Below are 54,613 nucleotides of genomic sequence, written 5' to 3'. Positions count from 1 at the left end.
ATTCTAATAATAATTTTTTGTACGGCACTATACTTGATTTACTTTTTTATACATCATACTTAGTGTACCACTTGTTCGACCTTAAGTAAACCGTATTGCTTTATAAATCCCAAGGAAGGTACTCGGAAGCGGAATCGCTGTATTTTGATGCAGCGGAAATTATTCGCACCAAATTGCCAGAAAATCATCCTAAAGTTCTCATGTGTTGGAAAAATTATGTTGGATTGTGTCGGGAAGGCATCAGCAAAGGAGATTTGACATATGAGAAATTGCAAGAACATCCTTTCGGGGAACAGTTATTAGCAGAACTTCAGGAATAACAGAAAATTGTATCACTTCCGGTAGTATCGGAATGATATCATAGCGATTGCGATTGCTTCGCTAAGAGCTCGCAATGACATACTTATGTATTTTCCCACTCATCTACTTACGGACTGTAACGAAGTATTCTGATGAAAATCTGCTTTCTGGACTCTTGCGTAAGTGCAGGTTAAGATGGTGGAGATATCAGTAGGAATTAATGCCAAATTGCTATGTTAGTCAAGTCGCTGTCAATTAAACCCCTCTCCAGATTATTAATGGTTTGTGTTTTTGCGATCGCCCTTCTCCTCCTGGGCCCCCATCCAGCCAAAGCCGAATCGCGAGAACAAGCCGTCGATCGATTGACAGACTTCCTATTCTACAGGGTAAATCCTCAACTAAACAATCGCAAACTCCAAACGGACGATCGCGAATATAGCAATCAATGGCGGAGATTGCGCGAGGCGATCGATCCGCGAGTCAAATCCGTCCAAGAAGTCTGCTTTAGGCCCGCCCCAGAAGAGACAGGATGGGAATTCACCACAATTAACGGCGAAACTTACGAGCAGACATACGATCGCCTCGCAGATACAATTTTTTACAGCCGCCATCCTCAACGGACTGGACAGCCAATTCCTACAAACGATAAAATTGGCATCAGCGAATGGTCAGCAATTCGACGCGAGATGTTTCTTTCTAATTGTGGACTATAAGACTGGAGCGCATCACTATGCTAATTAAATCGCGATCGATCGAGTCAATCTCGAAGTTTTCCGCAGTGTGTATGTTAACTTTTGCCATGTTTCTCGGCCCAAATCTAGACTGTGCTACAGCGCGGGATTTAGAATCACGAACTCAAGCCGTGGATAATCTTACGGATTGGTTTTTCTACAAGGTTAATCCTCAATTAGGCGATCGCAAATTGCGATCGGACGATTCTCCTATCTACATCCGCGAATGGAATGCGATTCGCCGTACAGTCGATCGCGAAATGATTGCTACACCAGGAGATTGCGCCGGTGATGCTTTCTGGGACTTCGACTATCGTTCTCACGGGCGATCGCTTGTTAGCGGAGCCCTCGAAGAGGATCGCATTGCAGATACAATTTGGACTATCCGCGATCCATCGGGTGACAAAACTCGCGCAGATGTTTCTAAACAACAATGGAAGAAGCTGAGACAATCAATATTTAGAGAGCATTTTTGCTATTAATGTGCAACATTTGTCAGCAGAAATTCAGCAAAAAATAAAAATATAGCTCTCAGTTACAAATATTGTTAAAATATAGAATATGCACCCTAGGTTGTATATTTTTCTATCAAAAGTCAACGAAAACAGGGGTGCATCTGGCGCAAGGAAGAGGGCGAAGCATGACCGCCTATAAGTTATTAGTTATAATCCCATATTGATTGCGGTCATGTTTCGCCCCTACGGATATATTCGCCTTGCGCCAGATGCACCCGAAAACAGAAAACATTCTATAGAAAAATAAAAAAATAAAAAAATGGGCAGAGTTACCGCAACAATAACCGTGACCAATCACATTGATGAAATCCTGGGAGAAAGAGGGTTCATCCCCCCAGAGCAAATACGCTCTATCACCATCGATAACGTCTTAGTCGATACAGGAGCAACTCGACTCTGTTTGCCAGCAGATATTATCAGTCAGTTAGGTTTAACCCTAGTTGGTGAAATCCAAGGAAATACAGCAATAGGAGCCAGACAATTTCGTCTGTTCAAAGATGTCAGTATTGCCGTGGCTGGCCGGGAAGGCAGATATGATTGTGTAGAAATTCCCGCAGGAGAAGAACCTTTACTAGGCTTAATTCCCCTCGAAGATTTGGGTTTAGAACCGGACTTGAGAAATCAGCGGTTGATTGTTTTGCCGGCAGAGGGAATGCAAAGCTATATTCGAGTGTAGCTTTCACAGGAATTATACCAATTTAAAACATCCTTGCTACAATAATTGATGTTGAGTTTGTTTTATAAAATATTGTCTATGGTGCGTCGCTCGATAGATTTTTTGCCTCTTTTTGGATACTATCGAGGACGACACACCCTACCAATATCGTTGGTGCGTCGCTCGATAGATTGTTCGCCGGTTTTTGGATACTATCGAGGAATCCACACCCTACCAATATCGTTGCATTGGGAGCATCTCATTTTTATAAAAAGCATTTTTTTCTTATAGTGCGAGCGTCCCCACTCGCGTATCGTATAATACGTGAGCGGGGACAGCACTATTAAATGCAAAACTGAGATGCACCCGTTGCATTGATTTCTCATTCTTGGTATTAGCTATGGATATCCGTACTGAAAAGCCAGAAGATTTAGCAACTGTTCGCAATGTCAATATTGTGGCATTCGGGCGAGAAAATGAGGCAAACTTAGTCGATCGCCTGCGGGGAATTGCATCTACATTTTCCTTGGTTGCGGTACAATCGGATCGAGTAGTCGGACACATTTTCTTCAGTCCGGTTGTCATCGCAGGAGAATGTTCTAGCACTTTGTCAATTCTGGGGTTGGCGCCAGTCGCAGTTTTACCAAACTATCAGCGGCAAGGTATCGGATCGCTGCTGATCCGCGAGGGTTTAAAACAGTGCGCCCGATCGCACTTTCAGGCAGTGGTTGTGCTGGGATCTCCTGATTTCTATTCGCGTTTCGGGTTCGTTCCTGCTAGTAGCAAGATGTTGCGATGCGAATATGATGTACCTGATGAAGCTTTTATGGTGTTGGAGTTAGAAAGAGGTGCTTTGCAGGATTGCAGCGGAACGGTGAAATATCGATCGGAGTTTAGTCTGTGCGAGTAGCCAATAATACCACTTGCCTAGGTCTTAAAATTTATTTAAACGCTGCCTTTTCCCCTCTCCACCTTTGAACCGTGCAGCACAAAAGCCGGAGTCAGAGCAGATTTGCCCTTCAAAGAAACAGCTCCCAAAGCCTCGCAATCGAAGTTTAGCCCGATCGACTCAAACACCCTTTCGCCAATCAAAATTTCATTTTCCCCCGCCTTGCTCATCAGCCTAGCAGCCGTATTCACCGTATCGCCGAGGATATTAAACTCCCTGCGCCCTCGCGGTTCCCCAACCTCAGCAGCAAACACAGGGCCCCGAGACAGCCCAATTTGACAGCTTACTTTCACATTTTCACCGCCGATAACGATCGGAGGTAAACTGGCAATTAGATCCCGAATTGCGATCGCCGCACTCGCCGCGCGACGTGGATCGTCGGTATGAACGTCCGGTACACCAAAATAAATCAATATATCCGAACCGTCTAAATGCGCCGTTACTTTTTGCAAGACGCCCCCTTTCGCGGACACCACAGCATCAATTAGCGCAAACACCCGAGAACAGCCCAATACCAAATTAGCTTCCTCCGCTGGCGTTGCTTTGTCCACCAACTCCGGTAAACCGATCAAGTTGACAAACATCACCGTCGGTTCGGGAAAATCCGGCGGGATTTTCCGCCTGTCGGCATTTTCAACCAGCAGTCTCAAGATGGTTTTGGGAATATAACTAGCAAGGGGTTCAACCCGTTTCACGGCTTCCTCGATTTCGCTCACCAAACCCGATACCGTGCGATCGAGCAATATCGAACTTGGCATCCGCCGCCCAGTCAAAGTAATATCGTACTCTCCGAGTAGATCGTCCGTGAAATCATCTGCCACTAACAAATAACCCGGTTTCCACGATTCAAAACGAAATTGCTCCCCCAAAGACGAACTAGCAGTTTCAGTCAAACACACCCGCCCCACAGTCCCAGAACCCTCAGCCTGCTTGGCTTGCTGGACTGAATGCCCCAGCAGTACGTGAGCCATCCGCAGCGGTGTACCGATATCAGCACTAATATAGCGACCGCAATGGATACCCACCCGCATCCTCAAAGACAAAACACCCCGTGCCGTTTCGATATTGGCAAATTTAGCCATCGCCCGCTGCATCCGCAAACCCGCCCGCACCGCCCTAGCTGTATCCTCCTCTTGGTCAATCCCTCCCAGAAACTGCACCAGCAGCGCATCTCCTGTAAACTCCAGCAAATCCCCCCCCGACTTGCTGACGATTTCAATCATTGAGGCAAAATAGTCGTTAATCACCCCCAACAGCGTTTCAGCGCCCTTGCGCCCCTGGGCTGTGTTTGCTTCCAACAGCGACGTAAACCCAGCTAAATCTGTGAATAGCAAAGTGCCTGTTTGCCATTGGTAGCGAACCTCCCCAGGGTTGGCCGGAGATTCGGACACGGGCCTGGGCACGTAGTCGTGGAGGATGTAGCGGAGACTCCGCAGGTGCTCGAACACCCCTATTAACGTCGTGGGGGACGGATCTACCCACGCACCAGCGTATAGTTCAGCCGAAAGCAGCTCGCGGAGTCGCAGTTCGATCGCAGCCAAGGGAGGATTGTAAGTTAATGTATTAATTTCCACCTAGTCTATTCTTAAAAAATAAGGTAAGTTCGATCGATCTCAAGCCAAAACCAATAGCTAGACCTATACCATTATCATAAGTTTCCCGTGACCCGATACCAGCCCAACTCAGAACACCGGATAGAAATTTCCCAAAGTCACAGCTTGATCGCTCCCGATTTGATCCGAGTTGCTCGATCGGCCTATGGTATGTATTTGAAAGTGCATTCCGAGCAGATGCAGCGTCCGGCGGGTGTAGTTGTCAGTCAAGGAAGCGATCGAGGTCAGCTAATTTTTGCTTCGCATCCCGTTTTGTTGCCCGGTGAACGTTTTGTTACTTTTGACGAAATTGAATCTCAAATGTATTAGGCAGTTGACAGTTGACAGTTGACAGTTGACAGTTGACAGTTGATAGTTGACAGTTGATAGTTGGCAGTTGGCAGTTGGCAGTTGACAGTTGACAGTTGGTAATTGGTGATTAGTAATTGTAATTAGTAACAGATTCAAATTAAAACACATCGCACAATTGGAAAAAACGGTTCGTAGTGAGGACTTTAGTCCGCATCAAAATCAGAGAATTTGGATTAGTTACTACAAAGATGATTAGTAATTTACAGGACACAATCTAACAAATAACAACTAATAAATCCCGACATTCAACAGTCAACAGACAACTTAATGGAAATAATCTTTAATACCCTTGTCACCGCGATCGTCTTTGTCATCGGCTCAGCGATCGGCAGCTTTCTAAATGTGGTAATCTATCGGTTGCCTGCGGGTTTGTCGGTGATACATCCTCCTTCTCGCTGTCCCAAATGTTTAAATCAACTCAGAACTTACGAAAATATACCCGTATTCGGTTGGCTGTGGCTGCGGGGACGCTGCAATCACTGTCACAGCCCGATTTCTGCCCGCTATCCCCTGGTGGAAGCAGCTATGGGTTTGCTGTTTTTGCTGATCTATTGGCGGTTTGGAGTGAGCGTGCAAACTTTGGGGTTGTGGACTTTGTTTAGCTGGCTGTTGGCTTTGTCTTTGATTGACTGCGATACAATGACTTTGCCTAATTCTTTGACTCGATCGGGTTTGATACTCGGATTGGTTTTCCAAATCGCCAAGGGTTGGTGGCCGACATTTAGCCCGATCGACTCCGTACACTATCTGGTACTAGACGGAATTTTGGGAGCAGTTGTCGGATTGTGGCTGTTTGACGCGATCGGACTTGCAGGATCGATCGGCTTCGGGCAGACTGCTATGGGTGGCGGCGATACCAAATTAGCAGCCTTGATGGGAGCTTGGCTGGGCTGGAAACTCTTGCTGCTAGCGACATTTATCGCTTGTTTAGCCGGGGCTTTGGTTGGTGGTGGGGCGATCGCGATCGGATTGCTCGATCGTCGTCAACCCATGCCCTTCGGCCCGTTTCTGGCTCTCGGTGCAGCCATTACAGCTCTCTGGGGCGAACCGATCTTATCTATTTACTTGCAGTTCTTTTTCCCGAATTAGGGTTTGCGATCTACGGTTAGGGAGCGCGATCGAACATAATATCAGTTCAACTAAATCAGCAGGAGTCCCGCGCTCTACTTCCAGGTGAGCGTCGGGAGGAATGCGCGTGAGTGAAGAGATCCGCCCCAAACCAAATCGGTAGCTTTAGAAATCGGAGGGTTCGGGGCGGTCGACTCGCTGTACAAATTATTTCTGCCACACCACTTGCTTTTGCCGTATTCACGAGATACAATATTTTCAGAGTTAGTGAAAGTAATGCCTCAAATAATCACCGCCAAGTTAAAACTCAACCTGAATGCCGAGCAAAAAGCTTTGGTGTCTCAGATTGCTTTAGCCTACCGAGATGCTTTGAACTATACTTCACAAGTCGCTTTTGATACGGGTAAAACCAGTAACGGTCTGAAGTTGCAAAAAGCCGTCTACAACGAGTTGCGAGTTCGTTTTGGACTCGGTGCTCAGATGGCTTGCAACGTACCCAGACAAGTGTCTGGAACCTACAAAACTCTTTGGACTAAGGTAAAACAATCTAACGATGCTATTGCCAAAGGTTATACCAAGAGACGGTACAAAGGGTTGGACAAACCCCCTAAATACATTTCTCGAACCTGTACCTTAAATTATCAGCGGGACTACTCTTTTAAAGCCGAACAGCAAGTGAGTATTATCACGCTGCAAGGTAGAATAGTAGTCCCGTATGATGGCTACAACAAGCATCTAGATTTGATTGCCAATGGTGCCAAGATTGGGGCAGCCAAAATCGTCTATCAGCGTTCTTCTAAGACTTACTACTTAATGGTAAGTATTGAAGTAGAAGTACCTGAAATTAACCCACTAAAAATAACCAGAGTTTCTGGTATTGATGTGGGTATGCGCTACTTAGCAGTAGAAACAGACTTACAAAACAAGTCGAAATTCTACTCAGGAAAAGACCCGAGACACAAAGCCAACCGTTATCACAAAGCCAGACCAACTCTTCAGCGTAAAGGCACTCGTTCGGCCAAGCGCAGACTAATCGCTTTGTCAGGAAGAGAAAGACGGTTTATCGCTGACGTGAACCACCAAATTAGCAAGGAAATTGCCAAGCCTAACAGCCTGATTGGACTAGAAAACTTGACCGGAATTAGGGATAGAACTAAGTCTAAATCCGGGAAAAAGACTAGCAAGAAGCAGCGTAGAGCTAATAGAAATAAGGCGAAATGGTCCTTTGCCGAATTGCACGGCTATATTGACTACAAAGCCCATCTAAATGGTTCGTTAGCAACTAAAGTTCCGGCAAATTATACATCGAAGAGTTGTCCTAAATGTGGACATACTTCGGATGCTAATAGACCTAACAAAGGGCTATTGTTTCGCTGTGAATGCTGTGGTCACGAGTTACACGCTGATTTGGTTGGTGCACGAAACATTGCAATGAGAGCGTTGCTTGTCCGGCAAGACTGGATGAGTACGGGGAGCTTGTCAGCATCCCCTAATGTATCGGGCAGTGAAACTAAAGCTGAGATTCTATCTAGGTTTTCGGAATTGCGGTGGAGTTCAGATACAAGCCCACATCATAGCGGTACCCCGCTTGATGATGGGTAGTTGACAAATTGGTAAAATTATCCCGTGTCTTGGATTACACTCAAAACCACTAGCTTTCGTTGGGAAGCCGAATTAATGCAGCAGCTCCTGGCGGCTCATCAAATCCCGGCTCGAATTGTAGACTTGGGTATAGCATCTTATTTTGGGGCTGGAAGTGCTACAGCTTTGCAAGTTCTTCCCCAACACCAGCGCACTGCGTCGCTGCTCATCAGTCCTGTTGAAGATGAGCCAGAATAAGAGTGATTAGTTATTAGTCATTAGTCATTAGTCATTAGTCAATAGTCAATAGTAGATAATTGATATCTTTGAGACGAGCATCGGAATAATAACCTTCAGAGTACAGCGCGAGCGTCCAGCAGGGGGAACGCGAGACATTCGTAGTTCAGCGCGATCGGGCAGTCTATAGTATAATTCCTCTGTAGTGCGGACTTGATATTATGACAAATGGCAATTCCCAATTACCAATTACCAATTCCCAATTCCCAATTACCAATTCCCAATTACCAACTACCAATTACCAATTCCTAAGTTTTAATGTCTCTATTTGATTGGTTTGCAAATCGACGAAAATCAGTACCGAATTCCCAAGAACGGCCGGAACGAGAAATTGCGGACGGACTTTGGAATAAATGCACAGCTTGCGATGCCCTGAGTTATACCAAAGACCTGCGAGCAAATCAAATGGTTTGCTTGGAATGCGGGCATCATATCAGAGTTTATAGTGACGATCGCATCGAGCAGTTGATCGACCCCAATACCTGGATGCCCATTAACGGAGGTCTCCACGCCACCGATCCGCTGAAATTTCGCGATCGCAAAAAGTATAGCGATCGACTGCGAGAATTTCAAGAAAAAACAGGCCACCTAGACGCAGTAGAAACAGGCATCGGCAAAATCGAAAATTTGCCCGTTGCCCTCGGAGTCATGGAATTTCAGTTCATCGGCGGCAGCATGGGCTCAGTTGTCGGAGAAAAACTGACTCGCCTCATCGAACACGCCACGCGGGAACGCTTACCCGTACTCATTGTCTGCGCTTCCGGCGGTGCGAGAATGCAGGAAGGAATGCTCAGCCTGATGCAAATGGCTAAAATTTCCGGGGCTCTAGAGCGCCACCGGGAAGCGAGACTGCTTTACATCCCAATTTTGACCCACCCGACCACCGGCGGCGTCACCGCTAGTTTTGCCATGTTAGGAGACATTATAATTGCAGAGCCAAAAGCTACTGTAGCCTTTACGGGCGGCCGGGTAATCGAGCAAACTCTGCGCGAAAAGCTGCCGGAAAATTATCAAACTTCCGAATACTCTTTCGCCCACGGTTTTGTAGACTTGATCGTACCCCGAACTCAATTAAAGAAAACTCTGGCTGGACTCATCAGCCTCCACCAGCCCCAGCCTTTCTTGGCAGACTCGGAATTCCCCGCCCACGATGCTACCGAAAGCCACCACGCTGTGGCGACACCGACTCACGCTTTCAAGCTTTCTCCCTAAGCTGCTGCGCCGGATGACTCCTGTGGCGAACCGATCAAAATTTTCGACCAAAGTTCAAGCCCCATAAGACACCTGTGGAGTAAATCTCAAATCGAAAAATGGAAAATCGCCCCGTCTGTTGGTGAGTCCGCCAAAGACGAAAATGTCAGAGGAATTCCCCAAAAACCGTGGTTTCTACGAAAAACATGAAGTTTGGTAGCGAGAAATGCACGCAGATACGGGGTTTTTAGTCCTGCGCGCCCAAGTCCTATTGATAATAAAGACGCGGCAATGGGATGATATTGGTTGGAAGTTGATGGAGTGGGAAGTTTGGATGAGCAAAAATGCTTAGTGTTAGTTAGTGGTTAGTTAGCTGGCGATCGCACAAAATCTCAGAACAAACTAACAGATGACAGCTAACAGCGCTTTGTTAAATTGTCCAGCTTTCATTCAATAGCCGTCAACTCAATTCTGACCCGTCAGCGACCTGAAAATTATGGGTTTTGCAGACCTGTCCATCGCAGAAATAGCAGAAGACTTCAACGTCCCTGTTGAAGACGTGCTCCGCTTGTGTGATGAGCTGGAAATTGCCTACAAACACCCTCAAACCCGTTTGGCTTTGGAAGATGTTAAGGCAATTATGTCCGCTCTCGAAAAAAGGCGCGACTCAAAACGAATTGCAGATTAGATCGATCGCAAAATTCCTCTACCTTTAAAGGTATGGCTGCACAAACTTTCGCCAGTTGTCAGCAAAGAAAGGAATTTTGAACAGAAATCTGTTTGCCAGCTATACTCTCTTAGCCTTCAATAATTTGCCGGATTTTTTTAAGGAGAACCATGCTTAAAAGATATTTCATTGCTCTGACCGCTGTATTCTTGACATTTCAGTTATTTGTCAGCAGCGCGATGGCTGTCGAACTGAGTGCTGAGCTTCGCACTGTAACTTTAAATGACAAGGGCACTCCAGTAGTGCTGAGCCTCAAACAAGTCCAGCAAGGCAAACGCCAGTTCCAAAATACTTGCGCTCAATGTCACGCTTCCGGCATGACAAAAACTGACCCGAACCTCAATTTGAGTCCGGAAACTCTGGCTTTGGCCAACCCACCCCGCAATAATATTGAGTCGCTCGTGGACTATATGAAAAACCCCACGACTTATGACGGGTTTCAAGAAATTTCGGAACTGCATCCGAGCATGAAGAGTGCCGATATTTTCGCTGAGATGAGAAATCTCTCCGATGAAGATTTGTACGCGATTGCCGGTCACATTCTGTTGCAGCCGAAAATTATCTCCCGCCAGTGGGCTGGTGGCAAAGGCGCTCGTTAATTAGTTTGAAATTTGAGATTTTGGATTTTGGATTGAGAGGGGCTGGGATTTGGCAAGGATTGCTGGCTCGCCGTTTTTCTATCGAAAATCTGAAATCTCAAATTTACTTCTAGTTGATTGATTCTCCCCAGTCGAACTCGCTGACTTGAGCTAGCGGACTGGTTGATACTGACGAAAGTCAGAGCGCAACAAAAAAAATTCGATTGTGCGAGCAAATCTTAGTGAACTATTGACTTTTCTACGCCCTTATGCTCCATCGTAGTGTTTTTCTCTGCTTTCTGTTGGGGATGTTAATTATTTTGCCGCTCCTGCTGCTGGCTCCTCAACCTGTTTTGGCTGCTGGCGATTCTTATGTAACTCGCTATTTGAAAGTTAGCGAACCTGTGGCACTGGAATTGGACACGGAGGGACACACTCGGTTGTTTTCAGCTCAGGATTTGTCTGTCGGCAAGGTTTTGTTCGAGCAAAATTGCATGAATTGCCACGTCGGAGGAGCAACTTTGCCCGATCCGATGATCTCTCTGTCTTTGGCAGATCTCCAGGGGGCAACGCCTCCTCGCAGCAACATCAATGGTTTGGTGTCATATCTGAGAGAGCCGATGACTTATGACGGCAGTGAGGAAACTTTTTGGTGCCGCCAAGTACCCGAAAGCTGGATGCCACAGACTGAGGTTGAAAATTTGGCTGCTTTTGTGATCCGGGCGGCTCAGAAAGCTCCAGGCTGGGGCGTGGATAATTTTGAGAGTTGAACTGCCACTGCCAAAAAGTGGTAAATTACTCGGGAGAAAGCAATCGTGCGTGTAGTCGCGATCGCGCCTGTTAAAACAGGTAAAATAACTAAAGAATCACCCTTTGTCTGTCCATTAGAGGAGAACTGCGTTGAAAAGACTCTTATCGATCGCCTTGTTAGCGTTCACAATTTTCACTTTCGGCTTCGGCAGCCCTGCTCTGGCTGGAGATGCTGTTAAAGGATCTAAAATCTTCAGCAACAACTGTTCTGCTTGTCACATCGGTGGCGGGAACGTCGTTATGGCAATGAAAACCTTGAAAAAAGGCGCTCTTGAGAAGTATGGCATGAATTCTATCGAAGCTATTACGACTCAGGTAACTAAGGGCAAAAATGCTATGCCTGCTTTTGGTGGCCGCTTGAAGCCAGACCAAATCGAGGATGTAGCAACCTACGTGCTCGAACAATCTGAGAAAGACTGGAAAGGCTAAACTGCCTCTTTGAAGTCGGACAACCTGGGCGGACTTGATTTAATTTAAAACTTGTCTTCCCGATCGCACCCTCTCTCTCCCTTTGGTAAATAAATCTCGGTTTGCAGCGATCTTAACCTATTTGGGAAAGCCCGCCACAAATCAGATTTTTATTAGCCCAAGGGCGGGGGAGGGAATTTTATTTTAGATTTTAAATTTTAGATTTTAGATTGAAGATTTTTTAGATTTTAGATTGAAGATTTTATATAGCTGATTTTGTATAAATTGTCAAGCACATGACATTAATATTTCTTACGAATGGGGACAAGAAACCCCCTTTACGATCTCAGAGACGTAGGGTGCGTCGCTACGAAGAATTCTCGCCCTCCACCGGGCTGCCAGTCAACGACGCACCCTACAATTTATAACGGGGATGAATAACCCGGATTTGGTATTACTAAATGCTGACTTTGGATAAATTGTCAAGCACTTTACATTAAGATTTATTATTGCTGTGGTTCATCAATGAAAAGTGTGTGCTAGGATTTAAAACCTTATTAGAAAAGCCTTGAAATCAAAATTAAAGTCGATCGCGAAAGTGGACTCTACATCAACCATGAACGTAAAAACATCAGCAAAAGTCAAAACTCTCGGAGACGCAGCCTCTAGTGCGATCGAGAAATATTTCCGCAAAGCAGTAGCGCACGAGGCTGAAGTTCTCAAAGACAAAGATGCAGAAGAACTTCATCAAATGCGAGTCGGAATGCGGCGTTTGCGATCGGCTGTAACGGGTTTTGCTCCGGTTTTAGACTTGCCAAAAGCAGCTTCTGAACGCAAAATTGGTAAGGTGGGGCGGATTCTGGGAACGCTCAGAGATTTGGATGTGATGCTCGAAAGTCTCCAAAACCGCTATTACCCGAATTTGCCGACTGACGAACAGGAAGTTTTGGATGAGGCTTTGTTGAGTTTGCTCAAACAGCGCCGTCGGGCTTTGAAACGGGTGAGGGCTGTTTTGGAACACAAAAGTTACCAGTCGCTGAAAGAGTCGATCGAGAATTGGGTAGAAAAACCGCAGTTTCGGGCGATCGAACATTTGCCAATTGCTGAGGTTTTGCCGGATTTGCTGTTACCTCAAGTCAGCGAATTTTTCCTGCATCCGGCTTGGCTGCTGGGCACCGAATATCAGGATGGCAAAGTTAAAGTTGCTGATGATTTGACTGCTGAGGCTGTGGAAGAAAAGCTAGCAGCGGAGGGAACAATTCTGCACGATTTGCGGAAGCAAGCTAAGCGGGTTCGCTATTTGATGAATCTGTTTGGCGATTTTTACGGCCCGACTTATGAAGCTTATGTCGAAGATGTAAAAGCTGTTCAGGAATGTTTGGGCGATATTCAAGACTGTGAAGTTTTAGGGGAGTTTCTGACAGATTTTGTCGATCGCGATTTGCAAAAAGAGTTGCCGAAACTGGCTGGTTTGTTCGCAGAAAAACGCTACGGGGCTTGGCAAAAATGGCAGGTTTTGCAGCGCAAGTATTTGAAATCGGAAATTAGGCAAGATTTGCGATCGACCTTAATTCATCCTGTGGTTGATGATGCTGCTAAGGTGCATTCGCCACACCCAAATTAGGTTTTTTGCTTGCAGACAGCGGGGATTAGAAGCCGGACACGGCATTACCGTGTCCCTACAAATATGACCTAAAATAACAGATATTCGTAGGGAAACGGCACTGCCGTGTCCTTCATCGTGTAACTCAAGAAAGGGCGATCGCTCTTGCGGATGAAGTTAAAGAAAGGGCGATCGAACTTGAATGCTAACTCAGTTAAGAGGAGATATCTGTGAGGAAGCACTGTTAAGGATTACCTCAGCAATGTCTTGACGTGTAGCACCAAAGGTGAGCAAAGTGCGAACAAGAAGATCGAGGGAAGCGGAAGGATCGCCAGATTCCATTTTAGCAACCCTTGACTGGCTAGACTTAATTCTTTGGGCAAGCTCGTGCTGCGTCATCTGTTGGCTAATCCGGTTTTGCTTGATGGCTTTACTAAGTGCAAGTTTCATTTCGATGAATGCTGTTTCTTCTGGCGAAAGTCCGAGAAATTCCTCTACAGTGCCAATAGTCCATCCGGCTGCTTCTAAGCGTTGGCGTTTAGCTCGATCCATAAAAATACCTTCCCGATATCAATTCAAATTAGGTCGTATTGTTTCAGTCATATTGTTTCAATCGTTTTTTACATTTTTCTATTATAAATTTCGGTGTTTTATTTGTGGTTTTGTTAAATACATCTAAGAGAATAATAGCATCTACATCAATTCGATAAATGATGCGCCAATCCTTGCTTGTCTCTGAATCGCTTATACGCAGCTCGTGACAACGCTCTCCGATGCTTGGCATAGGACGAGATAATGGCATGGATAGGTTTTCGCCATCCTGTAGCTTTCGGAGCAGAAATCCAGCTTGAATACGCGCATCAGTAGAAAAGGGGGGTGTTTTTACTTCACCACTAAGCCAGACAATGGGTTTACTTTCTGAATCTACTATCTATAGTTTAGGTTATTTTAGATTAAATGTCAAATCAGACATAGTGGCAATATACCCGATATCATCAAAGATTGTCAAAGCCGTAAAAATCGCCTATGGTGTTGGATCGACATAGTTAGGAATACTCAAAAAAAGAGCGATCGCACTTTGGGAAGGAAAAGGGCGATCGCCCGATTTGCCAAAATAATGATTAGAGTGAAAACTAAGTAAGCATCGTAAAAAATATGCCTCGTATCTTTACAACAATGTATCTTTACAACAATCGTTTATTGGGGAAAAGATATTTATGTGGCAGAATGCCCTGAAGTGGGAACAGCTAGCCCGGGTGAAACTATTGAAGAAGCGATCGCCAATCTGAAAGAAGCAACAGAACTCTATTTAGACGAATTCTCTTCATGTCAGATTTGTTATTTCCTACCTTCCTAGCATACCTGGGATTGTATTGCTTTGCAAGCTCTTAAATCAAATTTTTCCAGTTTCCAAGGGTATTTTTTTCGGACAAATATCATCATCGTACCAACCAGTCAAAGCCACCGCCAAAGCATCTGCCGCATCATCAGGTTTCGGAATATAACCCAACTCCAACTCCCGCGCCACGGCCTCTTGCACTTCCGATTTATCAGCATTGCCGCGGCCAGTCAAAGCTTGCTTAATTTGAGCAGGCGTAAACTCAAACAGCGGCACTCCGCACTGAGCCAATACTAGCGTCAAAACGCCCCGTGCTTGGGCTACAAGTATGGTATTTCCCATTTTGTAAAAAAACAGTTTTTCGGCAATTGCTAAATCTGGTTTTACCTCATCAATTACCGTGTGCAAATCTTCATAAATTGTTTTTAGGCGCTGTCCCATTTCCTGCTTAGGCGTTGTTTTAATCACGCCACAATCAATCAGGGAAACGCTATTTTCGTCTTGTTTACCGGGGATAATATGACAACTAATCGCGCCGTAACCGAGATTTGCCAAGCCGGGGTCTAATCCTAAAATTCTTGTCTTCATTCACAATTATTTATTTTTTGTCTCGTGTTAAACCCGATTAATTACACCCGAAAACCTTGCGTAAAGATTCTCGGTTTCAATTATTATATCCTTCAATATAAAGTCCGGCAATCTGTTTAAATTATACAACAAAATTCTTGATTGCGACGATAGTTTTATGCTTTTATTGGACAATATATTGGATTAATATAATACGATCAATGATAGTATTCACAATTTTACTTCTTTATTTAAATACTACAAAGCAAAAATAAGCGTCGATTCATAGGAGACTTTATGGCATTATACTTACATTGTAATGCCAGAATGCAGCCAACTGCAATCTTAATCTGTAATGCTAATATATCGAGGCTGATTCTTGATTCGCTCTATCCAAGTTTGAATTGCCGGAAACCCCGTCAAATCAAATCCGCCTTCGGCAGCAACGTGAGTGTAAGCAAATAAACCGATATCAGCAATAGAATAGCGATCGCCCACAAAAAACTCATTTTTTTCTAAATGCTGTTCCATCACCCCCAAAGCAGCATAACCCGGTGCTTGTTTCTGTTGCAGTGCTGCTTGATATTCCTCAGCTTTCCCTGTCAAATACCAAAAACGAGAAGTTGCAATAAAAGGTTCGTGACTGTACTGTTCAAAAAACAACCACTGCATGACTTGAGCGCGTTCAAATTTATCGCTGGGGAAAAACTCAGTTTCTTCGCTCAAGTAAAACATAATTGCATTCGATTCAAAGAGAAATTTACCCGGTACAATCTCTAAAACCGGAATGCGGCCATTGGGATTTTTGACCAAAAATTCGGGTGTGCGACTTTCTTTTTGGAGAATATTAATTTCTGTGCGATCGAAGGGAATATTGAGCTGAGTTAAGAGCAAGCGAACTTTATAGCAATTGCCTGAGGGCGAATATTCGTAGAGTTTGAACATAAGTATTCTTGTTTTGAACTAACCGCAGATTAGACAGACGAAGAGAAGCATAAAAAAGAAAGAGAGAGAGATTAATATATCCGACAAGGATTGCGATATATAGCCTTTCTCAGAAAGATGAGGTATGATTATAAATGGAGTTTTTGATGCGACCTCGCTTACTATATAATAAATATAAGAGGGCTGAAGCCCAACAACGTACCTTACTTTTTTGAGAACCGCTATATCATTCATACTGCTTTCAAGCTTGATATCATATGTCGCTGGAGTAACTTACCAACAATAGCGATACCCCGTTCAATTTCTTCAGGCAAAAGAGAGAAATTCAATCGCATTGCTGGATAGCCTTTGCGATCGGGAAAAAATGCTGTACCGCAAGCAATCAAAATACCCTGAGATAAAGCCTCTTGACAAATTTTTTGCACTGACAGGCAATTCGGTAAATGCACCCATAAAAACAATCCACCTTCAGGGACTGTCCAACTGGCTTCCTGGGGAAAGTAACGCTCCAAAGCTTGCAGCATGGCATTTCGACTCTGCAAGTTTTGCATCCGAATCTGATTCAAATGTCGGCGGTAATGACCGGAAGCCAGATATTCACTAACTATAGCCTGAGAAATAGTTGATACGTGAAAATCGTGCAATAATTTTTGTCTCATAATCGCCTGATAGTTGACATCTGGAACGATAATCCAACCAACTCGCAGACCTGGGATTAGAGTTTTCGAGAAAGTCCCAATATATGTTACCAGGTTTTGCTGGTCAAAGGCTTTGATAGGCGCAGGAACAGGCTGAAAATTTAGTCCTTCGTAAGCGTTATCTTCTAAAATGGCACATTCATATTGACTGGCTAATGCTAATAACTGCTGGCGATGAGTTTGAGAAGTTGTCAGCCCAGTAGGATTGTGCAGCGTGCTGATCGTGTAAATTAATTTAGGGCGGTGAGTCTGGAGACAAGATTCTAGGATAGCTAAATTCATCCCTTCTCCAGTCATGGGAATGCCGACAATTTTAGCTCCTATATCTTCTAAAATAGCAAGTGCTCCGTGATAAGTTGGTGCTTCTACAATTACCCGATCGCCAGCTTGGACATAGTGACGCATCGCTAAAGACAATCCCTGCTGAGATCCGTTAGTCAGAATCAATTGTTCTGGAGCAATATCGAGTCCTTGTTGCACCAACATTTGAGCAATTTGTTGCTGCAAAATCGGCTGTCCCCCAGGAAAACCGTATCTGAAGAGTGTATCTCCGGCTTCGGTGACGGCTCGTCTGGCGATTTTTTGCAAGTCTTGCAATCCCCAAGGACGGGGAAAACCCGAGCTAAAGTCAGTAATTCCTGTTTGCGATTGTACCTGAATTGAAGCCAAGAAGCGATCGCAAAAACCGCCTCCATCTTTGTCTGGGACGATCGCATCTTGAAGCGACGGAAAAGCCGTTCCCAGTCTCGGCGTGGGCACTGTTTGATGGCTGACAAAGTATCCTGAGCCTTGGCGAGCATAAATCAAGCTATCTGCTTCTAAAACGCTGTAAGCTTCAATGACTGTCAATCGGGCCACTTGCAAGGTGTTAGCTAGCGATCGAATTGAAGGCAAGCGTTGTCCAGGTGGTAATGTCCCAGACTGGATCAGTCGTCTGAGGCGATCGCGAATCTGCAAGTAAATCGGTTTGGGAGATTGTCTGTCTAGGGGTATTTTCACAGCACATATTCGCTCGTGACACTACAGGGCGATCGCAATTTTCAATTCAATGAAATACAAGACACCGCTCTGCCGTGTCCTAACCGAAAACCGCTATAGCCACACTATAAGCGATTACTCTGTCCAATGGCCCAGTACAGTTTTCAGATATTTTACCAAAACAGTTGGTGGATTGAGCAACTGTACCGATCAAAGTTTCCCAAACCGTATCTTCACAGATTCCAGTTTTTTGATTAAAGTGAATTAATACTTCTATTTGAGAGCAAAATGCTTTTGTAAAAATCGTTTTTTAGGAGTGCGAGTTTAAGAGTTCGCTTGCTCATCTAGCAAGTTGGTTGTGGGAACACAACCTTAGGGATAATTTGCAGTTTTCAAGGAACTTATAGCCCTTCTCAGATAGGTGAGGTATGTTGTTGGGCTTCAGCCCTCTTTGTCTAAGCGGTTATATAAGCTGTCAGTCATACTTCATCTTTTTGAGAAAGGCTATATTTAACCCGTTCCTAGGATATTGAGGGAAAATTTGTGACTTTTTGATTGTTAATTATCAAGGAGATGCTATGCTTCAAAGATATTCCGAATGTGCAGCGCCAGATCGCATAATCCTCATGAAAAACGAGGTGTACAGGTTGCCTCAAAATCATCAAGAAATTCAAGTCTTGTCAGGAATTGCTTGGATCACACTTGACAAACAGGACATCATCTTGCACAGTCCAGAAAAATCATCGCTTCCACCGAGCAAAAACTTTGCTGTCATCTCCGCTCTCAACAATATGCCGCTGATTCTGGCAGTCTGGTAAGACAGTTGACAGTTGACAGTTGACAGTTGACAGTTGACAGTTTGAGAGCGACATCTACCCTTAAGTCCGAGTATTGGAGTAATGAATAGTCTGATTTTAAGGGAGCATCCCAATTTGGTAAAAAGCGTTTTTTACACAGTGCGAGCGTCTCGCTCGTGGCAGGGTTCGCGAGCGAGACGCTCGCACTGCTGCGATCCAAATATACTATTCTGATGCAACTGTCCGCCATCTGAAAGCAAAAATGGGATGCTCCCGATTTTAATTTCTTCTTACGCCTCTGCACTTTGTTAAAAAAACAAGTCTACTTCACAGGTAAAAAATGAAACTACACTGGAAACATCTTCAATTCGATCGAGAAACAATCGGGCTAATTTACGGTTTCCTAGGCGTAGTTGGATTCAGCTTAACACTTCCAGCAACCAGAGCCGCAGTGCAGGATTTAGACCCTATTTTTGTAGGCTTAGGACGCGGATTAGTAGCAGCTATACTAGCAGCAGTTACTTTAAAAATAACACATCAGGCTATTCCCTCTAAACGGCAATTGTGGAGTTTATTAGTTGTCGGATTGGGAGTGGTTGTCGGATTTCCGCTATTATCAGCCTGGGCAATGCAGCGAGTACCTGCCGCCCACGGTGCTGTAGTATTGGGAATCTTGCCATTGACAACAGCAATAGGGGGAGTTTTGCGATCGGGCGATCGGCCATCTTCTCGGTTTTGGGTTGCTAGTATCGCCGGAAGTTTAACCGTTGTTTGTTTTGGAATTATTAGTGGTGCAGGGCAACTCCAAACCGCAGATTTAGCTTTATTTGCATCAGTCATTGCTGCTGCTTTTGGTTATGCCGAAGGTGGGCGATTAGCGAAAACTTTAGGTGGGTGGCAAGTTATCTGTTGGGCATTGATAGTTATCGCTCCCTTCGAGGTTTTGCCTACAATATTTGTGGTTTTAAAACAAGGATTAATAGCTGCACCGACGGCGTGGTTGGGTTTTGCCTATGTGAGTTTTGTCAGTCAATTTGTAGCATTTTTTGCCTGGTATGAGGGGATGGCCATTGGCGGAGTTGCCAGGGTAGGGCAAATTCAGCTATTGCAACCATTTTTGACTATTCTGGCATCCGCTATTTTGCTTGGTGAAACTGTTAAGCCGATCGCCCTAGGCAGCGCTTGTTTAGTGGTAGCCTGCGTCGCAGCGGGTAAAAAAGCATCAATTAAGCAGGCAGCAAATTTGTGATGTGCAGGAAATTTGCGTGGGGCGCGATCGTTTAACTCATAACACAAATTAGACGATTTAGGCAAGATTCGTCAACTGTTGTTTGCTAAGATGATTTTTGTTTGTTTTGGCGATCGGCAAAACCAGCAACTTCAGCCAGCGTATAAAGTGGCCTGCCCTTCACCTCCTCATAAATCCGCCCAATATACTGGCCCAAAATCCCAATACTGACCAACTGCACCGCACCCAAAAAGAAAACCGCCATAATTATAATTGTCAAACCACTTAATGCCGCACCCGGAGAGAAAAGACGCCAGTACAAAACCAGAAAAGCCATTAAAACAGACACCAAAGCCGAAAATAAACCCAAATAAATCGACAGTTGCAAAGGAACCTTTGAAAAAGAGACTAAACCGTTCATCGCCAAAGCAAAAGATTTGCTGAAGGTATACTTAACATCGCCAGCAAAACGCGGATCTCGTTCAAACTTAACCGCAGTTTGTTTGAAACCAATCCAAGCCCGCAGTCCCCGAATGTAGCGATTGCGTTCTGGCATAGCATTGAGCACATCCACTACACACCGATCCATCAAACAAAAATCCCCCGTATCTATGGGAATATCAACATCAGCAAGATTCCGCAAAATGCGATAATACATATAAGCAGGCAACCGCTTAAACCAACCTTCTTGACGGCGTTGAGTGCGCTGAGCGTAAACAACTTGATACCCGAGACGCCACTGTTCTACCATATCTAGAATTAGCTCTGGCGGGTCTTGCAAATCGCCGTCCATGATGACTACAACTTGACCGCTAGAAAAATTTAATCCAGCAGTTACAGCTATTTGGTGACCGAAATTGCGCGCCAAACTGAGGTAACAAATTCGCGAGTCTTGTTCGTGCAATTCTCGCAAAATTTCCAGAGAGCGATCGCGGCTGCCATCATTGATTAAAATTAATTCTACAGCGCCGTCCATTCGATCCATCACAGCACTAATTCGTCGGTACAATTCTGGGAGATTTTCTTCTTCATTATAGATGGGAATTATCAAGGAATACTTAGGTATATTGTTCATCTCAGTTTGTGTTGTAAAATCTGGTGTCAACGGTTAAATCAAATAAATCAAAACTTTATTTTTTCACAAACACGCTCAGCGGCTCCATCGACCATTTTTGTGCGTAAGTTTGATTTTTGAGGACTATCTCTTTTCCTTGTTTGCCGTCATTTTTTGTAGACTGGTAAATTATCGCACAAGGGATAAAACTTTTGTAAGGTTCGGAATTTAATTTTTGCTTGACAACAGGATCGATAGTAGAAATATGTTCAATGCGAGGTGCTGGTTTTCCCGGCTCTGGAAACATCACCCACAAGGGATATTCCCAGGCATTTTTAGCCCAAAAAGAAAGTCCTATATTCGTGCAGTTTTGAGCTTTAACAAAATCTACTGCTGTATTGTAAGCAACCTCGATATTCGGGCGGCTTGTAAAGTAAAGATCGTGTCTGCTGCTATTAAAAATGTTACCATCTCCCACGAGAGGTCTAAAGTTGTTGTGAAAAACCCACGGTAGCGACATTAAAATCAGAATTGCCACCAGATAATTTGCGTTTTTATGATTTGATAATTGCGATACTACCAATCCAAATATTGGCGAAAATAATACAAATATTGACAGGTGATGGCGGCTGTGCCAAGGTTGTAATTTCAGAAGGAAGCAGATAAGTAAAAATGTCATTATTACAGCAATCAAATAAGTTATCACTATTTTTGTTTTTTGCCAAATAGGATTTTTAAGTATAAGTGTAATGCTGGCAAATATCAGCCCAAAGTGAATGGGATTGGTAGCTGTATTTTCATTAAATGAGGGTGTGGCGATCGCAAATACTTGTCCGGGAGGCCAAGTGATGCGTGCGTCGTTTGTCGCTACGCCCAGTATTCTGTGCAGCACGTTAATCACTCCGACAATCGCACCGTTAATCCGGGAAATCCTCGTACCAGCTTGCATACCTAAATTTCTAATGACATTTGACAGGAAAGTTGGCAGAGTAATTGCTTCTATTTTATATTCTTTTGTAAAACTTTCTGGCGCTCCGATCGCATAACCGAACAAATCGTAATTTCGCCAAAAGTGACCGACATTCAATACAAAAGTCACACCGGCTATTATCAAAATAGGTTGCAGCATTTTCCCCCGAAAACCTTGAATTCCTCCTACAAAAAACCAAATAATAAAAGGCAAACAAAATATATAAGCTGTCGTTTTTGTCAAGAGAGCCAGACCCAAACTCGCACCGATTTTGAAAGTATTAATCCCTGTTATTCCTGCCGAGAGTCCAGCTAAACCGCAGGAAACAAAACACACTACCCAGAAACATACAGCATAATCGTTTTGAGTGCTAGAACCCTGAAGGATACCCATCGGCAAAGTCGCAGCAAAGACTGCTGCAAAAACTTGACCCCGCCCATTTGCCCCCAGTTGCTTAGCAATTAAAGAAACTGCGATCGCACTTCCCACCATACTCAACCACTGTACCAAATTAGCAAAGCGATCGCCCCCGGTTAAAATCTGAAAGTGCATAATCGCAAACTCAGCCCCAGGCGGGTGATACAACTGCGGCACGTAAGAAGTGGGATAATGCTCGACACTGCGGTTTTGCATCCAGTGAGCAACCCGACTCATGTGATAAGTCATAGAATCCCAATTGTTAGGCGGTGCAACTACAGCAACTAAACCAACCGCAGCAAAAATAAAAAATACACCGCCTAGCAACCCGACTAATACACTAGAAAATTTCTCCTCTTGACTTTTCTCAAAAATTGGCTTGACAGGTTTAAATTTTAGATAAACCATCAAGCCGAGAATATTTGCTACCAACCACAGCCCAAACACCCACTCAAAAGTCAGCAACCTAAATAAACTCAAAATTTCAGTAGATAAAGCAACTATAACTCCCCAAACAATTGCTGCGGACAAAATAGCACTGCGCCAACACTTATCTATTTTCTGAAATATAAGCCACAAAATGCCCAGAGTCACCAATGGAATCAAGCCAAATATATTTGTTATCATAGATTTTGAGGTGGACTCTAAGACAGGGTACTCAGGGCCCGGAGGCTAAAAACCTGGTTTGTGAGTAGATTCATCGTTGTCTTTCCCCAATATTTCTACGAGAAACCGAGTGATTTCTGTAAGTCATATAACAATTACCATCATAACCACCGATAAATTAAAAAATTCATGACAAGTTCTAACTATCTGTGGCAAGCAAATCAAGACTTAAGCGAAGCTTGTCTGCAACATCCCTTTCTCAGAGGCATTGCTGACGGCAGCCTCCCCCAAAATAGTTTTGCATATTATGTTGCACAAGACGCATTTTTTCTGAGAGCATTTGCTCGCGCTTACAGTATCGCTGCGGCAAAAGCACCCGACTGGGAGGGATTTGAAATCCTCCACAATCTCGGGAGTGGCGTTTTAGAAGAACTTCGCTTGCATCAAGGATATGCAGCGAAATGGGGTGTAAACTTGCAAGAGGCTAAACCGGGAATTGCTACCCGCCGCTACACGGATTTTTTATTAGCAACTGCCTGGGGAAGCGGTGTCGGTTTGACAGTAGCGGCGATGACTCCTTGCTTGCGGTTGTATGCTTTTTTGGGACAGCAGTTAGCCAAGCCTAATATACCAAAACACGCCTTGAGCGACTGGATTGTCACCTATAGCAGCCCTGAGTTTGAGATTTTAGCTTCACGGCTGGAAAGTTTGGTCGATCGCTATGCCGAATCTATACCGGAAGTAGAAGCAACCTATCGCTACGCTATGTTGTGCGATTGACAGTTGACAGTTGACAGTTGACAGTTTGAGAGCGACCTCTACCCTTAAGTCCGAGGATTGGAGTAATGAATAGTCTGATTTTCATTTCTCCCTCACTCGTGTTCCGGCTTTCAACCAATTATTTCTGGTAAATTAAGTTTTTTCAAGAGATGCTCGCCAACTATCGCCCCTAAGCTACCCACAGCCAACCTGCAAATCTGACGGAAACGTACAGCAGAAATATACCAAACAATCCCATCAACCCGTAACCCCAACGAGGCTTAGCTGCTAGCAACAAGCCGAGAGCTATTGAAAGCGGCAGCATACCGTAAGCGTAGCGGTTTACCGATCGCAAAGCTCCGGAATTAAGCAGCAGTGCTAAAGAGCAAAAACCGTAAGTCAAAACAATAGTGGTAAGCCTTTTGTGCAAAAACCATAATAAATAGCCGCTGCCAAAAATCATCACAATTCTACTGATAGCAGATACCTTCAATTTGAGAGCTTGAATCAATACCTCGAACCAACTCGGCTGAACCCATCCCTTTTGAACATGAACAAATGCTAAAGCATCTCCAAATCTAATAGCACAATATATACTAAATGAAAATATCCCAAGAGCGCTAGCCAAACCTGCAAAATAAGCAAGTGGAGGTCTTTTTTCCCTCCAAGCTGTCAGCAAAAAAGCAGGTATCAGTGCTACTCCCGGCCCCCTAGTAGCAGTTGTCAAAGCTCCCCAAACAGCAGCCCAAATATACTCGCCCCTCTCAAAAGATCGCAAAGCAGATGCTGTCAGAAACAGAAACAATCCTTCTGTATACATGACAGTGCAAAATAGCGAGAACGGACACCAAGCTAGCATAGCGGTTGTCCATTTGGCAACACCAGTATCGTATCGCTGTTCTACCCAAAAATAAATCAGCACTAATGCGCCCAAAAATGCAAAAGAGTTGATTAATACCCCTGCTGCGTCCGATCGCATTCCGAGGGTCATCAGCCCCCGAATTAGCAAGGGAAACAGCGGATAGAAGGCAACAGAATGTTGCTCTCCGTCATCGGCGTAGGAGTAGCCTAGGGTAGCGATTTTGGTGTACCATTCGCCGTCCCAATGGGAGAACAACTCCCAGCCACTTTTGGGAATAAAGCCCGCCACAAAAGGCGTTGAGTCCTGAGACTGGTAGAGCAGCGAGTGATGGTACAGGAAGGGGGCAATTAGCTGCATCCCGATCGCAATTACCGATCGGCTCAGCAACCACATAGTAATTACAAAAATTAACCCATCTCTGCTTTTAGTGCCTGCTTGACGCGGACTTACTTCTAGCCCTAAATCAGTATTTGTCATCGCTAAAACAGCGCCAGACTGTTGATTTTAAATACAGTATAGTCGGCTGCCTATCGATCGCCAAATATATACGTAAGTACAGCGGTACTGCTAATTTTAGCGTCCCAGTTTATTGGGAATACCTTCGCAGCCGCCGGGAATAGTCTCTCGCGACTTCGAGCCGCACCAAGCGCAGCAGTAATAGCGCTGCTCGTCCGACAGCCGCTTGACAGCAGTGAAATCAGCACGTTCAACCACAGCGCCGGTATATTCACCCGTTTGATAGTTGGCAAATTCCGTGCGGCTGCGGGGAGATGCCATTTCTGCCGAGCCGTAGAATAATTTGGTGGCTCTCATGTCGGCGCGAACGAGATTGGCGTCGTACAGAATAGCGCGCGAGAGGTTTGCTTTCACTAAATCGCACTTGCTGAGATTGGCTCGGACAAGGTTGGCTTCGCTCAACTCAGTCCACCGTAAATCCGTGCCAGCGAGGTCAGCACCAGCTAACATGACGTTTAAATCGATGACGCGGAGGCCGTGATCTCTGTCTTCAGCGTAGCCACCATCGCCGTCAAGGATGGGGCGGCCTAAAAGCCGATCGCGCTTCAGAGGAGTAATCAGTCTCGACTGCGACAAAAACCGCAGAATTTTCGCTTTACCTTCAGCATCCACACTGCTCATAATTGCAGCGGTGCGGCCTTCGGCGATCGCCCTTTCCTGCGGCCAATCTTCCAAAAACCCTTGCTCGTCAAGGGCTAAGTCGGAAACCCCTTGAAAATAAGCATCAATCGTTTGCTGCTGGGTAATGCGATTTTGCTGAATCGTCAAATCCTTCGAGATCACGTACTGGCGCCAAGCCACGTAAACGCCCAAAATTGCGATCAAAATTTGACCCAAAGCACCAATTAACTCGCCGAGAGCTCCGATAGCATCCCAGTTGATTTGGATGTTGCGGCTTCCCGGTTCAGTATTAGTACCGCTGAGCATCAGCAAGCCCACAATCCCAGCTAACAGCCCGAAGCAAGAGATGATCAGCGTGCGCCAAGTCGGCGGAATTACCTGCACCCAAATTTTGCCCCAACTCGGCCACATCATCCGCAGCGATATGCCGATCGCACCGACGGCGCCTATTAAGCCGATCCAAATGCTATCGTTAGCCAGTCCTACAATCATCGCTGCGATCGCCGCCAGCGTCAGCACCGAACCAGTCATCTCAGCAGTCGTTTGTGCGGGCTGCTGCGGCAATAAAACCCTGCGAGTTGGAGGAGGCGGCGGTAGCGGTTTTTCCGGTTCAGCAGTAGCAACGATTGTCGCTGATTCTGGCGGCACAGTAGGGCTTGCACCGTTAGGGCTTTCTACAGTCACGTTCGACTTAGGAGGATTGGGTTGAGGAGAGTTGGGTTCTGGTGTCATGCGTTGAGGCAAATTCTAACTTGAACAGGTCACTAAAACGATTTTAACCAACTAAGCACGATTCTAGATAGCATTACAATAGAAATATCCAGTAATTACACTCAAAGAGGTAACATAATATGACCCTGGTACTCCCCAATCTTCAAGGCAAACAAATGGGTCAAGTAATCACTACAATCACCGTCACGAATCGTATCGATCTAGTTATGGCAGAACGGGGATTCATTTCTACCGAGGAAGTTCGTTGTGCGGTACTCGACAAAGTTGTTGTCGATACCGGAGCAACTCTACTTTCCTTGCCAGCTCCCATTATTAGCCAACTAGGTTTAAGACAAGTAGGAGAAAGAGATGTAGAAACATCGGCTGGCATCAAAAAAGGTCGAATTTTTGCAGGCGCTCAAATTATTGTAGAAGGGAGAGAAGGTAGATTTGATTGTTTAGAATTGCCCGAAGGCGTTGCTGCTGTTTTGCTGGGCGTGATTCCCATGGAAGAACTAGGGTTAGAACCAGATTTGAAAAATAGACGGTTGCGAGTATTGCCGATGAACAACCAGCAAACATATCTAATGGCTTAGTCAAAAGGTTTGTAGTCAGGACTTTAGTCCTTTCTTTAATGCGGACTAAAGTCCTCACTACAAACCTTTTTATGTGAAAGTTTGTAGTCAGGACTTTAGTCCTTTCTTTAATGCGGACTAAAGTCCTCACTACAAACCTTTTTATGTGAAAGTTTGTAGTCAGGATTTTAGTCCTTTCTTTAATGCGGACTAAAGTCCTCACTACAAACCTTTTTATGTGAAAGTTTTTGCCTACAGCTAGCGAGCTAAATAAGCCCTCCCCAAATAGACCCCAACCGTCGCAAATATCAAAAAAGTCATCCCGAAAACCAACTCTATACTAAACCTTTGAGCATTTCCCAAAGCCACAATAATTTGCTGCCGCACTATAAAAGCAAATAGCCAACAAATCTCCGCCTTCAGCCAAACCAAAAGGCCTCGCCCCAAGAGATATTGTCGGCGCGCATTTTCCTGAGTAATCCGTACCGGATAGTTAAAAGTATGCGGATAGCGCGATACCGCAGTTAAAACCACAAAAATAATAGCAGCCACTGCTGGCAGCATCCAAATCATCACCTTGTCGCCCAAAGCATCAGGCTGCCCCCCCAAGCCGAAGTGAATTGGAATACGATCGGGCAAAACCGCCCAAAACTGTACGATCGGCAAAATCGACACTAAAATCGCGATCGCCCCCGCAAGCTCTACCGCCAATAAAACAGGCGAAAGCCCCAGAGAAATCACCGGCCGTTGGTTTGGTGCATTTCCAGTCATAGCTACTTAAAATTAGATTAATATTGAAAATAATAGTATTGGTTCCCATGTAATCCCCCAACCGCTTTCGTTGGGGGTTTCCAAACATCTCGCGAGGTTTTATGACGGTTCAGGTTTTGGTTGAAAAGAAAAAGTTAGAAAAACCGCCCCTAACAATACACACTTTAGGCGATCGCGTCCTGCGGCAGCCAGCAAAGCGCGTCAGCAGCATCGATGCAGAAATTCGGCAGCTAGTCAGAGAAATGCTACAAACCATGTACAGTGCCGACGGCATCGGTTTGGCAGCCCCCCAAGTCGGAGTTAACAAACAAGTAATCGTACTCGACTGCGAACCCGACAATCCCGCCACACCCCCATTGGTTTTGATCAACCCCACCATCAAAAGTAGCAGCGGCGATATCTGCATCTTGCAAGAAGGGTGTTTGAGCATTCCGGGAGTCTATTTTGATGTCAAACGCCCAGAAGTCATTGAAGTGTCATATCGCGACGAATTTGGCCGCCCGCAAACCCTGAAAGCGACAGATTTATTGTCGAGGGCAATTCAGCACGAAATGGATCACCTCAACGGAGTGCTGTTTGTAGATAGAGTAGAAAACAAGCTCGCACTCAATGAAGAATTAGTCAAGAACAAATTTTCGCCAAAGGCAGTAAAATCAGTATGATGGCAGGAACTCCAAAAAGTGGTTTATTGTTAGCTCTTTCGTGCATCACTGCGATCGCCGCAGTCGGCTCAATCTTTGAGCTGTCTTCGGGAGAAGCTCAACTCGGCAACGTAGTTACCGGCATCATCCTCGCCCTCAGCATACCGCTCACAGGCATATTTTTCTATGCAGCCGTTCAGGATGCCAGAGCAAATTTATGATTAGTCATTAGTCAGCAGTCATTAGTCAGTAGTCAGTTGTTATTTGTTATTTGTTATTGGTGAGTTGTCCTATATTACTTGTTATTGATTCCTAGTTGTTAGGTGTTAGTGGTGAGTTATTGATTGTTACTAATAACTAATAACTGCTCCCCAACCATCAATCACAAATAACTAATAACAAATAACTAATAACTAATAACTGCCAACTGCCAACTGCCAACTGCCAACTGCCAACTGCCAACTGACTGATGACTAATGAAATCGGATTTCTGCGACAAGTGCCCGCCAAAGGCGCTGCGTCCGGGCTAGCGTCCAAGTACCAACTTTCTGAATATGGAGAAGTGGCGATCGGGCGCGATCGCAATTGTCAAATAGCTTTAGAGTCGATCGCCCACGGCATGGTTTCCCGCCGCCATGCCGCAGTCCGTCCCTTAACTCATGGTAATTGGACGAGATGGCAAATTTGCGACCTCAACAGCGCTAACGGAACTTATATCAACGGCCAAAAGCTCGAAGGCTGCCAAACTTTAGAAACAGGCGATCGCATCAGTCTCGGTATTGACGGCCCTGAATTCATATTTGAATCTCCCGCAACCCCAAACCAAACTAAACCCGCATACCCAGCCACAAAAACGGGCAATTTTCCAGTCAGTGAAAAAGACGCTCTCACTTTAACTCAATTATTCCCTGACGGTGTTACGCTGCACAACCCTGGACAAACAGGGCATACGCGATAGCAATACTCTCACTATTGATAGAGAGAGCTCTCGTAGCCGTCCCTCAAAGCTCGAATCATAATGTTTCGAGCGCCGCCCCAATCTCGGTCATGTTCGTGACCGCAGCTAGGGCATTTAAATGTTTTTGAACCACCAAGTTTTGAATGCTTGTGTCCGCACTTGGTGCAAGTTTTGCTAGTGTAGGATTCGTTAACGTCAATAACAACAACACCTCGTTTTTTAGCTGATTGCTTGAGGTGGCATTCAAAACGATAATGCCCCCAAGTGAGCATCTGTCTAGCAGTCTTGGTGCGTAACTTGCGCTTTGACTTAACAACCATTTGTGATGTTTCAAATGTAGGCAGCAAGATGACTTTGTATTGACTTGTCAGGTAATTAACCACCTGCTTGTGACACTCGTCAATCAAGTCGCGAATCCTGATTCTCAACTTGCTTGCAGCTTCTAGCATCCGGCGCTTCTGCTTTCTACCAGCTTTTGACGCACGTCCCATTAGTTTGTCAAGGTGAGAACACAATCTTTGAATGCGTCCAATGTCTGCCTTGCCAAATTCTTGAAATGAGTCACCGTCGTAGCCAGTTAAAAAGGTTCTAACGCCAGGGTCAAGTGCAATTACCTTGTCTAGTTCCTTTGTCCTCACCTCTTCTATCACGCTTGATACAAGCGAACCATCGCTTTTTGTCTCTAATAAGTTGGGTCGCAAACTCGGTCTTTTGAATTGGCTCTGTAGTTCTCAAGCTAAGTCCTTTGACTAGGGATGGAAACCAAGTCTCGCCGTTGAAGTTAACCCTGTGGAATTTGATTGATTGCGATGGTTGACGACAACTCCTAAAACTTGCTTCTCCTTTGACGGACTTGGCTTGTTTCCAGGCATCCCAAGCGTCAAAAATAGCATTTTCTTTTGGGTGGGACGGTGCAGACTTGACCCAATCAGGTAAGTCTAGTCCTAGCACGTAGTCCCTCAAAGAATAAGCACTGGTTATTTTTTCGCCTGCTTTCAAGGTTGCAATAGCCTTGTTGTAGCAGTAACGCGATGCTGATAGCCAAGACTTCCATTTTTGGTGCAGCGCTAACTCAGGATAAACTCGAATCTTAAGTGTTTTGTTGGGCGATCTCTTCTCCTTCTTGTGCCTTGGATTCGACTTGTAACTCCTGCTTGATTTGGTTTTCAAGCCTTCTAATGGAGTAAAGTCGGCTTGAAAAGCTGTGGAGGATTGCGACGATATCTTGAACGAGTTCGGCGTGTGGAGAGAGACTGATTTGGTTGAGAACCACGATTTTGCAGTCAAATTGCTCACAAAGCCATTCGATAATGTCAAATCCGAATCTTGCAAGTCGGTCTTTGTGGGCAACCACAATAATTGCGATATCACCTCGCAGAACTCGTCCCAAAAGGGTGATGAGTCCTTTCCGCCTAAGATTGAGTCCTCCTCCCACTTCCTTAACAATTTCAGCGCCTGGGTAGAGCGCTGATAATCGTTCAACTTGTCGATCGAGGTCTGCTTTTTGAGGTCGGGTAGAGACGCGAGCATAGATAACAGTGGCGCGTCCTCCCTCTGGTTCTGATTCTTTTTTGATGAACTTTTCGATGTCGTACCGTCTTTGACCTGACGGTGTTTTGATTGTGTTGATTTTACCTTCTGCTTCCCATCGTCTGAGGGTTCGGAGGCAAACTCCCAAAGTGTTAGCTGCTTCATTTGGTTTCACGTACTTTGCCATATTAGTATTATGGATCGCCATGTACGCATTGTCCAGTCTTGTCCAATAAATTAATGATTAGAGGCATACCGATCGCCTCCACAGGCAAACAATTAAGTCAAAAAGCCTATTTATATCCAGGTATTGCCACAGTTATCTTTGTCGTGTCGCTGTTTGTGGCCGTCGGAAATCCCCCAGCATTCAACTTTCTGCTGTCAGCCTACCTCGCCGGTGCAGCTTACTACTTTATCTATCAACTGTGCGGCAAACACAAGCCGTGGTGGGTATTGCTTGGTACCGCTTTAGCTACAGTTCTGATATTGCTCAGCCCCTTATTGATTGGATTTATCTTAGTATTTAGAGAAATTTTGCCCGGTCGCTTGCCAGCAGAAGGCGAAGAAATCAGTTTTTTGCCTTTTTTAATCAGAATGTTCTTCGGGGCGGGTCTGATGGAAGAATTGCTGAAAGCCTTGCCCGTTTTGGGAGCTTTGATTCTGGGCAATTTGCTAAAAAATCCGTGGCGCGATCGCATCGGCGTTTGGGAACCTTTAGACGGAATTTTATTAGGAAGTGCCTCAGCAGTCAGCTTTACACTACTAGAAACCCTGGGACAGTACGTCCCCCATATCATCCAAAATGTCACCCTGCAAGCAGGGCCCGAAGCCGGACAATTAGTAGGATTGCAATTGCTCATTCCCCGAATTTTGGGTTCCGCCGCCGGACACATGGCTTACAGCGGCTATTTGGGATATTTTATCGGTTTGAGCGCCCTCAAACCCACGAAGCGCTGGCAAATTTTAGGCGTAGGTTATTTCAGCGCTTCCGCACTTCACGCCTTGTGGAATGCGTCAGGTGCAGTCAGCGTACTTTTGCTAGCATTAGTCGGAGTTTTGTCCTATGCGTTTTTAGTAGCCGCAATTTTGAAAGCCCGGGCTTTGTCTCCCAATCGATCGCAAAATTTTGCAACTCGAATATTTTCCGAAAAATGATTGCTGAGAGCTTAATTGTTAACAGTCGCGCGCGTCAAGCTGCCATTTTTTTCTTGTGTTTCAACCAGCTTAAACCTGCCAGTGCTAAACCTGTCCCTGCAAATGTTATCGGTTCGGGAACTGGTTCGGCTGCGGTATCCACTAGGGAGTAAGAAACCCGCGCACTGCTGATAATTGTACGACCTCTGCCCAAATAACCCTGCCTGTTGCTAACTATTGTCTCACCATACCCCCAGAAATAAGATGCCCACGTACTGATCGCCTCCTCGGTACCCATATACCAGGTTGCCCTGCTCTCAAACTTGATGTAATCAGTCCCTCCTCGTGCCTCTTCTCTCGTCGCATACTCCACACCCGATGCTTGCAGTCCGCGAAAATTCCCTTGATTAAATAAAGCTATAGCCCCTGCTAAATCATAGTCATTTTTATAGACCCTGATAGGGGTGTTAAATCTTCCCTCACCCACTGCAATTTTTTCAGATCCTATTCCTGTCAGTGAGGAATCACTAAACTTAAAAAAACCACTACCTCCACCCTTTTCCACTTGAAAATTGTAGGTAAGGACGGCTGCTTGTGCTTTCTCAACTGCTGCCACTGACACCGCTGCAAAACCTAGAATTGTGCTGGCGATCGCACTTCCGAATCTCTGCCGTTGTTTCCGATTCATAATTTGCCTCTTCGCTACATTAAATTGGCGTGATTTTCTGTGATTGTTGGTCTGATTTTTCTTCTTAAAACCGCCCTTCACTGTTTGTTGTTAAGAGCGATCGCACCCATCATACCGCCCTTTTTTTCTGGGATTTAAACCAACTCAAACCAGCCAGTGCTAAAGCTGTACCCGCAAATGTTAAGGGTTCGGGAACCGGTTCGGCTGCCGTATCCACTAGGGTGTAAGACATAGGCACGTAGTTAAGCTGTTGACCCGCACCTCGGTCTATTATTTGTCTTAATTGACCGCCACTTAAGTATGTAATTAGGATACTACTGTATCCCCAAAACAAAGGTTTCCCATTGCCCATAGCAGGATACATACGCCAAACTGCCGAGCCCTCATATCTAGTATAAACAGGCCCTCCTTCTGCATCCGGAATGTTAGTTTCTGAAATCGAGTAGTCGCCACCGCTTGCTATCAGTCCCTGAAATTCCCCACCCTTGAACTCAGCTTTTGCCCCTGCTAAATCGTGGTATTTTTGAGGTGGCTTTTCTTCATATAGGCCCCTGCCAGAGGGAGCTGTAAAACCATTAAATTGTCCCTCAGAAACTGCTATTTGTTCAGTTTCTCCGCCTGTAAGCGAGGAGTTGCTCAATTTAAAAAAACCGCTCGATCCGGCCACTTGAAAATTGTAGGTGAGGACGGCTGCTTGTGCTTTGTCAACTCCTACCAATGAGACGGCTGCCAAACTTAAAATTGTGCTGGCGATCGCACTTCCTAATCTCTGCCTTTGTTTTTGATTCATAGTCGGCCTCATCAGATTTTACTTAAGTTTAGTTTGTTGCTGACAGCGATCGCCAGTAAGTATGCCCATTCTTAACATAAATTCTTTTCAATTCAAAGATTGCCCAATCTAAATATCGAATTACTACGGATGGCATTTTTCCGAAATTTGTATTATTTGTTACTTGTTGACTGGGAATTTTTTGCCCAAACAAGAGAAATGTTCGATCGTCCTGGAAAAATATGCCGATCGGTTTGTATTGTGGCGATGTGTCGGGCGATTCACGATCGGGATAACTAGGCTTCACAGATTCAATTTCATATCTTAGCGATTTTGTCAATACGCCATTCCCTGAAAAGGGATCGGGTTCCTACTGCCTTTGGCCGTCTGCCTTCTGGCTTCTGTCGCCTGCCTTCTTCCCTGTTTCTTCTTCACCTGTCTTAGAAATTCTTCACCGAAAAACCGGCGGGAAGCCCCTGGCTACCGACTTGGAGAGGAACGCTGCTGCGCCGACCGCCGCCTTGAGCTATCTTTAGTCATATGTGATATAATTAGCGGTATGGAACAAGTTTTGACAGTAGCTTGCAAGATTGAAGTCTCTCCCGAAGTTGCCCCTAAGTTGGAGGCAACGCTTCAGGCGTTTTCTGATGCTTGCACCTACATCAATCAAACTGTTGACCCTAAGCTGACAAATAAACCCCGCATTCAAGGCTTGGTTTATGAGCAGGTGAGGGAGCAATTTGGGCTGTCTGCCAACTTAGCGATTCGGGCAATCGCCCGTGTCTCTAGCAACCGTAAAACCGCCAAACAAAAAGGCAATCCCGTCCGAGCATTTAAGCCAACTAGCGTTGACTATGACGCTCGAATCTTTGCTTTTAGAGAGAAGGATTGGACGGTTAGCCTGACGTTGGTGGGCGGTCGGGAACGCTTCAAACTTGCCATTGGTAATTACCAGGTTGGACTGCTTAAGGGAGCGAATCCTAGCAGTGCGACCTTGTGCAAGCGTCAGGATGGAAGCTACTACGTCAACATCCAGATTAAGTCTGAGGCGACCGATCCAATCCCATCCAAACGAGTGATTGGCGTAGATCTCGGTCGCAGAGATATTGCAGTTACCAGCCTTGGCGATCAGTGGGATGGAAAGCAGATAACGGACGTTAGAGACAAATTTGCCAGAGTCAGAGCATCGCTCCAACAAAAAGCCTCGAAAGGCACAAGATCTACTCGCCGCAGGGCAAGACAGATTTTGCAACGGCTGTCGGGACGTGAACGTCGCTATCAAACTTGGCTAAACCATAACATCAGCAAATTGATTGTGCTGTCTGCACTTCAACACAATGCCATCATTGCGATTGAAGATCTGACAGGAATTAGAGAACGCACCAATCAGCAACCTCGAAGCAAGACGGAACGTAGACGCTCTAACATTTGGGCATTCTTTCAACTGCGATGGTTTCTGAGCTACAAAGCCGTGAAATACGGGGTGGAAGTGGTGGCTGTCAATCCTGCCTACACCAGTCAAACTTGCCACAAGTGCTTGCACATTCATCCGATAAAAGGCAAGTCTTATCGAAGTGGCAAAGTGTTTAAGTGTGGACACTGTGGCAATCATTGTGATGCTGATGAGAATGGTTCAAAGGTGATTTCAATCGTTGGAGCATCCGTAAACATGCTCGGAGGTTCGGTGTTGTCTTGCAACCTTGCAGACTGCATCAGGGCTACAGAAAGCCCCCGGCTTAAGGTCGTGGGGTAGTTTACAAATAGTTTGACTGTGGTACTATCTGGATGGCTGTGAGTCGATCGGGAAGCCAACGGGCTTGATTCCTGTGGTGGAGGAGAATCCAGGAGTGCTAGATAGGATGTCATTGGGATACGGAAATGTTTTCGGTCAGCGAAGTCAACTCGAACCCCTCCGCATTGGGGTTATTGGAGTTGGCAATATGGGTCAGCACCACACGCGAGTTCTGAGCTTGCTCAAAGATATCGAACTCGTGGGTGTTGCAGATATAAATGTAGAGCGGGGAATTGATGTAGCAAGCAAATACCGGGTTCGCTTCTTTGAAGACTACCGGGATTTGCTTGCCCACGTAGACGCAGTTTGCGTCGCCGTTCCAACTCGCCTGCACCACCCTGTGGGGATGTCTTGTCTCCAAGCAGGGGTTCACGTTTTAATTGAAAAGCCGATCGCGGCTAGCATTGCTGAAGCCGAATCTTTGGTCAATGCGGCTGCTGAAGCCCACCGGATTTTACAAGTGGGTCACATCGAGCGCTTCAATCCAGCTTTTCAGGAACTCGGCAAAGTGCTGAAAACTGAAGAATTACTGGCATTGGAAGCTCATCGGATGAGTCCCTATTCCGATCGGGCCAACGACGTATCGGTAGTTTTGGATTTAATGATCCATGACATCGACTTGCTCTTGGAATTGGCAGATTCTTCAGTGGTGAAGCTGACGGCCAGCGGCAGCAGGGCCTCAGATTCAGGTTATTTAGACTACGTAACAGCGACGCTGAACTTTGCTAACGGCATAGTCGCCACTCTGACTGCCAGCAAGGTGACGCATCGCAAACTCCGTTCAATCGCCGCTCACTGCAAAAATTCTTTGACAGAGGCAGATTTTCTCAACAACGAAATCTTGATTCACCGACAAACAACCGCCAATTACGTGACGGATTACGGTCAGGTGCTTTACCGTCAAGATGGGTTGATCGAGAAAGTCTACACCAGCAATATTGAACCGCTCCATGCAGAATTGGAGCATTTTATTAATTGCGTGCGGGGTGGCAATCAGCCTTCTGTCGGAGGAGAACAAGCTCTCAAAGCTCTTCGGCTTGCAAGTTCGATCGAGCAAATGGCTCTCGACGGTCAAGCTTGGTATCCCAAAGAGCTAGAGTCTACTTTGCAAGTTAGCTAAATCGACAAAAATTGTGTCGTTTCCGGGTGCTTCTACAGTTTGGGTTGGTTGTTCGTTGAAAAGGGTAACTGTTCGGGCGCAACCGGATTCGATGTGAGTCGATTTGAGATTTTCAATTTGAGATTGACTTGCAGTATTGAATCTGAGGGCTTAAACAGTCGATTTGAGATTTTCAATTTTCAATTTGAGATTGACTCCTATCCTCTATAGGGGGATTCAACAGTCGATTTGAAATCTGAGATTTGAGATGAAAGAATTGACTCCAAAGATGAATCTGAGGGCTTGAACTAAAATTGAAATTTTGGGTTCTCTACAATCTAAGTATGGCAAGTATCTGTTTTTGACTCAAATTACAATTTAGGTAAAAAAACAGCGACTATTTGACGGCTGATGGTTTTGCTAACTAACTGATTTCCTTGAGGACTGAGGTGAATGCTGTCTCTATACAAAGTTGAAATTTGAGCCGCACAATTGGCTGCACAATTGAAAATGGGAAGAAAATCTATGTAAGTAATTTTCTCACGTTCGACGAGTTCGGCGAGACGCTCTCTAGCCTTGATTTCCCAGTCGCGAGAGCCAGAGTCGCCGAATTCGCCCCGCTTCGGCGTCAGGGCTAGCAAAAACTTGACGTTGGCCGATACTGCTATTTTCTGGATTTGGTGAATAGCTTCTAAGTTGCAGCCGACTACATCGCTTTCGGCTGCTGGTGGTGCTAATTGGCGAGCCGGCACTTTTGGTAGCAGGTAGCGGCTCAATAACTCTAGTGTCGCCGATCGAGGTTGGCGATCGGGATAAGATCGATCGCGCCCCACAACTTCAGCACAGGGAGCCGATGCAAACAAATCGTCCGTATTCAGCAGCAAAACCAAAACCTTTGCTCCAAAAACACCAAACCGCTTCGCATAAGCAAGTTGATTCCTCGGCCCCCAAGAATTGGCTGAAGCGTTGAGAACTTCAACATCCGAATAGTTGACTTTTGCACCTGATTGTGAATCGCTCGTCAGATTCTGTACTTGCAGGCTCAACTGCCGAGCCATAATTTCCGAGATGGTATCTGTCTGATCTGTCCACCAACCGCCGTTGGCGACAGAATCACCCAACAGCAAGATACGCAGAGTTTCGGGAGTGGGAGTTGGGGCGATCGATCCAGTACGCATCGAATACTCGTTAATCTCGATCCGGTTGCCCAAGCGGCGCACCCTCTGGTTGGGCGCCAACAAATAGCCGCACTCGGCATCGGCAATGTAAATCAAGGGATTGCCAAAACCCAGCAGCACGCGCAGCAGCACTTCGATTGCAACCCACAATCCGGAGGTGAGGGCCAAAACGATCAGAACAACTTTCAAGAATTAACCTCGATCGAAAACGGATACTTGCTTGGGCACAAAAGTCGGGGAGATGCCAAAATTTTAAACCAAAGTTCAAGCCCCCAGATTCATGTCTGGAGTAAATCGACAGACTGCAAGTAAATCTAAAATCTAAAATCTAAAATCTAAAATCTAAAATCTGAAATCGACTAACCGCTGCTAAATTCCGGCTTTTACCGACAGTCCCCGCACAATTGAGTCATCCGAATCGCCCCCGTGGATATAGAATTCTAGAATATACCGTCAAAACCCGCCGTCAGCCGTCAGTGAAATTGGTGGTTTCAGGAAACCCGTGGACTTAAAACAAATATTCAAAACGCCGAATCCCATAATCGGTGTCGTACATTTACAGCCTTTGCCAACTTCTCCCCGCTGGGGCGGGAACCTCAAAGCTATTATCTCAAGAGCCGAGCAAGAGGCTACTGCGCTGGCTTCTGGCGGCGCAAACGGTATCATAGTCGAGAACTTTTTCGACGCTCCTTTTGCCAAAGACAGCGTAGATCCGGCTGTGGTAAGTGCCATGACTCTAGTAGTCGAGCGGCTAACTAATCTGGTGACGCTGCCGATCGGCATTAACGTGCTACGAAACGACGCCCACAGCGCGATCGCCATCGCCTCCTGCACGGGAGCCCAATTCATCCGCGTCAACGTCCTCAACGGCATCATGGCTACAGATCAAGGCTTAATTGAAGGCCAAGCTCACCAGCTACTGCGCTACCGCCGGGAATTGGGCAGCGATGTCAAAATATTCGCAGACGTGCTAGTCAAGCACGGGCGCCCCCTCGGCAGCCCCAACTTAACCACAGCCGTCCAAGAGACGATCGGGCGCGCCTTAGCCGACGCCGTAATCCTTTCTGGCTGGACAACCGGCAGCCCTCCCAATCTCGAAGACTTAGAACTCGCGAGTGCAGCAGCGGGGGAAATTCCTGTTTTCATCGGCAGCGGCGCCTCGTGGGAAAACGTTTCCACGCTCATGCAAGCCGCCGATGGTGTAATTGTATCGAGTTCCCTGAAGCGAAACGGCCGCATCGAGCAGCCGATCGATCCGATCCGCGTCAGTCAGTTTGTCGAAGCCGCCCGCCGCAGCTTTTCCCAGAAAGAGCTCGAACAACAAAACATTGAGACAAATGGTTCAAGAGGGTCAACACCGGAACCGGGCAAAGTCAGTCAATTTTAGATTTTAGATTTTAGATTTTAGATTTGAGTCCACAGATTCATCTGGGAACTCGAACAAAAGTCTAAAATTTTAGTATCGACTCTGACCCTCGTGTCGGAAACCAAATACCCGTTTTGGGGTGGGTCGGAAGTAAAATGTAAAATAGGAATGGGCCAAAGAGGGAATCGGCCAAAGAGGGCATCGGGAATCGGCCAAAGAGGGAATCGGCCAAAGAGGGCATCGGCCAAAGAGGGCATTAGTTAGTTGTTGGTGCTTCTATAGCGGTTTTCAGAAAGATGAGGTATGACTGACAGCTTATATAAGCACTAAACTGGGCACAAGCCCAACTACGTCCGCGAACCTTTTTGAGAAGTGCTATATGTTATTTATCGTATGTATGTTTGTTGTTAGTTGTTGGTTCTAATGCCCAATGCCCTGTTTGCCCAATTCTCAATTCTCAATTCTCAATTCTCAATTTTCAATTCCCCATTCCCCATTCCCCATTCCCCATTCCCCATTCCCCATTCCCCATTCCCCATTAGCAATTACCAAATCAAAAAAATGATTCGCCGACGTTCAACCCCTTGGATTCATCGCTGGTCTAGAACTGCGATCGCAGCCATCGCAGCCATCGGCGTCGTAGAAACGGCCTATCTGACGATCGCTAAATTCACGACAGGCTCAGTCATTTGTCCCACCAGCGGCTGCGACAAAGTTCTCAACAGTCCCTACGCTACAGTTTTTGGCACAGTGCCTTTAAGTTTATTAGGTTGTCTGGCTTACCTGAGCATCGCAATTTTGGCACTCGCTCCCAAAGCCGTCAATCCAGACACCAATAAAGGTCTGCACTCTCAACTAGAAAATCAAACTTGGCAAGCGCTATTTATCATCACCGCTGCGATGGTAATCTTCAGCAGCTATTTGATGTATTTGATGTCTTTTGAAATTAAGGAACTCTGCATTTACTGCATCAGTTCCGCCGTATTTGCGCTGTCGCTGTTTGTGCTGGTGCTAGTCGGCCGCGAGTGGGAAGATATCGGACAGTTGGTGTTTACAGGTATTTTGGTAATGATGGTAAGTTCGATCGGCGCCTTGGGACTGTATAACAGCGTCAGTTCACCTGCTCCTTTTGTTTCTTCTACCCCCGGAATTCTACCCCCAGCCGTGACTACAACCTCCGGCCCTGCACAAATTGCTTTAGCCCGCCACCTCCGACAAATTGACGCCAAAGAATACGGTGCTTACTGGTGTCCCCACTGCCACGACCAAAAAATGCTATTCGGCAAAGAAGCAGCCAAAATAATTGATTATTTTGAATGCGATCCGAAAGGGCAAAATTCCCGTGCTGAAATTTGCCAAGCTGCTGCTACGAATATTAAAGGTTTCCCGACTTGGGAGATTCAAGGTCAGTTTTATTCGGGGACGCAAACTTTGGATAAACTCGCCGATTTATCCGGTTACACGGGCCCGCGCAACTTTCAAAACTGACAGAATAGTTAGAAATTTTAGATGACAGATTTTAGATGGTGAAGCAGTAAATATCCGTAGGCAAGTTATTTGCTCGTTTCCTAGTGCTGCGAAATTAATCTCAAATCTGCCATCTAGGATTAATATTTATAAATTAGTAAAAATTAGTCAGGTCGAAATTTGCCAAAAAGTGGTGACTATCTACTAGGCTGTCTGCGAATAAATACTATAAATTTTACACAAAAACTCCAGAAACCGGGTTTCTGCTGCCAGAGTCATTACACTCAAATGGCACTCATTCGATCGCTATTCTGAAAATTATCTGCGTTGATATAGCGGTTCGATCGAAAGATTAGCGGACGCTTTGTTCAGTTGACAGTTGACAGTTGACAGTTGACCGCACGGGTAGCACTTGACAAAAAAAGTAAGAGGATTGGAGTAATGAATAGTCGGATTTTAATTTATCCCGAAAAAGGTTCCGGCTTTAAACCAATTTTTTATGGTAATCGGTAAGTGGTTCAACAGTTGACAGTTGACAGTTGACAGTTGACAGTTTGAGAGGATCTCTACCTAGAAGGAAGAGGATTGGAGTAATGAATAGTCTGATTTTCATTTCTCCCTCAAAGGTTCCGGCTTTAAACCAATTCTTTCTGGTAAAAGGTAATCGGTAATCGGTAGAAAGGGTCTCTTGGGTTTATGGTGGATATGGTATCAAACACAACTCTTCGCAATTCTGTGATGCCCTCATAGTAAGGATGTCCGGTTTACCGACCGCCACAAACTTATAAAAAATATCAGAAAAAAGGTGGCGTTTTAAAAGCTTAGAATCCAATTACCAATTACCATCACCAATTACCAATTACCAACCAGCATAGCGCACCGAAAAACTAAACAATTCGACAATCAAAAATCAACAATCCACGCATCTGCCACACCGCACAACCGAAAAATTGCGATCGTCTAAAATCAAAAATATAAAATCGACTGAGCAGAACCCCGTGAAGACGTAAAAACGATATGTAGTAATAGCTGATAAAAGTATAGTCATTTATAGACATGGGAGGCTTCAAGTCCCTCCCCCTTCACTTTCACTTTAAGCGGATTGACCCGCCTCGGCTGAACTACGCAGCTCCCTATCCCATCGCTGAACGCATTTGGGATTGCTTTTCTGAGAATATTGTAAGAAGCATTCACGTCAGAATTAATCAACTGACCAGTCGATGTTTTGTACAAACCTCGCTTAATTCGTTTTCCGGTAAATACAGGTTCTGTTTTTGTTTTTCCGTAAACAGGAATTGGATCTAAGCCCAAGAAATTGGCTTTGGAGGTAAAAGATTCCTCCTGCACGATTACCTTGATTCCAACCAAAAAACCTTTGTATTCTAGCATCTCAATTAATCGAGCGTGAGGAATGCTGACAAAGTTTTGGTTAGTCTGTTTTCCAAGGTTGATATCGGTTTTCCACTGTGCGTTTTTGCCAATTACTAACGTTCCAATTCGTTGCGCGACCAAAATATCAACAATCGTGCGACTCGTATGATGCAAATAATTGTCTACTTTTTGATTGCGACAGCGAGTTAGTCGTTGAATCCGAGGTGAAGTTTTGCGCCTCCCTTTCAATTGGGATTGTAATCGCGATGAGCGCTTGTTATAGAACTGATTGATCGATTTCAATGTCCGCCCGTTAATCAACAGCGGGATAAATCCCGGTTGATTTGAAGTTAGCGCCACTAAATTATTCAGCCCCAAATCAACACCGGCTGCAAAGTCGTTATCTTTAGCGGTGGACTCCGGTTCATCATAAATTACCTCAATTACATAAGAATCACATTTCGGAACCAACCTAACTTGACAAATTCGATCGGGATCGACTTTGGTTTTGATTAAAAGTTCAGTACCCGAAAGTTTAACGATTCCTTTCTTCAACTGTTTACTACTAATCGCTTGAATCGTGTAGACGAGAAGGTTTCGCCCTTTGGTCTTGTCTTTGTAATTTGGCAATTTCGGGCGACCCGTGAATTTTGAAGAATCGGCTTTATAAGCTTTAACGGCTTCAAAAAACGATTTCCAATTCTTATCTAGCACCATCAAGATTTGCTGACTTACTTTGGCTGGTAAAGCCTTGTAGGCTTGATGAGACTTCATCAATCGGTTCATTTCGTTATAACTGACATAGCCCCATCCATAGATAAAGTTCTGACGAATGACATAATTGGCGGCATTGTACAGATTTTTGGACTTGAATGCTAGTTCGTCAATTTGGGCGAAACGAGGTTCCGTTGATTTAATGATATGCCTCTCGGCTAGTTGCACTCTGTACCTCCATCTTTCAGTTCGGCAATTATTTTTTCGGTTTTTCTGCTAGCACGTCGTTGTCCGTAAAGTCGGGCAGCAAAGCTAGTAACTATAGCCACCAAGTCTTGCATTAGCTCATCTTTTCCATTCTCCGCTAAATTAACTATTTCTAGCTTAATTCCCAATCTCAGAAGTAGAACGTCTAGATAATTTGTACCAAATCGAGCCAAACGGTCTTTATGTTCAACTAGCAAGATGTCGTAGTCATCTTGCTGCAACAATGCTTCTAACTGTTTTCTATGATCGTTTAATCCGCTGCCAATTTCTTTGACATTTTTAACAATTTGATAACCGTTAGCAATGGCGTACTCCGTTAATCTCTGCGATTGACGGTTGAGGTTATCCTTGTTTTCTGAAGATGAAACTCGACTGTAAATAGCGACTCGGTTCTGTTTGCTCTGGTTTGATGGCGACTGCGGTAAGTAGTCAACTATAATCAGACCGCTTTCTGCCTGCCGTGCCGGATGTGGCAGCTTATTTGCCTTCCACCAGCGCCACGCGGTTGTGTAACTTATGCCTATTGCTTTAGCGTAGTCAGGTAGTTTCATTTCGACCTCCTGATTACAGGATACCATCATCGCCTACCAATGCTTATAAATTTAATAAAGTTTTACAATACCTTATATGCTCTTCAGGCGAGGCGAACATCCCCAGAATATGCTAAAAACTATCAAAAAATGGCTCGATCGAGAACGCCGAGTATTAATTACTGCGAGTGCCGTTGGCGGTACGGTGATTCTACTGCGCTGGTTAGGATTTTTGCAGGCGTTGGAATGGGCTGCTTGCGATCGCTTTGTACGCTGGCGGCCCGCCGAACCAGTGGACTCGCGCATCGTCATTATCGAAATTAACGAAGCTGACTTGCAAAAATACGGCTACCCCATGTCCGATGCTGTATTGGCCCAATTGCTGCAAAAATTGCACGCTGGGAAGCCGCGGGCGATTGGCCTCGACGTTTACCGAGATTTGCCGACTCAACCGGGTAATGCCGAATTGGTCAAAACTTTTAAAACTATTCCCAATTTAATTGGGATTGAGTTAATGCCAGACGAAACCAGATTTGGAGTGCGCCCGCCTCCGGTACTGGAAAAGCTCGATCGCATCGGTTTCAACAACGTTGTCCTCGACGCTGACTCAAAAGTGCGCCGAACTTTGCTCTACGCTTGGCCTGGAAACGGCAAAACCCATCAAAGTTTCGCGCTGAGACTGGCTTTGCTTTACCTCGAAACCGAAGGGATTTCGCCTGAACCAGCAACAGTCAATCCTAAATACTTGCAGTTAGGCAAGGGGGTGTTTCAGCGTTTTAAACCGAATGATGGTGCTTACGTGCGATCGGACAGCCGCGGCTATCAAATTCTCGCCAACCTGCGCCACCCGCGAGGCAGTTTTCGCACTGCATCAATCAGCGACGTGCTTTCTGGGAAAGTACCTGTTGATTTTGTGCAGGAGCGCGCTGTCTTGATCGGCTCAACTGCCCCCAGCCTCAAAGACTTTCACCAAAACGCTTACAGTTCTGGTTTGTTTGCTCCTCCCCAGCCAGTACCTGGAGTTGAGCTTCAGGCTAATTTCTTGAGCCAAATTTTGAGTGCGGCCCTCGACGGGCGCGAAGGTATTAAAGTTTGGCCAGAGGCGGCGGAGTGGCTGTGGATTTTACTGTGGTCTTGGACGGGAGCAAATGTGAGCTGGAAGTTGCGATCGCTCGGGCGATCGGCTTGGTCTTTATCAAGTATCTGTGTAGGATTAAGTGCTAGTTTATACATAGCATGGTTGGCCGGTTGGTGGCTGCCGTTAATTCCTTCCATCCTCAGTCTGTTGGGTTCTGGCTGTGCAGTTGTAGCTTATCTGGCTCACATACAAGAAGAACTCAAACGGTCTAAAGAATTTTTACAATGGCTAATCGATACAATTCCCGACCCAATTTTTGTCAAAGATAGAAATCACCGCTGGGTTGTTTTGAATCAGTCATATTGTCGGTTTATTAGCTATCCTTTGGAAATTTTAATTTCTCGCACCGATTACGAGTTATTTCCCCAAGCCGAAGCGGATATATTTTGGCAGCAAGACGAATTAGTATTGCAAACTCAGCAGCCACTAGAAAATGAAGAATATTTTACTGATGCTCACGGAATTACCCATCTGATTTCGACTAAAAGATCCCTGCATAAAGATGCTGCGGGGAACCTATTTTTAGTTGGAGCGATCAGAGATATTACCGAACGCAAGCGCCTGGAAGATGCCCTCAAGCAAAAAAATGCTGAACTCAGCCACCAAGCCTATCACGATGCTCTCACCGGTTTGCCGAACCGCAAAATGTTTCACGAATCCTTGCATCTGTCCCTGGAAAGAGCCTCCAGCAATCAGGAATTGGTAGCTTTACTGTTTTTAGATTTAGATGGATTTAAGTCAATCAATGATACTCTCGGACATCATGCGGGTGATTTGCTCTTACAAGCAGTGGCCGGGAGGCTCAAAAAATGCTTGCGCGGTAGCGATATTATATCGAGGTTGGGTGGCGACGAATTCACTGTCATCTTGCCGGGAATTCCTGGTAGCGAAGAAGCTGCGAAAGTAGCTCAAAAAATTTGTGACACCATTATGCAGCCTTTTACTTTAGAAGAACATACAGTTTCTGTAACTACAAGTATTGGCATTAGTTTGTATCCAATTGACGGTCAAGAGTCAGATATTTTAGTTAACAATGCTGATGCTGCGATGTATCGTGCTAAGGAAGGCGGGAAAAATCAATATCAATTTTCGTAATTAATCTCAGTTCAAAAACACAATCCAACTGTAAGTCAGTGGTGCCAACTTTTATGCTTAAGTTATTTTCAATTCTTCGACTTACAATCTTATTATAAAACATTGTATAAGATGTCATCTATCATTAGATAGATTTATAAAAATATGCAGCTTAAGACAGCAAATAGCCGTCTCATTTAAATGTTAAGAAATATAAAAAAATTGGGATTAGTTTCAAAAAAGACGGCAACGGCAAGCCCGCGCTCCAAACGGTTATGGAGTAAGTCATTCCCATAATAAATCGCAAATTGTAGCAGACTGGAGACCCAATTCAAATCGCCAAACAGCATTGATTAAAAAGAATTTAAGTAAACTTACAAAAATTAATTAAAGGAAATGTAAAGACATAAGTGGAACTACGTAAATTCATAGATATAATAGGTTGTAGGGACGTGCATCTATTTGAGTGATTTGGATAAGACTATGAACACTATGCGTACTTTGATTGGGATCACCACAACGATAACTCTGGCTGTCGGCCTGCAAGTCAGTACGATCGGCATTGCAAATGCCGCCTTACTTGCTGGCAACTCAACCAGCTACTCAGCAAAAGACCCATCGACCTCCACAGTCTTGACAGAGGCGCGCACATCTGAGGCGCCCAATAACCCCAAAAAATACGAACCAGATCCCAATGGAAGTCCTAAAAGTGACGGTACAGGGACGCGCTGAACCGCTCCGAAAAACCTATACAGAGCTAGCCAAAGCTAGTCAAAGCTGTACAAAGTCGGAGCGTGCAGTCTAAGTCTTCACTGACTACGTTCGATTGGTCATAACACCTGCGAGTGAACGCCAGCTTGTAGCACTGTTGAGAGTGATTAAGTAATTAGCAAATAGGTTTATAGCTATAGTGTCACTTTCCTAACAAGCCATTTGAACTTTGACGAGGCAAACATTACTTAGAAATAAGGCTGACAGAATATGTCAAATTACATCTTTCTGATAGACAAAAACAAAACACCGCTTAATCCAATCCATCCAGCACAAGCACGGAAACTACTAGATTCCAGAAAAGCCGCCGTGTTTCGCCGCTACCCGTTCACTTTGATTTTAAAGCGAGTCGTTGAAAATCCAAATCTGTATCCGCTGGAACTCAAAATCGACCCGGGTTCCAAGTTTACAGGGATTGCTTTAGTTACAGATCGAGGCAATGTTATCTGGGCGATGGAATTGCAGCATCGCGGACAACAAATAAAAGATGCTTTGGAACATCGTAGAGCAGTTAGGAGAGGACGAAGAAATCGTAATACTCGTTACCGTATAGCTCGATTCCTCAATCGCAAACGCCCTAATGGTTGGCTTGCACCGTCTTTGAAGCATCGTATTTTGACGACGGAAACTTGGGTGAAACGTCTGTCATCGTTCGCACCAATTGATTGTATTGTTCAGGAACTGGTAAAGTTTGATACTCAAGCGATTCAAAATCCTGAAATTTCTGGAACCCAATACCAGCAAGGAACCTTGAAAGGTTACGAGTGCCGTGAATACTTGTTGGAAAAATGGAATCGCCAATGTGCTTACTGCGGTGTCAAAGACGTTCCACTCGAAATTGAGCATATCCAACCAAAGTCATGCATGAGGCTCAGACCGTATCTCTAATCTTTGTCTGGCTTGCCACAAGTGCAACCAACGCAAAGGAAATCGAGATATTAAAGACTTCCTCAAAGGCAAACCAGATGTGTTAAATTGCGTTCTGAAACAAGCTGCATCACCGTTAAAAGACGCAGCATCTGTCAATAGTACAAGGTGGTCACTGTTCAACACCCTTAAGCTAACTGGATTGCCTGTAAGAACGGGAACTGGCGGACAAACTAAGTTTAACCGAATTCGTTTTGAACTGCCTAAAGCTCATTGGATTGATGCTGCTTGTGTCGGCAAGGTTGAAGGTATCAAACTTGTTACTACAAAGATTTTGAAAGTTAAAACAACAGGTTTCGGTGGCAGGAAGCGATGTCAAACAGACAAATTTGGTTATCCACAAAAACATCGTCCCTTGCGTCCTATCTTGGGATTTTGTACAGGTGATATTGTTCGTGCAGATGTTCCCAAAGGTAAATACGCGGGGACTTTTACAGCACGAGTTTGTCCTATGTCGCATGGTTGCGGTGAGTTTGTTATCGACAAAAAAAGGAGGTCTATCAAGTTGGACTATTTAACGCCAGTCCACAGAAAGGATGGTTACGACTATGCTTAGACCTATACAAATTGACCAGGAATGGACAGATGTGTCCAGCAATTAAGTCTCAGTTCCTTACCCAATTTTTCAAAATTCTATGGGCCCAGATTTGTACCAATTCGATTGGTTAATTAAAGTGTGACTGCACCAATCCCGATCGGTGAGGGGATAGTCCAGCCGGTAGTGACCACCGCGACTTTCGGTGCGAAACGCAGCACTTTTGAGAATTAAGTAGCCAATATCCAATAAATTGCCAACTTCCCCCCAATTTCGCAAAACCGAGCTATTTTCGGCATCAGCCGGCGAAAAATCGATCGTTTGTCCGGGCCGTAAATTATCAAGTGCTTGACTCAAAGCCAAAGAGACAAATTCTTGTCGCCAAATCTCTACTTGGACGATCGCACTTTCCAAATCCCTTTGTCCCCGACAAATTCCCGCACTCTGCCACACCAAACTCGGCAATTGGATTCGCAATTTTTCGATCGCCTCAATATCCTGTTGTGAAACCGATTTTTCCAAGATTTCCCCTGCATCTTCCTCCTCTGGTAAGGCTTCGGACTTTTTACCTTCTAACTGCAAAAGTCCCATTTGCGCGCCAAAAACCAGACATTCCAGCAGCGAATTGCTCGCCAATCGGTTAGCGCCGTGTACTCCCGTACTCGCAGTTTCTCCCACCGCATACAAACCCGGAATCGAAGTTTGGTTGAACTTGTCAGCCACAATTCCCCCCATCCAGTAATGGGCGGCGGGCGTCACCGGCACAGGTTCGGCAAAAATATCAATTCCCCAATCAGCGCACACTTGAATAATATTCGGAAACCTGTAGCGCAGTCGATCGCAGTCGATCGGGCGCAAATCCAGCCAAACATGAGGTTCCCCCGTCTTCTGCAAGTGGCGGAAAATAGCGCGGCTGACAACATCCCGAGGCGCGAGTTCCCCGCTGGGGTGAGAGTCAAAAGCAAAGCGATATCCCTTGCTGTCAACTAAATGAGCCCCTTCTCCCCGCACCGCTTCGCTAATCAGAAACCGAGGCGCGCCCGCTTTGCTGAGGGCTGTCGGGTGAAACTGCACAAATTCTAAATCTCGCAGCAGCGCCCCGGCGCGCCACGCAATGGCTACCCCGTCCCCGGTACTTACGGACGGGTTGGTTGTTTGAGCAAAAACCTGTCCGCCGCCGCCTGTAGCCAGCACTACGGCGCTAGCCCGCAGCCATTTGACTTGGGAGTCGCAAATCGAGCTAATGCCCTGACACCGCCCGGTTTTGTCTAGCCACAGACTCAAAGCAAAGGCTGGGGATACGAGTTGAATGTTTTTGCGGTTTAATACTTTTGCTGTCAGGGTACTGACAACGGCTTTTCCTGTGGTGTCGGCGGAGTGGAGCACTCGGCGGCGGGAGTGGGCGGCTTCTAGGGTGAGGGCTAAATCTGGGCCAGTGCGATCGAATGCAACGCCCATTTTTACCAGGGAGTCTATGCAAGCAGCAGCTTCTTCGACTAAAAATTGTACTGCTTCTAAATCGCAAAGACCTGCTCCCGCAGCCAGTGTATCCTGAACGTGGAGTGCTGCGGAATCTTCTGGGGCGATCGCTGCGGCAATGCCTCCTTGAGCCCAATCGCTGGCAGAAACAGGCATAATATTTTTATTAATCAAGCCTACGTGCAAATGTTCTGGTAGACACAGTGCCGTGTACAAACCCGCTGCGCCAGCACCTATCACCAATACGTCAAATTTGTCAGTCATAAGTCAGCCGATTTTAGATTTTAGATTTTAGATTTTAGATTTTAAAATTAACTTTACAGATGAATCAGGGGAAAATAAATTTCGATTTTATATTTCATATTTTAGATTTTATATTGAAATCTACAGATGATTCAAGGAGCTATAACTGTCAAGTTTAGCTTGAATAATTGAATTTTAATCTACAGATAAATCTCGATTTAAACTAATATCTACTAATTTTTTCTTTTTACCAAAAAATAATTGGTTGAAAGCCTCTCCCCGATCGGGAGAAATAAAAATCAGACTATTCATTACTCCAATCCTCTTCCTTCTAGGTAGAGGTCGCTCTCAAACTGTCAACTGTCAACTGTCAACTATCAACTGTTGAAAACATCGGAGGCTGGTATGTGTCTTTTGGTGCGAGCCTTTGTGAAGGCATTCGTCAGCCGGAACAGAAGCCATGAGCCATGAACCATAAGCCAAAATTCATGAATTAACAAACCATAGTTCCGACTCATGACTAATGACTCATGGACTCATGAGGGCGGGCACGGGGGCACCGCCCCTACTGACTAATAACTCATGGCCTCAAAAGAGGCTCACTGCTATCTAGTCGTAGAGACCATTATTCAACCTGGTGTCTCCTTCAATAAAGACTGATTCGACATCAGTTACGGTGAATTTGTCCAAATTAGCTTGCAGCACCTTTTTTTGAGCTTCCGTCAAGCCTGAAATGTTGAGTACGTCCTCAACTTTTTCGTAAGGAGCATTCTTAATAATTTGTCCAGCTAAAGTGGGATACAACCCTCGAAAGTCCCGAAAGTCGCGGACGGCGCTGTTGTTCAAATCAAGTTTTTTGCCGTATTCTGTGGCAAGCTTGTCATCGGCGCGATTGGTTCTAGCCGGAACATCAACTGCTATGAGCGAGGCTGATGGCAAGACGATACGGCTCAGGTTCGCCGCGATCGCGCTCATGTCTCCAGCCCATGCAAAGCAGCCCAGCACTAAGCCCAATACTGCCAATAGACGACCCAATCGTTTCATGAAGTTTTGTCTCCCAATTTCATACACAGCATTTATGTAGAGACTACCATTTTGCTTATGCAGTTTTTCAGATAAATCCCCAGCAGGCCGAGGACTGTTAACAAAATTTACATCCAAGAATTGACATTGCTCTCAATATATGCTATGCAACGTAGTTGAGACGATCGATTAATTTTTGGCTGCACACCCAATTTTCTAGCTATCAAGAACTCTTTCCTTTCCTTTTGAGAAAAGCGTTCAAGTCAGTATAATTACTGCCGTAAGTCACGCTGGGAGTGTCGTAACCCTTCAAAGTAACGATGTGCTGCTCGAAAGCTTCTTGGGCGCCCAATTCCGTCAGGTATTTGTAGGTTGTTTCTCCCACGGCGATATCCTTGCCGATATCCTTGGTGCAAGACTCTAGGCGAAATGCGGCGTTTACAGTGTCTCCCAAGGCGGTGTAGTCCGATCGATCGCTGCTGCCGGAATTTCCCACCATTGCATAGCCAGTATTGATTCCAGCCCCGACTCGCAACGGAAAAGGCAGGGGGTAACGGCTGCTGAGTAAATCAGTTGCCTTGTGCAGTTGGCTTAAAGCTTGGCAAATCCGCATCATTTCCTCGCTGCTGACGCCGCTTGGTTTGTGGAACCAGACAGCCATGATGGCATCGCCGATGTATTTGTCCACCCAACTGCCATGTTCGCGAATGATGTGTCCGGCTTTGCGGAACCAATTGCCGATGACTTCCGAGAGGATGGTTTCGTCTAGCTGTCTAGTCAAAACTGTAAAGTCTCGGATGTCCATTACCATGACAGTAATCAGGCTGCGTACCGTCAAAGTAGCTGTAAAATCTTCAGAGTCTGTGTCGTGCAGGCGATCGAGCCGGCGCCCTCCGGTTGGGTTATGGAAGTCCAACTCGGTTTGACCGAAAATAATTCGATCGCCATTTCTGAGAGTGACAGGAATACTCACCCGCCGCCCGTTGACAAAGGAACCGTTGCGGCTGCCCAAGTCGATCAGGTAAAACTCTCCGGTCTCCATTTGCTGTAACATCGCGTGATTTCGGGAAATCCAGCGATCGGTCAATACAAAATTATTGTCATCATTTCGCCCTACTGTCCAGCAATTGCTGCCGGAGAGCGGCAAGTAGCGATTGCCGCTTTCTGTACGAAGTAACAAATGTGGATTGGCTTGCAAAGTCACCACAGCCCTAGAAACAACATCAAGTCAACCGATTTGAGGTTTTCAACTTTAAATTTTAACTTTAGTACGCGGCTCATAACTAAGATTGCCACTAAAAACCTGAAATCGGCTGTTCTAAAAATTTAAAATAGTTTAGTCGATCGATGCACCGAACCCATAAAGCATTGCCAAATTACCGCCTGATAACCACCGAAGGTAGTTACCGCTCGATCATAGGCCAAAGCGTAATATTTTGCACGCCAAAGATGTACCTAGGCAGTTGCATTGGCTGCTTTTTGGCAAAATATAACTTAATTTCTGCTTCTGTTGCCAAAAAAAAAGCTGGACAATGGTTCTCGTCTCAGACAACCCTGTGGTTACACACAAGCTATCTTTGAGATTTGTTGCTACACTTCCACTTTTTGAAGAGTCCAACAAAACCTTTTCCTCGCTGCGGCGCTGAATCAATTAGAAACACGAGAATTTTATGTTGTCGAAAAGAATTTTGCCTTGTTTGGATGTGAAAGCTGGCCGTGTGGTCAAAGGTGTGAATTTTGTCAACCTTAAGGATGCTGGGGATCCGGTGGAAATGGCTCAGGTATACAATGATGCGGGTGCTGATGAGTTGGTGTTTCTGGACATTACGGCGACTCACGAAGACCGGAACATTATGATTGATGTGGTGTACCGGACTGCCGATCGAGTATTTATCCCTTTGACGGTGGGTGGCGGCATCCAATCCTTGGACACCATTAAAAGTTTGTTGAGGGCGGGCGCTGATAAGGTAAGTATTAATTCAGCGGCAGTGCGCGATCCGAGTTTGATTGACAAAGCGAGCGATCGATTTGGCAATCAATGTATTGTATTGGCGATCGACGCTCGCAAACGCCAAGATGCGGACAATCCCGGTTGGGACGTGTACGTGCGCGGAGGGCGTGAAAATACAGGCTTAGATGCGATCGTCTGGGCCAAGGAAGCCGAAAAGCGCGGCGCCGGCGAAATTCTAGTGACAAGCATGGACTCTGACGGCACTCAAGCCGGTTACGACTTATCATTAACCCGCAGCATCGCCGAAGTTGTAGAAATTCCCGTGATTGCTTCCGGCGGCGCCGGCAACTGTCACCACATCTACGAAGCCGTGACGGAAGGCAAAGCAGAAGCAGCCTTACTGGCTTCCCTGCTGCACTACGGGCAACTTAGCGTCGGAGAAATTAAGACTTATCTAGCAAAATGTCAAGTTCCCGTGCGGCAACAGTAGTTCTTTGCATCAGCAAGATTGGTAACAGGCTTTCTGGCCTGTTCCACATCAGCAATAGGCTTTCTCGCCTGTTCCGCGATAATTAGATTTTCCTGTGGGGTGGGCGAGAGGACTCACCCAAAGGCGATCGTTACTGCTGCAAATAGTGCCTGATGCCAGGTGCATTAAACAGCAGAATTTTGTTGATTTTACCTTCAGATAACAGTTTAAGAAAAGCATACAACCAAAGACAAGCTGAAAACTCATAAAAATAATACGGGATGCGGGAAACGAGCGAGACTTTAGTCCTGAGAGGGAAGTGGCACGAGGGAATGAGAGTCCCCGTCTTCTTTCTTTCTTTCTTTCTTTTTAAATATTTTGTTGATTGACCTTGAGATATCTAGTATAATAACTGAAAGTAGACAAATCAACCAATATTCAGGAAAACAGAGGTGACTAAAACCCAAAAAACAATGGGAGTTCAGCAAGTATTACTGTCTCCAACCAAAGAAATTAAAGCATTGTTGGAGTATCTCTGCCAACAATCAGGTAAACTGTACAACAGTGGGGTTTATTTGGCTCGTCAAACTTTTTTTAAGACCGGAAAACTGTTGACGGGAAAATTCGACTTATCTTTTGAATCGTCAGTTGCCAAATCAATGGTTGCTAAGTCGTTGCCATCAACACCAATGCAGCAAACATTGATGTCAGTCACAGAAGCCTTCAAATCTTTTAAAGAAGTAAGAGATTTGTACATCAAAGGTCAATTGCATTTCAAGCCCAAGCCACCGGGATACCTGACAGGTTCTAAGTTGTTCAAAGTTGTTTATCCTAATTCGGGAGGGTTAAGACCGAAACTTGTTGGCAATCAGTTAAGATTTTCCTTGGGTTTAACAGTAAGGCGATGGTTTGGAGTTTCTGAATTCTTTTTACCTATGCCATCGAATCTGGATTTTTCCAAAGTGAAAGAGTTTACGATTCTCCCTAAGAATGGTGCTTTTTATCTGGAAATATCCTACGAGGTTGAAAAACAACAACATAATCTGGACATTGGTCAAGCATTATCAATTGACTTGGGAACTGCTGATAATAAAGCCAGCTTGTGTCGATACATTAGGAAATTCTTTTTTGATTGATTCTCGTGCAATGAAAGCGATGAATCAATTGTGGAACAAGAAAGTAGCAACTAGACAAGAAGGAAAGCCAGAAGGTTATTGGGATAATTGGTTAGACCGTGTTACCCGAAAACGTAATCACCAAATGCGTGATGGTATCAATAAGGCTGCCAAGTTGATTGCTAACCATTGCCTTAAATCTGGAATTGGCACACTGATAGTTGGGTGGAATGAAGGTTTTAAGTCTAACAGTAATCTAGGTAAAGTGAACAATCAAAAGTTTGTTCAAATGCCTTTAGGTAAACTCAAAAATAGATTAAAAGAACTGTGCGATTTGCACGGTATCAGGTTTGTTGAAACAGAAGAAGCATATACATCGAAAGCTAGTTTTTAAGGGTGGTGACTCCCTACCCAAATATGGTGAAAAGCCATCTGGGTGGAAAGCATCTGGAAAACGAATTAAACGTGGCTTGTATCGATCAGCAAATGCTTCGATTGTGAATGCAGACTTAAATGGTGCTGCCAAGTGCGATTCGTTCAGTCGAAACCGAGAAATCGGGGGATGACTGGCTTCTACAGGGTAATCCATCAGG

56 protein-coding genes and 1 pseudogene are annotated in these 54,613 nt (G+C 45.3%); 34 read left to right on the top strand and 23 right to left on the bottom strand.

The features are described 5' to 3' along the window. The first annotated feature begins 95 nt into the window (after positions 1–95). From JGK14_RS20755 to JGK14_RS20735, 5 genes are all read left to right on the top strand, one after another. Positions 96–320, top strand: coding sequence for a tetratricopeptide repeat protein (locus tag JGK14_RS20755; protein ID WP_293186232.1), 225 nt, complete (start codon positions 96–98; stop codon positions 318–320). Between the two features lie 213 nt (positions 321–533). Beyond that, positions 534–1,013: a hypothetical protein gene (locus JGK14_RS20750; RefSeq protein ID WP_293214442.1), complete on the top strand. Its 480-nt coding sequence runs from the start codon at positions 534–536 to the stop codon at positions 1,011–1,013. A 17-nt stretch (positions 1,014–1,030) separates the two neighbouring features. Then, a complete protein-coding gene (locus JGK14_RS20745; protein ID WP_293198907.1) occupies positions 1,031–1,513 on the top strand; it encodes a hypothetical protein in 483 nt (160 codons plus the stop codon). Between the two features lie 292 nt (positions 1,514–1,805). Beyond that, positions 1,806–2,222: an aspartyl protease family protein gene (locus JGK14_RS20740; RefSeq protein ID WP_293192696.1), complete on the top strand. Its 417-nt coding sequence runs from the start codon at positions 1,806–1,808 to the stop codon at positions 2,220–2,222. Between the two features lie 379 nt (positions 2,223–2,601). Beyond that, entirely contained in the window at positions 2,602–3,111 is a 510-nt protein-coding gene (locus tag JGK14_RS20735) for a GNAT family N-acetyltransferase (protein ID WP_293192693.1), read from the top strand. A gap of 35 nt (positions 3,112–3,146) precedes the next feature. On the opposite strand, the gene JGK14_RS20730 is transcribed toward JGK14_RS20735, so the two are convergent. After that, positions 3,147–4,724 carry an adenylate/guanylate cyclase domain-containing protein gene (locus JGK14_RS20730; protein ID WP_293220367.1) on the bottom strand — a complete coding sequence of 526 codons (1,578 nt, stop codon included), beginning with the start codon at positions 4,722–4,724 and terminating at the stop codon, positions 3,147–3,149. A gap of 87 nt (positions 4,725–4,811) precedes the next feature. Here JGK14_RS20730 and JGK14_RS20725 point away from each other — a divergent pair, with 87 nt between their 5' ends. The 10 genes from JGK14_RS20725 to JGK14_RS20680 all read left to right on the top strand — a co-directional run bounded on the left by JGK14_RS20725 (position 4,812) and on the right by JGK14_RS20680 (position 13,398). Next, entirely contained in the window at positions 4,812–5,072 is a 261-nt protein-coding gene (locus JGK14_RS20725; protein WP_293186221.1) for a hypothetical protein, read from the top strand. Positions 5,073–5,381: 309 nt separating this feature from the next. Then, entirely contained in the window at positions 5,382–6,203 is an 822-nt protein-coding gene (locus JGK14_RS20720; RefSeq protein WP_325315424.1) for a prepilin peptidase, read from the top strand. 255 nt (positions 6,204–6,458) lie between these two features. Beyond that, positions 6,459–7,784, top strand: coding sequence for an RNA-guided endonuclease InsQ/TnpB family protein (locus JGK14_RS20715; RefSeq protein WP_325315423.1), 1,326 nt, complete (start codon positions 6,459–6,461; stop codon positions 7,782–7,784). A 24-nt stretch (positions 7,785–7,808) separates the two neighbouring features. Beyond that, complete coding sequence (locus tag JGK14_RS20710) at positions 7,809–8,021, top strand: hypothetical protein (RefSeq protein ID WP_293186213.1); 213 nt, start codon at positions 7,809–7,811, stop codon at positions 8,019–8,021. 297 nt (positions 8,022–8,318) lie between these two features. Then, positions 8,319–9,272: an acetyl-CoA carboxylase, carboxyltransferase subunit beta gene (gene accD / locus JGK14_RS20705; protein WP_325315422.1), complete on the top strand. Its 954-nt coding sequence runs from the start codon at positions 8,319–8,321 to the stop codon at positions 9,270–9,272. A 475-nt stretch (positions 9,273–9,747) separates the two neighbouring features. Then, positions 9,748–9,939, top strand: a complete 192-nt coding sequence (locus tag JGK14_RS20700; RefSeq protein ID WP_293156461.1) for a translation initiation factor IF-2 — start codon at positions 9,748–9,750, stop codon at positions 9,937–9,939. A gap of 149 nt (positions 9,940–10,088) precedes the next feature. After that, entirely contained in the window at positions 10,089–10,577 is a 489-nt protein-coding gene (psbV, locus tag JGK14_RS20695; protein WP_293186209.1) for a photosystem II cytochrome c-550, read from the top strand. A 248-nt stretch (positions 10,578–10,825) separates the two neighbouring features. After that, positions 10,826–11,326, top strand: a complete 501-nt coding sequence (gene psbV2 / locus JGK14_RS20690; RefSeq protein ID WP_325315421.1) for a photosystem II cytochrome PsbV2 — start codon at positions 10,826–10,828, stop codon at positions 11,324–11,326. Between the two features lie 130 nt (positions 11,327–11,456). Then, positions 11,457–11,795, top strand: coding sequence for a cytochrome c6 PetJ (gene petJ, locus JGK14_RS20685; protein WP_293186205.1), 339 nt, complete (start codon positions 11,457–11,459; stop codon positions 11,793–11,795). Positions 11,796–12,390: 595 nt separating this feature from the next. Further along, positions 12,391–13,398: a CHAD domain-containing protein gene (locus JGK14_RS20680; RefSeq protein ID WP_293192706.1), complete on the top strand. Its 1,008-nt coding sequence runs from the start codon at positions 12,391–12,393 to the stop codon at positions 13,396–13,398. A gap of 68 nt (positions 13,399–13,466) precedes the next feature. On the opposite strand, the gene JGK14_RS20675 is transcribed toward JGK14_RS20680, so the two are convergent. Genes JGK14_RS20675 through JGK14_RS20665 form a run of 3 tightly spaced genes read right to left on the bottom strand, consistent with a single transcriptional unit; the run spans position 13,467 to position 14,284 of the window. Continuing rightward, positions 13,467–13,619, bottom strand: coding sequence for a hypothetical protein (locus JGK14_RS20675; protein WP_293186203.1), 153 nt, complete (start codon positions 13,617–13,619; stop codon positions 13,467–13,469). Further along, the gene (locus tag JGK14_RS20670; RefSeq protein ID WP_293198913.1) at positions 13,588–13,929 is read right to left on the bottom strand and encodes a helix-turn-helix transcriptional regulator; all 342 of its coding nucleotides are present in this window, start codon (positions 13,927–13,929) and stop codon (positions 13,588–13,590) included. Before JGK14_RS20670 ends, JGK14_RS20675 begins: the two co-directional genes overlap by 32 nt. Before the next feature lie 43 nt (positions 13,930–13,972). Further along, on the bottom strand, positions 13,973–14,284 hold the full coding sequence (locus JGK14_RS20665; protein WP_325315425.1) for a type II toxin-antitoxin system RelE/ParE family toxin: 312 nt from the start codon (positions 14,282–14,284) through the stop codon (positions 13,973–13,975). Between the two features lie 312 nt (positions 14,285–14,596). Here JGK14_RS20665 and JGK14_RS20660 point away from each other — a divergent pair, with 312 nt between their 5' ends. After that, positions 14,597–14,734 (top strand): type II toxin-antitoxin system HicB family antitoxin, encoded by a 138-nt coding sequence (locus JGK14_RS20660; protein WP_293198915.1) that lies wholly within the window; start codon positions 14,597–14,599, stop codon positions 14,732–14,734. A gap of 36 nt (positions 14,735–14,770) precedes the next feature. Here the strand turns inward: JGK14_RS20660 and ruvC are convergent, their stop codons facing one another. From ruvC to JGK14_RS20645, 3 genes are all read right to left on the bottom strand, one after another. Next, positions 14,771–15,304, bottom strand: coding sequence for a crossover junction endodeoxyribonuclease RuvC (gene ruvC / locus JGK14_RS20655; RefSeq protein ID WP_293186193.1), 534 nt, complete (start codon positions 15,302–15,304; stop codon positions 14,771–14,773). Between the two features lie 324 nt (positions 15,305–15,628). Next, a complete protein-coding gene (locus tag JGK14_RS20650) occupies positions 15,629–16,228 on the bottom strand; it encodes a glutathione S-transferase family protein (RefSeq protein WP_293198916.1) in 600 nt (199 codons plus the stop codon). A 230-nt stretch (positions 16,229–16,458) separates the two neighbouring features. Further along, a complete protein-coding gene (locus JGK14_RS20645; protein WP_293192669.1) occupies positions 16,459–17,925 on the bottom strand; it encodes an aminotransferase-like domain-containing protein in 1,467 nt (488 codons plus the stop codon). Between the two features lie 557 nt (positions 17,926–18,482). On the opposite strand from JGK14_RS20645, the gene JGK14_RS20640 reads away from it, so the two are divergent. Beyond that, entirely contained in the window at positions 18,483–18,722 is a 240-nt protein-coding gene (locus tag JGK14_RS20640; protein WP_293186188.1) for a hypothetical protein, read from the top strand. 319 nt (positions 18,723–19,041) lie between these two features. Continuing rightward, positions 19,042–19,950 carry a DMT family transporter gene (locus JGK14_RS20635; protein ID WP_293208594.1) on the top strand — a complete coding sequence of 303 codons (909 nt, stop codon included), beginning with the start codon at positions 19,042–19,044 and terminating at the stop codon, positions 19,948–19,950. Positions 19,951–20,035: 85 nt separating this feature from the next. Here JGK14_RS20635 and JGK14_RS20630 read toward each other — a convergent pair whose 3' ends face one another. After that, positions 20,036–21,004 (bottom strand): glycosyltransferase family 2 protein, encoded by a 969-nt coding sequence (locus JGK14_RS20630; protein WP_293186186.1) that lies wholly within the window; start codon positions 21,002–21,004, stop codon positions 20,036–20,038. Positions 21,005–21,059: 55 nt separating this feature from the next. Beyond that, on the bottom strand, positions 21,060–22,997 hold the full coding sequence (locus JGK14_RS20625) for a hypothetical protein (RefSeq protein ID WP_293186185.1): 1,938 nt from the start codon (positions 22,995–22,997) through the stop codon (positions 21,060–21,062). Between the two features lie 168 nt (positions 22,998–23,165). On the opposite strand from JGK14_RS20625, the gene JGK14_RS20620 reads away from it, so the two are divergent. After that, positions 23,166–23,756, top strand: a complete 591-nt coding sequence (locus JGK14_RS20620) for a TenA family protein (protein ID WP_325315420.1) — start codon at positions 23,166–23,168, stop codon at positions 23,754–23,756. Between the two features lie 169 nt (positions 23,757–23,925). On the opposite strand, the gene JGK14_RS20615 is transcribed toward JGK14_RS20620, so the two are convergent. Both JGK14_RS20615 and JGK14_RS20610 read right to left on the bottom strand, forming a co-directional pair. Continuing rightward, positions 23,926–25,074: a mannosyltransferase family protein gene (locus JGK14_RS20615; protein WP_293192663.1), complete on the bottom strand. Its 1,149-nt coding sequence runs from the start codon at positions 25,072–25,074 to the stop codon at positions 23,926–23,928. A 96-nt stretch (positions 25,075–25,170) separates the two neighbouring features. Next, a complete protein-coding gene (locus JGK14_RS20610; RefSeq protein ID WP_293187109.1) occupies positions 25,171–26,466 on the bottom strand; it encodes a pentapeptide repeat-containing protein in 1,296 nt (431 codons plus the stop codon). Positions 26,467–26,585: 119 nt separating this feature from the next. Here JGK14_RS20610 and JGK14_RS20605 point away from each other — a divergent pair, with 119 nt between their 5' ends. Beyond that, entirely contained in the window at positions 26,586–27,041 is a 456-nt protein-coding gene (locus JGK14_RS20605) for an aspartyl protease (protein WP_293187110.1), read from the top strand. 237 nt (positions 27,042–27,278) lie between these two features. On the opposite strand, the gene JGK14_RS20600 is transcribed toward JGK14_RS20605, so the two are convergent. After that, the gene (locus JGK14_RS20600) at positions 27,279–27,791 is read right to left on the bottom strand and encodes a DUF1648 domain-containing protein (RefSeq protein WP_293187111.1); all 513 of its coding nucleotides are present in this window, start codon (positions 27,789–27,791) and stop codon (positions 27,279–27,281) included. Positions 27,792–27,892: 101 nt separating this feature from the next. On the opposite strand from JGK14_RS20600, the gene def reads away from it, so the two are divergent. The 3 genes from def (at position 27,893) to JGK14_RS20585 (ending at position 29,390) form a co-directional block, all read left to right on the top strand. Beyond that, the gene (gene def / locus JGK14_RS20595; protein ID WP_293198921.1) at positions 27,893–28,453 is read left to right on the top strand and encodes a peptide deformylase; all 561 of its coding nucleotides are present in this window, start codon (positions 27,893–27,895) and stop codon (positions 28,451–28,453) included. Next, positions 28,453–28,653: a hypothetical protein gene (locus JGK14_RS20590; protein WP_293187114.1), complete on the top strand. Its 201-nt coding sequence runs from the start codon at positions 28,453–28,455 to the stop codon at positions 28,651–28,653. The genes def and JGK14_RS20590 overlap by 1 nt, the downstream gene beginning before the upstream one ends. 248 nt (positions 28,654–28,901) lie before the next feature. After that, positions 28,902–29,390 carry an FHA domain-containing protein gene (locus JGK14_RS20585; RefSeq protein ID WP_293198923.1) on the top strand — a complete coding sequence of 163 codons (489 nt, stop codon included), beginning with the start codon at positions 28,902–28,904 and terminating at the stop codon, positions 29,388–29,390. A gap of 11 nt (positions 29,391–29,401) precedes the next feature. Here JGK14_RS20585 and JGK14_RS20580 read toward each other — a convergent pair whose 3' ends face one another. Together JGK14_RS20580 and JGK14_RS20575 are read right to left on the bottom strand one after the other, a co-directional pair. Then, complete coding sequence (locus JGK14_RS20580; RefSeq protein WP_325315419.1) at positions 29,402–30,028, bottom strand: RNA-guided endonuclease InsQ/TnpB family protein; 627 nt, start codon at positions 30,026–30,028, stop codon at positions 29,402–29,404. Between the two features lie 452 nt (positions 30,029–30,480). Further along, positions 30,481–31,107: an IS607 family transposase gene (locus JGK14_RS20575; protein ID WP_293221015.1), complete on the bottom strand. Its 627-nt coding sequence runs from the start codon at positions 31,105–31,107 to the stop codon at positions 30,481–30,483. Between the two features lie 53 nt (positions 31,108–31,160). Here JGK14_RS20575 and JGK14_RS20570 point away from each other — a divergent pair, with 53 nt between their 5' ends. Continuing rightward, the gene (locus JGK14_RS20570) at positions 31,161–32,075 is read left to right on the top strand and encodes a PrsW family intramembrane metalloprotease (RefSeq protein ID WP_442921468.1); all 915 of its coding nucleotides are present in this window, start codon (positions 31,161–31,163) and stop codon (positions 32,073–32,075) included. 34 nt (positions 32,076–32,109) lie between these two features. Here JGK14_RS20570 and JGK14_RS20565 read toward each other — a convergent pair whose 3' ends face one another. The 3 genes from JGK14_RS20565 to JGK14_RS20555 form a co-directional block, all read right to left on the bottom strand. Next, a complete protein-coding gene (locus JGK14_RS20565) occupies positions 32,110–32,742 on the bottom strand; it encodes a PEP-CTERM sorting domain-containing protein (RefSeq protein ID WP_293192659.1) in 633 nt (210 codons plus the stop codon). A gap of 109 nt (positions 32,743–32,851) precedes the next feature. Continuing rightward, the gene (locus JGK14_RS20560; protein WP_293192657.1) at positions 32,852–33,532 is read right to left on the bottom strand and encodes a PEP-CTERM sorting domain-containing protein; all 681 of its coding nucleotides are present in this window, start codon (positions 33,530–33,532) and stop codon (positions 32,852–32,854) included. 28 nt (positions 33,533–33,560) lie between these two features. Then, a complete protein-coding gene (locus JGK14_RS20555) occupies positions 33,561–33,851 on the bottom strand; it encodes a hypothetical protein (RefSeq protein ID WP_293192654.1) in 291 nt (96 codons plus the stop codon). Positions 33,852–34,070: 219 nt separating this feature from the next. Here JGK14_RS20555 and JGK14_RS20550 point away from each other — a divergent pair, with 219 nt between their 5' ends. Both JGK14_RS20550 and JGK14_RS20545 read left to right on the top strand, forming a co-directional pair. Then, on the top strand, positions 34,071–35,264 hold the full coding sequence (locus tag JGK14_RS20550; RefSeq protein ID WP_293185302.1) for an RNA-guided endonuclease InsQ/TnpB family protein: 1,194 nt from the start codon (positions 34,071–34,073) through the stop codon (positions 35,262–35,264). Positions 35,265–35,370: 106 nt separating this feature from the next. After that, the gene (locus tag JGK14_RS20545) at positions 35,371–36,423 is read left to right on the top strand and encodes a Gfo/Idh/MocA family protein (protein ID WP_293185321.1); all 1,053 of its coding nucleotides are present in this window, start codon (positions 35,371–35,373) and stop codon (positions 36,421–36,423) included. Between the two features lie 350 nt (positions 36,424–36,773). Here the strand turns inward: JGK14_RS20545 and JGK14_RS20540 are convergent, their stop codons facing one another. After that, positions 36,774–37,769: an SGNH/GDSL hydrolase family protein gene (locus tag JGK14_RS20540; protein ID WP_325315418.1), complete on the bottom strand. Its 996-nt coding sequence runs from the start codon at positions 37,767–37,769 to the stop codon at positions 36,774–36,776. A gap of 313 nt (positions 37,770–38,082) precedes the next feature. Here JGK14_RS20540 and btpA point away from each other — a divergent pair, with 313 nt between their 5' ends. Beyond that, complete coding sequence (btpA, locus tag JGK14_RS20535) at positions 38,083–38,967, top strand: photosystem I biogenesis protein BtpA (protein ID WP_293199131.1); 885 nt, start codon at positions 38,083–38,085, stop codon at positions 38,965–38,967. Between the two features lie 540 nt (positions 38,968–39,507). After that, positions 39,508–40,434, top strand: a complete 927-nt coding sequence (locus tag JGK14_RS20530; RefSeq protein ID WP_293185307.1) for a vitamin K epoxide reductase family protein — start codon at positions 39,508–39,510, stop codon at positions 40,432–40,434. Between the two features lie 1,023 nt (positions 40,435–41,457). Here the strand turns inward: JGK14_RS20530 and JGK14_RS20525 are convergent. Continuing rightward, complete coding sequence (locus JGK14_RS20525; RefSeq protein WP_293185308.1) at positions 41,458–42,726, bottom strand: RNA-guided endonuclease InsQ/TnpB family protein; 1,269 nt, start codon at positions 42,724–42,726, stop codon at positions 41,458–41,460. Then, entirely contained in the window at positions 42,717–43,316 is a 600-nt protein-coding gene (locus tag JGK14_RS20520; RefSeq protein ID WP_293185309.1) for an IS607 family transposase, read from the bottom strand. The genes JGK14_RS20525 and JGK14_RS20520 overlap by 10 nt, the downstream gene beginning before the upstream one ends. Before the next feature lie 76 nt (positions 43,317–43,392). Here JGK14_RS20520 and JGK14_RS20515 point away from each other — a divergent pair, with 76 nt between their 5' ends. The 3 genes and pseudogenes from JGK14_RS20515 (at position 43,393) to iscB (ending at position 47,761) form a co-directional block, all read left to right on the top strand. Beyond that, complete coding sequence (locus tag JGK14_RS20515) at positions 43,393–45,528, top strand: CHASE2 domain-containing protein (protein ID WP_293327772.1); 2,136 nt, start codon at positions 43,393–43,395, stop codon at positions 45,526–45,528. A gap of 462 nt (positions 45,529–45,990) precedes the next feature. After that, positions 45,991–46,239 (top strand): hypothetical protein, encoded by a 249-nt coding sequence (locus JGK14_RS20510; RefSeq protein ID WP_293185313.1) that lies wholly within the window; start codon positions 45,991–45,993, stop codon positions 46,237–46,239. 249 nt (positions 46,240–46,488) lie between these two features. Continuing rightward, positions 46,489–47,761, top strand: a pseudogene (gene iscB / locus JGK14_RS20505) (RNA-guided endonuclease IscB). Positions 47,762–47,830: 69 nt separating this feature from the next. On the opposite strand, the gene nadB reads toward iscB, so the two are convergent. The 3 genes from nadB to JGK14_RS20490 form a co-directional block, all read right to left on the bottom strand. Then, on the bottom strand, positions 47,831–49,483 hold the full coding sequence (gene nadB / locus JGK14_RS20500) for an L-aspartate oxidase (protein ID WP_325315417.1): 1,653 nt from the start codon (positions 49,481–49,483) through the stop codon (positions 47,831–47,833). Positions 49,484–50,071: 588 nt separating this feature from the next. Continuing rightward, on the bottom strand, positions 50,072–50,506 hold the full coding sequence (psbU, locus tag JGK14_RS20495; RefSeq protein ID WP_325315416.1) for a photosystem II complex extrinsic protein PsbU: 435 nt from the start codon (positions 50,504–50,506) through the stop codon (positions 50,072–50,074). A gap of 202 nt (positions 50,507–50,708) precedes the next feature. After that, positions 50,709–51,692, bottom strand: a complete 984-nt coding sequence (locus JGK14_RS20490; protein WP_293185317.1) for an adenylate/guanylate cyclase domain-containing protein — start codon at positions 51,690–51,692, stop codon at positions 50,709–50,711. Between the two features lie 463 nt (positions 51,693–52,155). Here JGK14_RS20490 and hisF point away from each other — a divergent pair, with 463 nt between their 5' ends. From hisF to JGK14_RS20475, 3 genes are all read left to right on the top strand, one after another. After that, positions 52,156–52,926, top strand: coding sequence for an imidazole glycerol phosphate synthase subunit HisF (gene hisF / locus JGK14_RS20485; RefSeq protein ID WP_293185318.1), 771 nt, complete (start codon positions 52,156–52,158; stop codon positions 52,924–52,926). Positions 52,927–53,357: 431 nt separating this feature from the next. Beyond that, a complete protein-coding gene (locus JGK14_RS20480; protein WP_293226234.1) occupies positions 53,358–54,041 on the top strand; it encodes an RNA-guided endonuclease InsQ/TnpB family protein in 684 nt (227 codons plus the stop codon). After that, a complete protein-coding gene (locus JGK14_RS20475) occupies positions 54,034–54,414 on the top strand; it encodes an IS200/IS605 family accessory protein TnpB-related protein (RefSeq protein WP_293185320.1) in 381 nt (126 codons plus the stop codon). The genes JGK14_RS20480 and JGK14_RS20475 overlap by 8 nt, the downstream gene beginning before the upstream one ends. Positions 54,415–54,613: the final 199 nt, after the last annotated feature.

Origin of the sequence: Microcoleus sp. PH2017_28_MFU_U_A (genome assembly GCF_020738035.1) — a bacterium.
GTDB lineage: Bacteria > Cyanobacteriota > Cyanobacteriia > Cyanobacteriales > Microcoleaceae > Microcoleus.
The sequence above is the reverse complement of the archived record's forward strand: the minus strand, read 5'-3'. Positions and strand labels throughout refer to the sequence as shown.

Bases quoted from the DNA above. Each gene is read 5' to 3' on its own strand.
- psbV (WP_293186209.1), top strand. From the start codon at position 10,089: ATGCTTAAAAGATATTTCATTGCTCTGACCGCTGTATTCTTGACATTT.
- JGK14_RS20610 (WP_293187109.1), bottom strand. From the start codon at position 26,466: ATGACACCAGAACCCAACTCTCCTCAACCCAATCCTCCTAAGTCGAAC.
- JGK14_RS20550 (WP_293185302.1), top strand. From the start codon at position 34,071: ATGGAACAAGTTTTGACAGTAGCTTGCAAGATTGAAGTCTCTCCCGAA.
- psbV2 (WP_325315421.1), top strand. From the start codon at position 10,826: ATGCTCCATCGTAGTGTTTTTCTCTGCTTTCTGTTGGGGATGTTAATT.
- JGK14_RS20530 (WP_293185307.1), top strand. From the start codon at position 39,508: ATGATTCGCCGACGTTCAACCCCTTGGATTCATCGCTGGTCTAGAACT.
- JGK14_RS20715 (WP_325315423.1), top strand. From the start codon at position 6,459: ATGCCTCAAATAATCACCGCCAAGTTAAAACTCAACCTGAATGCCGAG.
- JGK14_RS20570 (WP_442921468.1), top strand. From the start codon at position 31,161: ATGATTAGAGGCATACCGATCGCCTCCACAGGCAAACAATTAAGTCAA.
- psbU (WP_325315416.1), bottom strand. From the start codon at position 50,506: ATGAAACGATTGGGTCGTCTATTGGCAGTATTGGGCTTAGTGCTGGGC.
- JGK14_RS20605 (WP_293187110.1), top strand. From the start codon at position 26,586: ATGACCCTGGTACTCCCCAATCTTCAAGGCAAACAAATGGGTCAAGTA.
- JGK14_RS20585 (WP_293198923.1), top strand. From the start codon at position 28,902: ATGACTAATGAAATCGGATTTCTGCGACAAGTGCCCGCCAAAGGCGCT.
- JGK14_RS20625 (WP_293186185.1), bottom strand. From the start codon at position 22,997: ATGATAACAAATATATTTGGCTTGATTCCATTGGTGACTCTGGGCATT.
- JGK14_RS20630 (WP_293186186.1), bottom strand. From the start codon at position 21,004: ATGAACAATATACCTAAGTATTCCTTGATAATTCCCATCTATAATGAA.
- JGK14_RS20620 (WP_325315420.1), top strand. From the start codon at position 23,166: ATGACAAGTTCTAACTATCTGTGGCAAGCAAATCAAGACTTAAGCGAA.
- JGK14_RS20720 (WP_325315424.1), top strand. From the start codon at position 5,382: ATGGAAATAATCTTTAATACCCTTGTCACCGCGATCGTCTTTGTCATC.
- JGK14_RS20740 (WP_293192696.1), top strand. From the start codon at position 1,806: ATGGGCAGAGTTACCGCAACAATAACCGTGACCAATCACATTGATGAA.
- JGK14_RS20575 (WP_293221015.1), bottom strand. From the start codon at position 31,107: ATGGCAAAGTACGTGAAACCAAATGAAGCAGCTAACACTTTGGGAGTT.
- JGK14_RS20520 (WP_293185309.1), bottom strand. From the start codon at position 43,316: ATGAAACTACCTGACTACGCTAAAGCAATAGGCATAAGTTACACAACC.
- JGK14_RS20735 (WP_293192693.1), top strand. From the start codon at position 2,602: ATGGATATCCGTACTGAAAAGCCAGAAGATTTAGCAACTGTTCGCAAT.
- def (WP_293198921.1), top strand. From the start codon at position 27,893: ATGACGGTTCAGGTTTTGGTTGAAAAGAAAAAGTTAGAAAAACCGCCC.
- accD (WP_325315422.1), top strand. From the start codon at position 8,319: ATGTCTCTATTTGATTGGTTTGCAAATCGACGAAAATCAGTACCGAAT.
- hisF (WP_293185318.1), top strand. From the start codon at position 52,156: ATGTTGTCGAAAAGAATTTTGCCTTGTTTGGATGTGAAAGCTGGCCGT.
- JGK14_RS20615 (WP_293192663.1), bottom strand. From the start codon at position 25,074: ATGACAAATACTGATTTAGGGCTAGAAGTAAGTCCGCGTCAAGCAGGC.
- JGK14_RS20700 (WP_293156461.1), top strand. From the start codon at position 9,748: ATGGGTTTTGCAGACCTGTCCATCGCAGAAATAGCAGAAGACTTCAAC.
- JGK14_RS20670 (WP_293198913.1), bottom strand. From the start codon at position 13,929: ATGGATCGAGCTAAACGCCAACGCTTAGAAGCAGCCGGATGGACTATT.
- JGK14_RS20650 (WP_293198916.1), bottom strand. From the start codon at position 16,228: ATGTTCAAACTCTACGAATATTCGCCCTCAGGCAATTGCTATAAAGTT.
- JGK14_RS20640 (WP_293186188.1), top strand. From the start codon at position 18,483: ATGCTTCAAAGATATTCCGAATGTGCAGCGCCAGATCGCATAATCCTC.
- nadB (WP_325315417.1), bottom strand. From the start codon at position 49,483: ATGACTGACAAATTTGACGTATTGGTGATAGGTGCTGGCGCAGCGGGT.
- JGK14_RS20565 (WP_293192659.1), bottom strand. From the start codon at position 32,742: ATGAATCGGAAACAACGGCAGAGATTCGGAAGTGCGATCGCCAGCACA.
- JGK14_RS20590 (WP_293187114.1), top strand. From the start codon at position 28,453: ATGGCAGGAACTCCAAAAAGTGGTTTATTGTTAGCTCTTTCGTGCATC.
- JGK14_RS20600 (WP_293187111.1), bottom strand. From the start codon at position 27,791: ATGACTGGAAATGCACCAAACCAACGGCCGGTGATTTCTCTGGGGCTT.
- JGK14_RS20560 (WP_293192657.1), bottom strand. From the start codon at position 33,532: ATGAATCAAAAACAAAGGCAGAGATTAGGAAGTGCGATCGCCAGCACA.
- JGK14_RS20745 (WP_293198907.1), top strand. From the start codon at position 1,031: ATGCTAATTAAATCGCGATCGATCGAGTCAATCTCGAAGTTTTCCGCA.
- JGK14_RS20545 (WP_293185321.1), top strand. From the start codon at position 35,371: ATGTCATTGGGATACGGAAATGTTTTCGGTCAGCGAAGTCAACTCGAA.
- ruvC (WP_293186193.1), bottom strand. From the start codon at position 15,304: ATGAAGACAAGAATTTTAGGATTAGACCCCGGCTTGGCAAATCTCGGT.
- JGK14_RS20750 (WP_293214442.1), top strand. From the start codon at position 534: ATGTTAGTCAAGTCGCTGTCAATTAAACCCCTCTCCAGATTATTAATG.
- JGK14_RS20515 (WP_293327772.1), top strand. From the start codon at position 43,393: ATGCTCTTCAGGCGAGGCGAACATCCCCAGAATATGCTAAAAACTATC.
- JGK14_RS20680 (WP_293192706.1), top strand. From the start codon at position 12,391: ATGAACGTAAAAACATCAGCAAAAGTCAAAACTCTCGGAGACGCAGCC.
- JGK14_RS20510 (WP_293185313.1), top strand. From the start codon at position 45,991: ATGAACACTATGCGTACTTTGATTGGGATCACCACAACGATAACTCTG.
- JGK14_RS20635 (WP_293208594.1), top strand. From the start codon at position 19,042: ATGAAACTACACTGGAAACATCTTCAATTCGATCGAGAAACAATCGGG.